The 56013-nt window shown below is 63.7% G+C and carries 55 protein-coding genes and 1 pseudogene (2 of these 56 cut by a window edge); 28 read left to right on the top strand and 28 right to left on the bottom strand.

Features of this window, described 5'->3' with window-relative positions:
* Positions 1–41, bottom strand: the 5' end (the start) of a protein-coding gene (locus ABID59_RS32580) for a CidA/LrgA family protein (protein ID WP_148751652.1). 343 nt of this gene lie to the left of the window's left edge; 41 of the gene's 384 nt are visible here — the first part of the coding sequence; the start codon lies at positions 39–41; its stop codon lies beyond the left edge, outside the window.
* A 40-nt stretch (positions 42–81) separates the two neighbouring features.
* On the bottom strand, positions 82–558 hold the full coding sequence (locus tag ABID59_RS32575; protein WP_354036913.1) for a PaaI family thioesterase: 477 nt from the start codon (positions 556–558) through the stop codon (positions 82–84).
* A 100-nt stretch (positions 559–658) separates the two neighbouring features.
* On the opposite strand from ABID59_RS32575, the gene ABID59_RS32570 reads away from it, so the two are divergent.
* The gene (locus ABID59_RS32570) at positions 659–1207 is read left to right on the top strand and encodes a TetR/AcrR family transcriptional regulator (protein ID WP_148751649.1); all 549 of its coding nucleotides are present in this window, start codon (positions 659–661) and stop codon (positions 1205–1207) included.
* 46 nt (positions 1208–1253) lie between these two features.
* Here the strand turns inward: ABID59_RS32570 and ABID59_RS32565 are convergent, their stop codons facing one another.
* A complete protein-coding gene (locus ABID59_RS32565; protein WP_148751648.1) occupies positions 1254–1751 on the bottom strand; it encodes a hypothetical protein in 498 nt (165 codons plus the stop codon).
* 186 nt (positions 1752–1937) lie between these two features.
* Between ABID59_RS32565 and ABID59_RS32560 the strand changes: the two genes are divergently transcribed.
* The gene (locus ABID59_RS32560; protein WP_354036910.1) at positions 1938–2213 is read left to right on the top strand and encodes a PsiF family protein; all 276 of its coding nucleotides are present in this window, start codon (positions 1938–1940) and stop codon (positions 2211–2213) included.
* A 100-nt stretch (positions 2214–2313) separates the two neighbouring features.
* Positions 2314–3399, top strand: a complete 1086-nt coding sequence (locus ABID59_RS32555; protein ID WP_354086076.1) for an AbrB family transcriptional regulator — start codon at positions 2314–2316, stop codon at positions 3397–3399.
* On the opposite strand, the gene ABID59_RS32550 is transcribed toward ABID59_RS32555, so the two are convergent.
* A complete protein-coding gene (locus ABID59_RS32550; RefSeq protein WP_354086075.1) occupies positions 3396–4025 on the bottom strand; it encodes a pyridoxamine 5'-phosphate oxidase family protein in 630 nt (209 codons plus the stop codon). The two genes, ABID59_RS32555 and ABID59_RS32550, sit on opposite strands and share 4 nt — an antisense overlap.
* A 124-nt stretch (positions 4026–4149) precedes the next feature.
* On the opposite strand from ABID59_RS32550, the gene ABID59_RS32545 reads away from it, so the two are divergent.
* Positions 4150–5034, top strand: a complete 885-nt coding sequence (locus ABID59_RS32545; protein ID WP_354086074.1) for a LysR family transcriptional regulator — start codon at positions 4150–4152, stop codon at positions 5032–5034.
* Positions 5035–5037: 3 nt separating this feature from the next.
* On the opposite strand, the gene ABID59_RS32540 is transcribed toward ABID59_RS32545, so the two are convergent.
* Positions 5038–5457 (bottom strand): PaaI family thioesterase, encoded by a 420-nt coding sequence (locus ABID59_RS32540; RefSeq protein WP_148751642.1) that lies wholly within the window; start codon positions 5455–5457, stop codon positions 5038–5040.
* Positions 5458–5630: 173 nt separating this feature from the next.
* Positions 5631–6800, bottom strand: a complete 1170-nt coding sequence (gene pobA / locus ABID59_RS32535) for a 4-hydroxybenzoate 3-monooxygenase (protein WP_354036908.1) — start codon at positions 6798–6800, stop codon at positions 5631–5633.
* Between the two features lie 258 nt (positions 6801–7058).
* Between pobA and ABID59_RS32530 the strand changes: the two genes are divergently transcribed.
* The 8 genes from ABID59_RS32530 (at position 7059) to ABID59_RS32495 (ending at position 13670) form a co-directional block, all read left to right on the top strand.
* Positions 7059–8075: a TRAP transporter substrate-binding protein gene (locus ABID59_RS32530; RefSeq protein WP_354036906.1), complete on the top strand. Its 1017-nt coding sequence runs from the start codon at positions 7059–7061 to the stop codon at positions 8073–8075.
* Between the two features lie 74 nt (positions 8076–8149).
* Entirely contained in the window at positions 8150–8656 is a 507-nt protein-coding gene (locus ABID59_RS32525) for a TRAP transporter small permease (protein WP_148751638.1), read from the top strand.
* Between the two features lie 2 nt (positions 8657–8658).
* Positions 8659–9978, top strand: a complete 1320-nt coding sequence (locus tag ABID59_RS32520) for a TRAP transporter large permease (RefSeq protein WP_148751637.1) — start codon at positions 8659–8661, stop codon at positions 9976–9978.
* 10 nt (positions 9979–9988) lie between these two features.
* On the top strand, positions 9989–10450 hold the full coding sequence (locus tag ABID59_RS32515; RefSeq protein WP_354036904.1) for a DUF3237 domain-containing protein: 462 nt from the start codon (positions 9989–9991) through the stop codon (positions 10448–10450).
* 312 nt (positions 10451–10762) lie between these two features.
* Positions 10763–11182, top strand: coding sequence for an HIT domain-containing protein (locus ABID59_RS32510; protein ID WP_148751635.1), 420 nt, complete (start codon positions 10763–10765; stop codon positions 11180–11182).
* An 11-nt stretch (positions 11183–11193) separates the two neighbouring features.
* On the top strand, positions 11194–12132 hold the full coding sequence (nudC, locus tag ABID59_RS32505) for an NAD(+) diphosphatase (protein WP_354086073.1): 939 nt from the start codon (positions 11194–11196) through the stop codon (positions 12130–12132).
* A gap of 6 nt (positions 12133–12138) precedes the next feature.
* Positions 12139–13062, top strand: coding sequence for a sugar kinase (locus ABID59_RS32500; protein WP_354086072.1), 924 nt, complete (start codon positions 12139–12141; stop codon positions 13060–13062).
* 98 nt (positions 13063–13160) lie between these two features.
* On the top strand, positions 13161–13670 hold the full coding sequence (locus ABID59_RS32495; RefSeq protein ID WP_148751631.1) for an Lrp/AsnC family transcriptional regulator: 510 nt from the start codon (positions 13161–13163) through the stop codon (positions 13668–13670).
* Between the two features lie 160 nt (positions 13671–13830).
* Here ABID59_RS32495 and ABID59_RS32490 read toward each other — a convergent pair whose 3' ends face one another.
* The 6 genes from ABID59_RS32490 to ABID59_RS32465 all read right to left on the bottom strand — a co-directional run bounded on the left by ABID59_RS32490 (position 13831) and on the right by ABID59_RS32465 (position 20755).
* Positions 13831–15330 carry a phosphomannomutase/phosphoglucomutase gene (locus ABID59_RS32490; RefSeq protein ID WP_354036898.1) on the bottom strand — a complete coding sequence of 500 codons (1500 nt, stop codon included), beginning with the start codon at positions 15328–15330 and terminating at the stop codon, positions 13831–13833.
* 154 nt (positions 15331–15484) lie between these two features.
* The gene (locus ABID59_RS32485; RefSeq protein WP_354036897.1) at positions 15485–15832 is read right to left on the bottom strand and encodes a HepT-like ribonuclease domain-containing protein; all 348 of its coding nucleotides are present in this window, start codon (positions 15830–15832) and stop codon (positions 15485–15487) included.
* Positions 15822–16118, bottom strand: coding sequence for a nucleotidyltransferase family protein (locus ABID59_RS32480; protein WP_354036896.1), 297 nt, complete (start codon positions 16116–16118; stop codon positions 15822–15824). Before ABID59_RS32480 ends, ABID59_RS32485 begins: the two co-directional genes overlap by 11 nt.
* A 63-nt stretch (positions 16119–16181) precedes the next feature.
* Entirely contained in the window at positions 16182–16694 is a 513-nt protein-coding gene (locus ABID59_RS32475) for a TIGR02281 family clan AA aspartic protease (RefSeq protein ID WP_354036894.1), read from the bottom strand.
* Between the two features lie 128 nt (positions 16695–16822).
* Positions 16823–19297, bottom strand: coding sequence for an ATP-dependent helicase HrpB (gene hrpB / locus ABID59_RS32470; RefSeq protein WP_354086071.1), 2475 nt, complete (start codon positions 19295–19297; stop codon positions 16823–16825).
* 141 nt (positions 19298–19438) lie between these two features.
* Positions 19439–20755: a UDP-glucose dehydrogenase family protein gene (locus tag ABID59_RS32465; protein WP_354086070.1), complete on the bottom strand. Its 1317-nt coding sequence runs from the start codon at positions 20753–20755 to the stop codon at positions 19439–19441.
* 194 nt (positions 20756–20949) lie between these two features.
* Between ABID59_RS32465 and ABID59_RS32460 the strand changes: the two genes are divergently transcribed.
* The 3 genes from ABID59_RS32460 to ABID59_RS32450 all read left to right on the top strand — a co-directional run bounded on the left by ABID59_RS32460 (position 20950) and on the right by ABID59_RS32450 (position 26076).
* Positions 20950–22017: an acyltransferase family protein gene (locus ABID59_RS32460; protein WP_354086069.1), complete on the top strand. Its 1068-nt coding sequence runs from the start codon at positions 20950–20952 to the stop codon at positions 22015–22017.
* A 204-nt stretch (positions 22018–22221) separates the two neighbouring features.
* Entirely contained in the window at positions 22222–25272 is a 3051-nt protein-coding gene (gene polA / locus ABID59_RS32455; protein WP_354086068.1) for a DNA polymerase I, read from the top strand.
* A gap of 168 nt (positions 25273–25440) precedes the next feature.
* On the top strand, positions 25441–26076 hold the full coding sequence (locus tag ABID59_RS32450) for a LysE family translocator (protein ID WP_354086067.1): 636 nt from the start codon (positions 25441–25443) through the stop codon (positions 26074–26076).
* A gap of 121 nt (positions 26077–26197) precedes the next feature.
* Here the strand turns inward: ABID59_RS32450 and ABID59_RS32445 are convergent, their stop codons facing one another.
* Complete coding sequence (locus ABID59_RS32445) at positions 26198–26824, bottom strand: glutathione S-transferase family protein (protein ID WP_148751813.1); 627 nt, start codon at positions 26822–26824, stop codon at positions 26198–26200.
* 185 nt (positions 26825–27009) lie between these two features.
* On the opposite strand from ABID59_RS32445, the gene pyrE reads away from it, so the two are divergent.
* Both pyrE and ABID59_RS32435 read left to right on the top strand, forming a co-directional pair.
* Positions 27010–27573, top strand: coding sequence for an orotate phosphoribosyltransferase (gene pyrE, locus ABID59_RS32440; protein ID WP_148751624.1), 564 nt, complete (start codon positions 27010–27012; stop codon positions 27571–27573).
* A gap of 153 nt (positions 27574–27726) precedes the next feature.
* Entirely contained in the window at positions 27727–28500 is a 774-nt protein-coding gene (locus ABID59_RS32435) for a DUF2865 domain-containing protein (RefSeq protein WP_354086066.1), read from the top strand.
* A gap of 33 nt (positions 28501–28533) precedes the next feature.
* Here ABID59_RS32435 and ABID59_RS32430 read toward each other — a convergent pair whose 3' ends face one another.
* Positions 28534–28965: a hypothetical protein gene (locus ABID59_RS32430; RefSeq protein ID WP_354086065.1), complete on the bottom strand. Its 432-nt coding sequence runs from the start codon at positions 28963–28965 to the stop codon at positions 28534–28536.
* Positions 28966–29158: 193 nt separating this feature from the next.
* Here ABID59_RS32430 and ABID59_RS32425 point away from each other — a divergent pair, with 193 nt between their 5' ends.
* Positions 29159–29452 carry a GIY-YIG nuclease family protein gene (locus ABID59_RS32425; protein ID WP_148751622.1) on the top strand — a complete coding sequence of 98 codons (294 nt, stop codon included), beginning with the start codon at positions 29159–29161 and terminating at the stop codon, positions 29450–29452.
* A gap of 63 nt (positions 29453–29515) precedes the next feature.
* Here the strand turns inward: ABID59_RS32425 and ABID59_RS32420 are convergent, their stop codons facing one another.
* On the bottom strand, positions 29516–29743 hold the full coding sequence (locus tag ABID59_RS32420) for a hypothetical protein (protein ID WP_354086064.1): 228 nt from the start codon (positions 29741–29743) through the stop codon (positions 29516–29518).
* A 207-nt stretch (positions 29744–29950) separates the two neighbouring features.
* Here ABID59_RS32420 and ABID59_RS32415 point away from each other — a divergent pair, with 207 nt between their 5' ends.
* Both ABID59_RS32415 and ABID59_RS32410 read left to right on the top strand, forming a co-directional pair.
* A complete protein-coding gene (locus ABID59_RS32415; protein WP_187434887.1) occupies positions 29951–32476 on the top strand; it encodes a glycogen/starch/alpha-glucan phosphorylase in 2526 nt (841 codons plus the stop codon).
* 95 nt (positions 32477–32571) lie between these two features.
* Entirely contained in the window at positions 32572–33387 is an 816-nt protein-coding gene (locus ABID59_RS32410) for an acyl-CoA thioesterase (protein WP_148751619.1), read from the top strand.
* A 161-nt stretch (positions 33388–33548) separates the two neighbouring features.
* On the opposite strand, the gene ABID59_RS32405 is transcribed toward ABID59_RS32410, so the two are convergent.
* The 3 genes from ABID59_RS32405 to ABID59_RS32395 form a co-directional block, all read right to left on the bottom strand.
* Complete coding sequence (locus ABID59_RS32405) at positions 33549–35165, bottom strand: phosphoenolpyruvate carboxykinase (RefSeq protein ID WP_148751618.1); 1617 nt, start codon at positions 35163–35165, stop codon at positions 33549–33551.
* Positions 35166–35447: 282 nt separating this feature from the next.
* Positions 35448–38042, bottom strand: coding sequence for a CHAT domain-containing tetratricopeptide repeat protein (locus tag ABID59_RS32400; RefSeq protein ID WP_354086063.1), 2595 nt, complete (start codon positions 38040–38042; stop codon positions 35448–35450).
* 75 nt (positions 38043–38117) lie between these two features.
* Positions 38118–38852 carry a HugZ family pyridoxamine 5'-phosphate oxidase gene (locus ABID59_RS32395; protein WP_354086062.1) on the bottom strand — a complete coding sequence of 245 codons (735 nt, stop codon included), beginning with the start codon at positions 38850–38852 and terminating at the stop codon, positions 38118–38120.
* 242 nt (positions 38853–39094) lie between these two features.
* Between ABID59_RS32395 and ABID59_RS32390 the strand changes: the two genes are divergently transcribed.
* From ABID59_RS32390 to ABID59_RS32370, 5 genes and pseudogenes are all read left to right on the top strand, one after another.
* Positions 39095–39796: a response regulator transcription factor gene (locus ABID59_RS32390; RefSeq protein ID WP_027535781.1), complete on the top strand. Its 702-nt coding sequence runs from the start codon at positions 39095–39097 to the stop codon at positions 39794–39796.
* 200 nt (positions 39797–39996) lie between these two features.
* Complete coding sequence (locus tag ABID59_RS32385) at positions 39997–41787, top strand: sensor histidine kinase (RefSeq protein WP_354086061.1); 1791 nt, start codon at positions 39997–39999, stop codon at positions 41785–41787.
* Positions 41784–42251: pseudogene (locus ABID59_RS32380) on the top strand (HPr kinase/phosphorylase). Before ABID59_RS32385 ends, ABID59_RS32380 begins: the two are co-directional and overlap by 4 nt.
* A gap of 189 nt (positions 42252–42440) precedes the next feature.
* Entirely contained in the window at positions 42441–42842 is a 402-nt protein-coding gene (locus tag ABID59_RS32375) for a PTS sugar transporter subunit IIA (RefSeq protein ID WP_007597752.1), read from the top strand.
* Positions 42839–43156 carry an HPr family phosphocarrier protein gene (locus ABID59_RS32370; RefSeq protein WP_354036321.1) on the top strand — a complete coding sequence of 106 codons (318 nt, stop codon included), beginning with the start codon at positions 42839–42841 and terminating at the stop codon, positions 43154–43156. Before ABID59_RS32375 ends, ABID59_RS32370 begins: the two co-directional genes overlap by 4 nt.
* A 3-nt stretch (positions 43157–43159) precedes the next feature.
* Here ABID59_RS32370 and ABID59_RS32365 read toward each other — a convergent pair whose 3' ends face one another.
* Complete coding sequence (locus ABID59_RS32365) at positions 43160–44785, bottom strand: glycosyltransferase family 39 protein (RefSeq protein WP_354086060.1); 1626 nt, start codon at positions 44783–44785, stop codon at positions 43160–43162.
* 113 nt (positions 44786–44898) lie between these two features.
* Here ABID59_RS32365 and lepA point away from each other — a divergent pair, with 113 nt between their 5' ends.
* Together lepA and ABID59_RS32355 are read left to right on the top strand one after the other, a co-directional pair.
* Positions 44899–46710 carry a translation elongation factor 4 gene (gene lepA / locus ABID59_RS32360; protein ID WP_354086059.1) on the top strand — a complete coding sequence of 604 codons (1812 nt, stop codon included), beginning with the start codon at positions 44899–44901 and terminating at the stop codon, positions 46708–46710.
* Positions 46711–46897: 187 nt separating this feature from the next.
* Positions 46898–47191 (top strand): putative antibiotic biosynthesis monooxygenase, encoded by a 294-nt coding sequence (locus ABID59_RS32355; RefSeq protein WP_354086058.1) that lies wholly within the window; start codon positions 46898–46900, stop codon positions 47189–47191.
* Between the two features lie 125 nt (positions 47192–47316).
* Here ABID59_RS32355 and ABID59_RS32350 read toward each other — a convergent pair whose 3' ends face one another.
* The 7 genes from ABID59_RS32350 to ABID59_RS32320 all read right to left on the bottom strand — a co-directional run bounded on the left by ABID59_RS32350 (position 47317) and on the right by ABID59_RS32320 (position 53524).
* Complete coding sequence (locus ABID59_RS32350; RefSeq protein WP_354086057.1) at positions 47317–47697, bottom strand: hypothetical protein; 381 nt, start codon at positions 47695–47697, stop codon at positions 47317–47319.
* 427 nt (positions 47698–48124) lie between these two features.
* Complete coding sequence (locus tag ABID59_RS32345; protein WP_354036328.1) at positions 48125–48289, bottom strand: hypothetical protein; 165 nt, start codon at positions 48287–48289, stop codon at positions 48125–48127.
* Positions 48290–48454: 165 nt separating this feature from the next.
* Entirely contained in the window at positions 48455–49144 is a 690-nt protein-coding gene (locus tag ABID59_RS32340; RefSeq protein ID WP_354036428.1) for an aspartate/glutamate racemase family protein, read from the bottom strand.
* 877 nt (positions 49145–50021) lie between these two features.
* The gene (locus ABID59_RS32335; RefSeq protein WP_354086056.1) at positions 50022–51119 is read right to left on the bottom strand and encodes a tetratricopeptide repeat protein; all 1098 of its coding nucleotides are present in this window, start codon (positions 51117–51119) and stop codon (positions 50022–50024) included.
* A 32-nt stretch (positions 51120–51151) separates the two neighbouring features.
* Positions 51152–51457: a hypothetical protein gene (locus tag ABID59_RS32330; RefSeq protein ID WP_246229921.1), complete on the bottom strand. Its 306-nt coding sequence runs from the start codon at positions 51455–51457 to the stop codon at positions 51152–51154.
* Positions 51458–51721: 264 nt separating this feature from the next.
* Positions 51722–52138, bottom strand: coding sequence for an SRPBCC family protein (locus ABID59_RS32325; protein ID WP_187434913.1), 417 nt, complete (start codon positions 52136–52138; stop codon positions 51722–51724).
* Between the two features lie 264 nt (positions 52139–52402).
* Positions 52403–53524, bottom strand: coding sequence for a serine hydrolase domain-containing protein (locus tag ABID59_RS32320; protein WP_354086055.1), 1122 nt, complete (start codon positions 53522–53524; stop codon positions 52403–52405).
* Positions 53525–53611: 87 nt separating this feature from the next.
* On the opposite strand from ABID59_RS32320, the gene plsY reads away from it, so the two are divergent.
* Positions 53612–54298: a glycerol-3-phosphate 1-O-acyltransferase PlsY gene (plsY, locus tag ABID59_RS32315; protein WP_354086054.1), complete on the top strand. Its 687-nt coding sequence runs from the start codon at positions 53612–53614 to the stop codon at positions 54296–54298.
* A 7-nt stretch (positions 54299–54305) separates the two neighbouring features.
* Here the strand turns inward: plsY and ABID59_RS32310 are convergent, their stop codons facing one another.
* Together ABID59_RS32310 and ABID59_RS32305 are read right to left on the bottom strand one after the other, a co-directional pair.
* Positions 54306–55067: a hypothetical protein gene (locus tag ABID59_RS32310; RefSeq protein WP_354086053.1), complete on the bottom strand. Its 762-nt coding sequence runs from the start codon at positions 55065–55067 to the stop codon at positions 54306–54308.
* Between the two features lie 66 nt (positions 55068–55133).
* Positions 55134–56013: the 3' portion of an amidase family protein gene (locus tag ABID59_RS32305; RefSeq protein ID WP_354086052.1), read on the bottom strand. The gene runs 749 nt beyond the window's last position; only the last 880 of its 1629 coding nucleotides appear in the window; its start codon lies beyond the right edge, outside the window; it ends in the stop codon at positions 55134–55136.

The following is a 56013-nucleotide window of genomic DNA, read 5'->3' as shown; positions in this document are numbered from 1 at the left end:
ATCAATTGGCAGAGCAGAATGAGGCTGAGACTCGCAAGCATGACGCATCAAGGAATGCGTCGCACGGCTTGTCAATTGCCGCTAAGCCCGGGACGCGCGCGGTTCGTGCGAAGCTGCAATACGGGGCAGCATCGCCATCAGCGTTCCGGTCATGGTGGCGATCAGCGTGGTTTTGCCCTCGTGCTCTGCAAACGCCTTCGCCTCACAGAAAGTCAAGGTACGGCCAGGCTTGACCACCTCGGCCTTGAACACAAATCGCTCGCCGCGGGCAGGGGCGAGCAGCGTGGTCTTGAACTCGACCGTGAGGATATCGGCTTCGGACGGCATCAGCGTGAAGGCGGCGACGCCACAGGCGTTGTCGAGCCCCGCAGTGATGATACCGGCATGGACAAAACCGTTCTGCTGCGTGAATTCAGGCGAATGCAGCATGGCCAGCTCAACCTCGCCCGGCGCGAAGCGGACGATCACGATACCGAGTGTGCGCATCGCCGGCTGCCCCTCGAACATCGCGACCGCCGCCGCACGATAGCCAGGATTTTTCGGCTCGAACGCAGCCATGGCATTTCCCAGCCGTTTTTGATTGTTGATACGGTAGCGTATCAGACACGGGACGCGTTAGCAATACGGCACCGTATCAAGAACCGGTGAGGCTTCCTTCATGAACGACGGCAAGAGCGATGTCTGGGTCGAGGCAGGGTTTACCGAGCTCGCCCGCGCTGGTGTCGAGGGGGTGCGGGTCGAAGTGCTCGCCAAGAATTTGGGCGTTACCAAAGGCGGCTTCTACCGCCGCTTCGCCGACCGCGCGGCGCTGCTCGAGGCTATGCTGATGCACTGGCGCGAGGGACGCTCGGCATCAATTGCACAGCAGACCAGCCTGGATGGGCAAGAGCCCCGCGAGCGGCTGAGGGCGGTGATCCAGCTCTATTCCGAGCGGCTCAATCCGGAGGGCATGGCGGTCGAGCTCGCGATCCGGCAGTGGGCCCGCTCCGACGAGAGCGCTGCGGCGGCGGTGGCGAGCGTGGATGCGGCGCGGCTCAGGCACGTTGCCGAGCTCTATCGCGCGACCGGCCTCGAGGCCGAGGAGGCCGAGGCGCAGGCTTTCCTGTTCTATTGCTTCATCTTCGGCCAAAGCCTCTTGTTCGTCGAGCGTGGCCCGCGCAAGCGGTCACAGCTCGTGGCGAAATCGGCCGAGAAACTGTTGGACTAAGCAAAATGGCCGGAGCTTTGCTCCGGCCATCGCATCACATCGAAGCTCAGGCGGCGCCCTTCAGCTTCTTGTTGCATTCGCTGTAGTAGCCGCCGCCCTTCTCGATCCACTTCATGCCGCCATTGCCGTTGGTGGTCTTGTTGGCGTTGTACTGGTCGACGCAGGTATGGAGGCGGGCCTTGCCGGCGCTCTCCTTGGCGTATTTTGCATCGACCGCGTTCGGGAAGATCGCAGGGCCGGCCGGTAGGGTCGGCGCCGGAGCAGCAGCGGGGGCTGCCTCCTTCTTGGCCTGCTTCGGCTCGGCAGCAGGCGGAGGCGCAGCCGGGGCGGCCGCGGTCGGCGCGGCCGCGGGCGTTGCATCGGCGCCGCACTGGGCCTTGCGGAAGTCATTCCACTTCATGGTGCCGAGCGAGCCGTCCTTCTTGGCGGCCTGATATTTCGCGCTGCACTCTTGCGACGTCAGCGCCTGCGCCGGCGCGCTCACCATCAGCGCGGCAACGCCCGACACCGCAATCGCACACAACAATTTGGCTTGAATAGTCATCCTTGGTCTCCCTCAGGAAAGCAAAACGAGGACTGCTATCCTAGCGTGCTCCGGACATCCGACAAGGAAGTGACGCTGCTCGGCGCTAAAATATAGTGATCGCGCCGTACAGGGTTATTCATGTGGCGTTCAGCAAGGCGGGCCGACGTTCGCGCTCCTCCGCAACTCTCGCAAGAAGAGCCCATCATGACCCTCGCCTCCCGTCTCGCCGTCGTCGCGATCGCCTCCCTGTTCGCGACCGGCACTGCCTTCGCGCAGACCGCCGCGCCGGCCGCAAAGACCGATGCCGCCACCACCACCGACAAGAAGGCGCCGAAGGAGCATTCGGCCGAATCGCTCGAATGCTCCAAGCAGGCAGACGCCAAGGGCCTGCACGGCAAGGAGCGCAAGAAATTCCGCTCCGATTGCATCAAGACCGCCAAGGGCGGCATGGCCGCGCCGGCAGCCGCCGACAAGAAGTAAATCCATCACAATCCTCCCTTCGCCCCTGGCGAGAGGCGCACGCATTGCGGCATGACGAGCCTGCAATTGTGCACCTCTCGCCGATTTGCCATAAGGCGGCGTGAAGCAAATCACCGCCTCCCTGTCGTTCGAGTGGCCGAGCCGTGCCAAGGTTTTGAGCACTGCGGAGACGCTTGTCATCGGTGCCGCCGGCGGTCTGGCCTTCCTGGCCGCGGGCCTTCCGGGCGGGTTGATCTCGGGCTCGATGATCGCAGTCGGGATCGCTGCGATTGCCGGACGCCAGCTTTCGGTGCCGCCACTCCTGACCCAGACCGTGCTGGTGCTGCTCGGCATTTCGCTCGGCTCGGTGGTTTCGCGCCATCTGATCCAGCAGGTCAGCGCCTACCCTCTCACCATCGGGCTGTTGGCGCTCGCGACCTTCTGCTCGACCTTCGGCTCGAGCTATTACCTCCAGCGGATTCATGGCTGGGACCGCACCTCTGCCTTCCTCGCCGGCAGCCCGGGCGCGCTGTCACAGATCACGATATTGGCGGTCGAGCGTGGCGCTGACCTGCCGGGCATCGCAGTGGTGCAGACCATGCGCGTGATCATCCTCACCGCAGCACTGCCGATGGTGCTGGCGATCGCCGGTGTCGCACCCTCCGTGGCACCCTCGCTGACGACGGCGATTGCCTCGCCGCTCGATCTTCTGGAATTGGTCGCCGCTTCGCTGGCGGCATCGCTCGTGCTGCGGCTGATCAAGTTTCCGGCGAGCTGGATGTTCGGCGCGATGATCGCCTCCAGCGTGCTGCATGGTGCGGGCTGGGTCGAGGGCGGCCTGCCAAACTGGGTGCGCGGCGTCGCGCTGGTCGGCATCGGTGCGCTAATCGGCAGTCGCTTTGCCCGGATGCGAATCAAGACCCTCACCGGCCACATCAACGCCGCCCTGGGCTCGTTCGCCGTGGCGATCGCCGTCTCCTCGATCTTCGTCGGCATCATCGCACTCACCACGCAGGTGAAATTCTCCGATGTCGTCGTTGCCTTTGCACCCGGCGCGATGGACGCGATGCTGGCGCTGGCGCTGACGCTGCACATCGACCCGATTTTCGTCGGCGCTCATCACCTCTCGCGCTTCGTGTTCGTGACGATCGCGACGCCGGGCATCGTGCACCTGTTCGGCCGCACGCAGGACGACGTCGACGATTAGCTCTCCTCTGCCGTTGCCCGCCCCTTCAGCGCCGCAACCTGCGCCTCGAGCTCTGCAATCCGCTGGTCTCTCGCAGCCAATGCCGCCGCGACATCCGCCGCGTCGAACTTCTGCGGAATGTGCTGCGGGCAGTTGGTGTCCCAGGCCGCGATCTTGAACACGATCACCTGCTCGGGCCGGGCGCGATAACCCTTCGGCATCAGCGCCTCCGTCAGCGCATCGTCATCCTCGACCACCCGCGCCTCCCCCCAGATCTTCACCCGGCGGCGATGGGCGTAGTCCATCACGAAGATGTAGGCCTTGGCATTCTCGGAGAGATTGCCCTGGGTCAGGTATTGCTGATTGCCGGCATAATCGGCGAAGGCGAGCGTCTGCTTGTCCAGCACCTTGAGAAACCCCTTCGGGCCGCCGCGGTGCTGGATATAGGGCTGGCCGTCAGCCGAGGCGGTGGCAAAATAGAAGCTGTTGGCATCGGCCAGGAAGGCCTCGAGGTTTTCATCGACCTCGGTGCGCCAGCCGCGCTGCTCGACGCGGCCATAGGCCTCGCGAGAGCCCTTGCGCGTCTGGATCGCCTTGACCGCATGGGTAAAGGCGACGTCGCTAGCATAGGTGTGGGCTGCGGTCATGGAAACATCTCCTGAAAATTCCGGCGCATCTCCGCGTCTTTCCGGCATTAAAAATGGCTCCTCCGGCGTTCAAAACAATCAGCCTGCTTGACACTTCATCGTTGCAATATATGCAATAATGCCCATGGACCGCCTCGAAGCCATGCATGTCTTCGTCACCGTTGCCGATCTGCGCGGCTTTGCGCCCGCGGCGCGCAAGCTGCGGCTATCGCCCTCGGCGGTGACGCGGCTGATCGCGGCGCTGGAGGATCATCTTGGCGCAAGGTTGCTGCAACGGACCACGCGGCAAGTGACGCTGACCGACGTCGGCACTCGCTATCTGGAGCGCGCCCGGCGAATCCTTGCCGATGTCGAGGAAGCCGACGGCTCGGCGCGGCAAGAGCGCAACCGCCCGAGCGGACGTCTGGTGGTATCGGCCCCGGTCGGCTTCGGCCGGCTGCATGTCGCCCCGGTCATGACCGACTATCTCAAGCGCTATCCCGAGGTTGCCTGCGAACTCAGGCTCTCGGATAATCTCGTCAACCTCGTCGAGGACGCTGTCGATGCGGCCGTCCGCATCGGCCATCTCGCGGACTCCTCACTGGTTGCGCGCCAGGTCGGCGAGATGCGGCGGATCGTCGTGGCCACGCCCGGCTATCTGAAGCGCCATGGCGAGCCGAAAACGCCGGAGGCGCTGACCGAGCATCAGACCATCCGGTTCGGTCCCACGACGGCGTGGCGCTTTGCGCATGACGGCCGCGACATCGAGGTGACGCCATCCCCCCGCTTCATCAGCAACAGCGCCGACGCCGCCCTGCAATATGCCGAGGTCGGCGGCGGCATCACGCGTGTGCTGGCCTATCAGGCTGCCGAGGGCCTGAAGCGCGGGCGGTTGAAAATCGTGCTGGCGAAGTACGAGCAGCCGGCGCTGCCGATCCACATCGTCTACCCGACCTCGCGCCTCCTCTCGGCCAAGGTGCGCGCGTTCATCGATCTCGTGGTGGAGACGACGGCGTGGAGGTTTGGATAGATCTTAGGCCTTCTTCGGCACCACCCGGAATGTCCCGCTGGCCCGCGCGATCACGACGCCGTCGGCTTTGATCAGGCACTGCGCGAAGCAGATCGTCTTACCCGTCTTGATGACATCGCTCTCGATCGAACACCATTGGCCGATCTCGGCGGAGCCGACGAAATCGATCGACAGCGAGACCGTCACGAACGAGGTGGTCCAGTTCGTCACCTGCGCGCAGCTGTAGCCCATGGCATTGTCGGCGAGCGCGGCAATCAGGCCGCCATGGATCAAGCCACGGCCGTTGGTGTGCGGCCTTGCCAGACGAAGGCCGATAATGACGGCCTTGTCGGTTTTCTTCGCGTAGAGCGGCTTCCACGGTTCTGTGAGCGGGCTCTCGCGGGACAACGGCTCAAAGCCGTCGGGGATGGCGCTGTCGGTCATGCGTGTCTCGCGTCCGTTGGTGGATTGCCGCCATTGAACGCGATGTGGATGACAGTTTCACCGCCTACAAAGTTTTAAACGAGATTTGCGTGGGTGTTTGAAACGATGCTCGTCGTCGCGAGCGAAGATCCTGTAGGGTGGGCAAAGCGTAGCGTGCCCACCGTCTCCGCCGCCTAAAACGGCAATCCCACATAATTCTCCGACAGCGACGTCATCGCGGCCTGCGACTGCGTGACGTAATCGAGCTCGGCGAGCTGGATGCGCGCGCCGATGGTGCCGGTGTCGGGGAATTTGTGCAGCATCGAGGTCATCCACCAGGAGAAGCGCACTGCCTTCCAGACCCGCGCCAAGGCCTTCGCCGAATAAGCGTCGATGCCGGCGCTGGATTTCTCGTCGTAAAATTCGTGGAGCGCGCTCGACAGATAATGCGCATCGCTTGCCGCCAGGTTCAGCCCCTTGGCGCCCGTCGGTGGCACGATGTGGGCGGCATCGCCGCACAGGAACATCCTGCCGAAGCGCATCGGCTCGGCGACGAAGCTGCGCAGCGGCGCGATGCTCTTCTCGATCGACGGGCCTGTGATCAGATTGTCGGCGGCCTCCTGGTCGAGCCGGCGCTTCAATTCGTCCCAGAAGCGATCGTCCGGCCATTGATCGACATGGTCGTCGAGCGAACACTGCAGGTAATGCCGGCTGCGTTTCATCGAGCGCATGGTGCAGAGCGCAAAGCCCCGTGCATGGTTGGAATAGATCAGCTCGTGGCTGACCGGCGGCGTCTCGGACAAAATGCCGAGCCAGCCGAACGGATAGACCCGCTCGAACTCCTCGATCGCCGAGGCCGGGACACTGGCGCGGCTGACACCGTGAAAGCCGTCGCAGCCGGCGATGAAGTCGCAATCGAGCGTGTGGGTGACGCCGTCCTTGACCCAGGTTACGCGCGGGTGACTTCCGTCGAAATCGTGCGGCTGCACATCCCTGGCTTCGTAGACGGTAGTGAGACCGGCGGCGTTCCGCGCATTCATCAGGTCGAGCGTGACTTCGGTCTGGCCGTAGATCATGACCGTCTTGCCGGTCGCGCCCTTCATGTCGATGCGATGACGGCGGCCGGCGAAGGCGAGCTCGATGCCTTCATGCACCAGGCCTTCGGCATGCGCCCGCGCGCCCGCGCCGATCTGGTCGAGCAGCCCGACAGTTCCCCCCTCCAGGAGGCCGGCGCGGATGCGGCCGAGCACGTAATCCGGGCTTTGCCGCTCCAGAATGAAATTGTCGATGCCGTATCGATGCAGAAGTTGCCCAAGCAACAATCCTGCCGGCCCAGCCCCGATGATTGCGACTTTTGTCCGCAATACTTGCTCCTTCCGATCCTGTAGGCTTTGGTCGCGGCGCGCTTGTCGCGGTCGTCCACGCGCGATAATTATATCACATAACGGTTGGGCAAAAGGGGGAGTGCTTGTCGCCGCTAACGGCGAGAAATCCATGCAATATGGCTGACGTAAATGACGCGGCGGCAGTTCCGGCTTGAACGCGCCAGCCAATTAGATAACATGTTAATTAATGAGGCTGGGCCAGCGCAGCCCGCCGTCGAAAAGAGGGAGACACGACCGATGAGGAAAGCCTGTCTGGCTTTGCTGCTGACAGCAAGCGTGACGCCTGCGTTCGCGCAGGACAAGACCTTCGACCTGAAGATCTCGCATTGGGTGCCCGCCTCGCATCCGCTGCAGAAATCGCTGGAAGACTGGGCGGCCGCGATCGAGAAGGACTCAGGCGGCACCATCAAGGGCAAGGTGTTTCCGGCCCAGCAGCTCGGCAAGGCTTTTGACCATTACGACATGGCGCGCGACGGCATTGCCGACGTCACCTACGTCAATCCCGGCTACCAGCCCGGCCGCTTTCCGATCGTCGGTGCCGGCGAATTGCCGTTCCTGATCTCGGACGCCAAGGGCGGCTCGATGGGGCTTGACGCTTGGTACCGCAAATATGCCGAGAAGGAGATGAAGGACGTCAAATACTGCCTCGCCTTCGTCCACTCGCCCTCCTCCTTCCACTCCCGCACCAAGAAGATCGTGATGCCGGAGGACGTGAAGGGCATGAAGATCCGCCCGGCTCACGCCACCATGGCGAACTTCGTCACCGCGCTCGGCGGCACCAACGTGCAGTCGTCGGCACCTGAAGTGCGCGACATCATCGAGCGCGGCGTCGCCGACGGCGTGACGTTCCCCTGGGGCTCGCTGGTGCTGTTCGGCATCGACAAGGTGACGAAGTACGATATGGAGGCCCCGCTCTACACGACGACATTCGTGTTCGTCATGAACAAGGACAAGTACGACGCGATGTCCGACAAGCAGAAGGCCGCGGTCGACAAGAACTGCTCGACCGAGATGGCGGGCGTTGTCGGCGAGCACTGGGGCAAGTTCGAGGACGCCGGCATCGACAAGGTGAAGGCGGAAGAAGGTCACGAGGTCTACAAACTGACGCCGGACCAGACCGCCGCCTGGAAGAAGGCGGCCGAGCCGCTGGTCAAGACCTGGGGGGATGGCGCCAAGAAGGCCGGCATCGATCCTGACACTGCGCTGACGGATTTGAAGGCCTCGCTGAAGAAATACAACGCGCTGGCGGAGTAGTTTTCACCGAAACAGAAGCTGCGGCGGGAATCCTTCCGCTGCCGCTTTACTGCAAATTTGAGGACCCTCCACCCATGAAGCGCTGGATGGATCGCGTCATCGACTCGATCGAGTGGATCGCTGCCGCGTTCGTCGGCATCGTCGCGCTCGACATCTTCCTGTCGGTGCTGCTGCGCAACACACTGAACTATTCGATTCCCGACAGTTTCGACATCGGCCGCATGCTGCTTGGCATCCTCATTTTCTGGGGCATCGCCGCGACCTCCTATCGCGGCACGCACATCACCGTCGACCTGGTCTGGGGCAATGTCGGCCCGCGCTACCAGCGCTGGATCGACGTGTTCGCAACGTTGGTGCTGCTGTTCGTGGTCACGGTTCAGACGTGGACATTGTTCGACAAGGTCCGCGGCACCTACAAGGACAACGTCCAGACCTTCGACATGCACATGCCGACATGGCCGTTCTTCGCGATCGCCTGGATCGGCGACGTCTCGGCCGTGCTGCTGATCGCGATCCGCACTTACCGATTGATCTTCCATCCCGAAGACATGCACGACCCCAAGCTGAAGGCGACGGAGTAATCATGAGCACCGATGCCGTCGCCGTTCTCGGCTTCGTTTCCCTGTTCGCGCTGATGCTGCTGCGCGTGCCCGTCGGCATGGCGATGGGCCTCGTCGGCGTCTCCGGCTTCTCCTATCTGGTCGGCGCAACGCCGGCGCTGAAGCTGGTCGGCCAGACCTCGATGCGCACGGTCACCGACTACACTTTCGGTGTCATCCCGATGTTTCTGCTGATGGGCTCCTTCGTCAGCAATTCCGGCATGAGCCGCGAGTTGTTCCGCGCCGCCAACGGCTTTGTCGGGCACTTGCGCGGCGGCCTCGGCATTGCCACCGTCGGCGCCTGCGGCGGCTTTGCCGCGATCTGCGGCTCGTCCGTCGCAACCGCCGCGACGTTCTCCGCGGTCGCCTACCCCGAGATGCGCCGCTTCGGCTATCCGCAGTCCTTTGCTACCGGCGTGATCGCGGCCGGCGGCACGCTGGGTGCGATGCTGCCGCCCTCCACCGTGCTCGCGGTTTACGGCATCATCACCGAGCAGGACATCGGAAAACTCTTCATCGCCGGCATCATTCCGGGCCTGCTGGCGATGACCATGTACATGATCACGATCTTCCTGATCGGCTATTTCCGCCCCGACTTCCTGCCCAAGGGCAAAGTGCTGCCCTGGCGCGAGCGCTTTGCCGGCCTGAAGGACATCTGGGCGCCGGTGCTGTTGTTCGTGTTCGTGATCGGCGGCCTTTACGGCCTGCCGTTCCTGCCGCGCTTCACGCCGACCGAAGCCGGAGGCGTCGGAGCCACCGGTGCCTTCATCATCGGCGTGCTTACGGGCCGGCTCGATCGGGAGAAGATTCTGGCCTCGCTGCTCCAGGCGACACGCACGGCAGCGGCCGTGTTCACCGTACTGATCGGCGCGCTGATCTTCGGCTATTTCCTCACGGTGACGCAGACGCCGCAAAAGGTGACGGAATTCCTCACCGGCCTGGGCTTGGGCCCCTACGGCGTGCTGGCGCTGATCATGGTGATGTATCTCGTGCTCGGCTGCCTGATGGATGCCATGGCGATGATCATCCTGACCGTGCCGATCATCTTCCCGGTCATCACGCATCTCGGCTTCGATCCGATCTGGTTCGGCGTCATCATCGTCATGACCGTCGAGCTCGGCCTGATCCATCCGCCGGTCGGCATGAACGTCTTTGTCATCAAGAGCGTGGTGAAGGACGTCTCATTCTCCACCATCTTCAAGGGCGTGATCCCGTTCGTGGCGACCGACTTGGTGCGTCTGGTGATTTTGATCGCGTTCCCGTTGCTGGCGACCTGGTTGCCGACGCGCATGATGGCGCATTGAAGGTGAAGCGATGACCACACCGACGCTCGAGACGAAATACGTCTTCACCATCACCGCTGAAATCGGCGACGTCATCACCGCCGGCGAAACCGGCATCGGCGTCCGCCGCATCATTCCGATCATCGGCGGCGAGGTGAAGGGTGCGATCACCGGCAAGGTGCTCCCGTTCGGCGCCGACTTCCAGACCATCCGCCCCAACGAGCTGATCGATCTCGAAGCCAAATACGCCTTCGAGACCGACGACGGCGCCGTTGTCTATGTCGAGAACAAGGGCATGCGCTTCGGCCCGGTCGAGCTGCTGCAAAAGCTCAAGCGCGGCGAGCCGGTCGATCCCAAGCTGATCTATTTCCGCACGGTCCCGAAGTTCGAGACGGGACACGAGAAGTATCGCTGGCTGATGGAGCACATTTTTATCGGCTCAGCAGCGCGACATGCCGACCGCGTGGTGATCGACGTGCATCAGGTGGCGTAAAAGCTTCAGCGCGTAGGGTTCAAACCGCCTCAAGCTCCACTTGACAGGGGTAAGGAAGGCTTTTGGCGTCCCCCTACGAACCTTACGGGCGGTTCTCCCGCATACGGCTCTTCAGTCGTTGGACAGGGATTCTTACCGCGCATCCGCCCCGGCCTACCCGGCGCAATAGCCGCGACTTCTCACACAGCCTGCTTTGCCGAGACGACAACAGAGCATGTGGGACCTGCGGAGCCCCAACCTTCCCTCGGCTGACCCCGTATCGTATGGTCCAACCAAACGCGCCCGCTCCCCTCGGGCATTCTGGAAACGCATATGTCAGATCCCGCCTGGTCGCTGCACTCCCGCCTGAAAGAGGACACCATCGACATCGGTGATTTGCCGCTGTCGAAAGTGCTCGTTATCAAGGACGCGCATTATCCCTGGCTGCTGCTGGTGCCGCGGCGCGCCGACGCGGTCGAGATCATCGATCTCGACGAGGTCCAGCAGGCACAGCTGATGACCGAGATCTCCCGCGTCTCGCGCGCGCTGAAGGAGATCACCAAATGCGACAAGCTCAACGTCGCAGCGCTCGGCAATCTCGTGCCGCAGCTTCACGTTCATATCATTGCACGCCGCACCGGTGACGCCGCCTGGCCACGGCCGGTCTGGGGCGTGATGCCGCCCCTGGCGCATGACGCCACTGAAGTACAGAATTTCATCAGCGCGCTTCGCCGAAAAATCTGGTTGGGTTGAAAGAACAAGAAATGTCAGCATTCGACTCGTTTCCGCTGGGGCAACCGGCCTTCGTCACCAACATCCTCGATCGCGCCGCGCATATGCGCCGCGATGACGAAAAACTGTTCGCGATGGAGCAAAAGCCGTCGTCGCGCGCCTATGTCGTCTACCGCGACTCGCTGCTGGTTAAGCGCGACGGCGACAAGACGCGCGCGCTGCTGGGAATCGACGAGGCGCTGAAATGCGGCGCCAATCCCGGCACGATCTTCCTGGGCTTGCGCGATGGCGCCGCGATCTTCGGCATGGGCCTCGCTCAGGCCGCCGCCGAGAAGCTGATCGGCCGCGAAGACTTTACCGTCACCGAGCTGCGCGGCATGGCGATGCAGGGCGCGATCCCGCCCGAGGAGCTGTCGGCGATCGCGATGGCGAAGTCGATGGTCGGCTGGCACCAGCGCCACGGCTATTGCGCCAATTGCGGCACCCGCAGCGCGATGAAGGAAGGCGGCTGGAAGCGCGATTGCCCGGCCTGCAAAGCCGAGCATTTTCCGCGTACTGATCCCGTCGTGATCATGCTGGTCGCGTCAGGCGAAAAATGCCTGCTCGGCCGTCAGAAGCAGTTTCCGCCGGGCATGTATTCCTGTCTCGCCGGTTTCGTCGAGGCCGCCGAGACCATCGAGGACGCGGTGCGCCGCGAGATCCTCGAGGAATCAGGCATCCGCTGCACCGACGTGCAATATTACATGACCCAGCCCTGGCCCTATCCGTCATCCCTGATGATCGGTTGCAGCGCGCGGGCCTTGAACGAGGACGTCGTCGTCGATCGTTCCGAACTGGAAGACGCGCGCTGGTTCACGCGCGAGGAGGCGGCGCTGATGCTGACGCGGACGCATCCCGACGGGCTCGCCGGCCCGCACCCTTTCGCCATCGCGCATCATCTGCTCGGCCGCTGGGTGCACAACAAGAGCTGACCGCCGATGGCTGCATCAGGGATCGCGCCGCGCATCCTCTGCATCGGCATTCCCGTGCGCGACCTCACCTTTCGGGTCGAGGCCGTGCCGGAGCACGGCAGCAAGGCCAACGCCACGCATCTTGCCGAGATCTGCGGCGGCAATGCGCTCAATGCCGCCATCGCGATGGCGCGGCTCGGCGGCAGTGTCGCGTTTGCCGGGCCGATGGGCGATGCACGGGAGACGTCGAGCAGCTTCATCCTCGAGCGGATGACCGCCGAGGGCATCGACATCAGGCATATCGTGCGCATGCCGGGCGTGGCCACGCCCGTCTCTGCGATCATCATCGACGCGACCGGCGAACGAACGCTGACGATCTATCGCGATCCTGCGCTGTGGACCGTGAAGCTATCGGATGCCGACGAGCTCCTCGCCGGTTGTCAGGCTGTCCTCGTCGAGAGCCGCTGCGGCGCCTTCTGCATCGATCTCTGCACGGAGGCACGCCGGCGCGGCATTCCGGTCATCGTCGGCGTCGACCGCGCGATGGCGCCGGCTGACGGCCTGCTTACGGCCGCCTCGCATCTGCTGTTTTCCAGCGAGCAGGTCCAGGAGACCGCCGGCGTCGCTGACGACGGCGAGGCCTTGAAGCGGCTGGCCGGGTTGACGTCCGCCTTCCTCGCCGCCACCCGCGGCCCATTTGGCACAATCTGGCTGAACGCGGCGGGCACGCTGGAGGAGACGCCGGCCTTCCCGGTTGAGGCCGTCGATACGCTAGGCGCCGGCGACGTCTTCCACGGCACCTTCACGCTTCGGCTTGCCGAGGGCGGCGGCGTGCGAGAGGCGCTGCGATTCGCCGCGGCGGCCGCAGCGCTGAAATGCACGCGCCATGGCGGTGGCCTCGCTGCCCCGCAACGCATTGAAGTTGAAGAGTTTTTGCGAAGCGAGCGCTAGAGCGATTCCACGGACACGCCGAGAATATGGACTTGCTGTGGAAGGATTTTCTCTATATCAGTTAAATCAGCCCCTGAAATGGAACAAAGTTCTTCAAAATGACTGACCTCGCTGTCCAACTCCCCGAGACCAGCCGCCGCCTCGACGCCATCGATCGCAAGATTCTGATGGTTCTCCAGGACGATGCCTCCCTGTCCGTTGCCGAAATCGGCGACCGCGTCGGGCTGTCCTCGACCCCCTGCTGGAAGCGCATCCAGCGCCTGGAGGCCGACGGCGTGATCCTGAAGCGGGTGGCGCTGGTCGATCAGAACAAGATCGGGCTCGGCATCTCCGTGTTCGTGTCGGTGGAGAGCTCCGATCATTCCGACGCCTGGCTCAAGAAATTCGCCGAAGCGGTCAGCGCCATGCCCGAGGTGATGGAATTCTACCGGATGGCCGGCGACGTCGATTACATGCTGCGCGTCGTGGTCGCGGACATGCAGGCCTATGACATCTTCTACAAGAAGCTGATCAGCGCCGTGCCGCTGAAGAACGTCACCTCGCGCTTCGCGATGGAGAAGATCAAGTCGGTCACGGCACTGCCGATCCCGGCCGTGGTCGCGGCTTAAAGTTTGCTCTCGCCGCACGGAAGTCGTCATCGCCCGGCTTGACCGGGCGATCCAGGTACGCCGCAGCTTCTCCGTATACGGCAACCGTCTCTGGAATACTGGATCGCCCGGCTTCGCGGGCGATGACAGTGTCGGATACGGCGAACGCGCGCCCCGCCGCTCAGATCTTCTGATTGTACTCGCCGACTTCGGGATGCGTGCGCAGCACGCTGTTCACCATCTCGAACATGTCGTGCATGCGCTGCTCGGAGACCGGGCTCTCGACCACGACCACGAGCTCCGGCTTGTTGGAGGACGCCCGCACCAGGCCCCAGCTGCCGTCCTCGACCGTGACGCGCACGCCGTTGACGGTGACGAGGTCGCGGATCGACTGGCCACCGATCTTGGCGCCCTTGGCCTGTAAGCCTTCGAAGTGCTTCACCACCTGGTCGATGACGCCGTACTTCACCTCGTCGGCGCAATGCGGCGACATGGTCGGCGACGACCACGTCTTCGGCAGCGCGTTCTTCAGATCGGCCATCGACTTGCCGGGCGCACGGTCGAGCATGTCGCAGATCGCGATCGCCGACACCAGGCCGTCGTCATAGCCGCGTCCATACGGCTTGTTGAAGAAGAAATGGCCGGACTTCTCGAAGCCCGCAAGCGCGCCCGTCTCGTTGGTGCGGCGCTTCATGTAGGAATGGCCGGTCTTCCAGTAGGCGGTCTTGGCGCCCTGCTTCTGCAAGACGGGATCGGTGATGAACAGGCCGGTCGACTTCACGTCGACAATGAACTGCGCATCCTTGTGGATCGCCGACATGTCGCGCGCCAGCATCACGCCGACCTTGTCGGCAAAGATCTCCTCGCCGGTGTTGTCGACGACACCGCAGCGGTCGCCGTCGCCGTCGAAGCCGAGGCCGACATCGGCCTTGTGATGCAGCACCGCATCGCGGATCGCGTGCAGCATCTCCATGTCTTCCGGATTCGGATTGTATTTCGGGAAGGTATGGTCGAGCTCGGTGTCGAGCGGGATCACCTCGCAGCCGATAGCGTCCAGCACCTGCGGCGCGAATGCGCCGGCGGTGCCATTGCCGCAGGCTGCGACGACCTTGAGCTTGCGCTTGAGCCTCGCCCGGCTGGTGAGGTCGGCGATGTAGCGCGCCGGATAATTCTCGTGGAACTGGTAGGAGCCGCCGGCCTTGTTCTTGAAATCGGCATTGAGCACGATCTCCTTCAGCCGCGTCATCTCGTCGGGGCCGAAAGTCAGCGGGCGGTTGGCACCCATCTTCACGCCGGTCCAGCCATTGTCGTTGTGCGAGGCCGTGACCATGGCGACGCAGGGCACGTCGAGATCGAACTGCGCGAAATAGGCCATCGGTGTCACCGCAAGGCCGATGTCGTGCACTCTGCACCCGGCCGCCATCAGGCCGGAGATCAGCGCGTATTTGATCGAGGCCGAATAGCCGCGGAAATCATGCCCGGTCACGATCTCCTGCTTGACGCCGAGTTCCGCGATCAGCGCGCCCAGCCCCATGCCGAGCGCCTGCACGCCCATGAGGTTGATTTCCTTCTGAAACAACCAGCGCGCGTCGTACTCGCGAAAACCGGTGGGCTTGACCATCGGCTCGGATTCGAAGGCGTAAGTGTTGGGCAACAAGACGGATTTCGGCTTGGGAAACATTGAGACGGTCTCATGAAAAAGGCAGGAATTGGTGCAGCCTTAGCGAATGCCGGGCCGCAGCGGAAGGCGGGAATGAAGGCTTATGGCCGATAATTGCGGCAGTTTGGTAACGGAAATGATGCGCTAGGAGAGACGGCATTTCTGGCCGGATCAGCTAACCTCCCAGGCGCGCCACCTCAACTTCGACGACCGCCCTGAGAGGTGGCAGAGCCTGTTGAACGGTCTCCCACACGAAATGGGCTGCAACGTCTTCATAGTTGTGGCGATAGACATTCCCCGCCGCCGCCATCTGCTTCCACGCGATAGATGGGTGCCTTGCCTTCAAACCCTCGGGCAGACGGCGAGACGCTTCCGAAATAATCTCCAGGCATCTTGTAACCGCGTAGACCGTCCGCAGGTCCGCCGCGAATGTCTCGCGATCGAGACCTCCGGCGAACTCAGCCGCCAGATCGATGTGATACAGAATGTCTCGCAGAGTCCCGTCGGTGCGCTCAGAAGGCATAAACGGCGTCAGCTGTCGCAGCGGGAACGACGTATGATTTCAAGCCGTCGCGATTGACGACATCAACTGGCTCATCAAAGAGGTTCGCGATATACTCCTTGAGCTCGACGTAATCGAAGACCGTGATCCGCGCATCCGGATCAATCTCGACCATGATATCGACATCGCTGCCGGAACGGTTTTCGCCCCTCGCAACCGAGCCGAACAATGCGGCATGCAAAACGCCTCGCTCACGCAGAGCGGGTTCCGAACGTCGCAGGATCGCTATCGCATCGAGGCTGTTCATGGATCGAGTATAGCACCCCGCACGCCTCGACGGGAGGCCCTACCAGGTCGGCTACGGCAGGACCTACTGCTCCAGCACCATCTGACCGTTCGCATACTCAAAGCGCTTCAGGCGGGACAGGAAGGAGAGGCCGAGCAGGTTCTCGGACAACGCCTCGTCCGGCAGCACCATGGCATCGACGTCGCGTACGATCAGGCCGCCGACGTCCAGCATGGCGATGCGGGTGCGCGCGGCCTTGATGGTGCCGTTGGCGGTGGAGACGGTGGCGTTGTAGTCGCTGCGCGAGGGACGCAGACCGAAGCGCGCGGCCGAGGTCTCGTTCAGCGCCACCACGGAGGCGCCGGTGTCGACCATGAAGCCGATGCGCTGGCCGTCGATGCGGCCGTCGGCCTGGAAGTGGCCACGGCCATCGCGGGGAATGTTGAGGCTGCGGCCGCCGGCCGGCGCCGTGGTCGCGACCGCAACCGTCGTATGCGGCGCTGACGTGGCGGACGCCGAGCTCATCCTGTCCGCCATCTGCGCCATGAAGGTGCCGAGGCCGATCATGATGGCCGCGATGATCATAATGTTACGCATCACACCATTTCCGAGCCGAGAGCTCGAGTTCACCACGCGGCACGCCCGTCCGCGAGCGCAGCCACGGCAGAGCCGGTGTCATTTTGACGAAAAGGATGAGCGTACGGTTAATGGCGGGGAGTGATTTCTCACGTCCCGCGCGGCTTGACCCGCCGGGTCGGCAGCGCGCTTGCCGGATCTTCGGGCCAGGGATGGCGCGGATAGCGGCCGCGCAGATCGGAGCGCACTGCGGCGTAACTGCCGCGCCAAAAACCGGGGAGATCGCGCGTCACCTGCACCGGGCGCTGCGCCGGCGACAGCAGTTCCAGCACCAGTGGCACCTTGCCGGCCGCAATCGACGGATGGGCGTTGAGGCCAAACAATTCCTGGAGGCGCACCGCGATGGTCGGCCCCTGCTCAGCCTCGTAGTCGATCGCGAGCACGCTGCCCGTCGGCGCCTCGAAATGAGTCGGCGCCTCGCGGTCGAGCCGCGCGCGCATCTCCCACGGCAATAGCGCCATCAACGCATCGGAGAGATCGCCGGCGGAGATGTCCTTCAGCGCGATCTTGTCGTAGAGCGCCGGCACCAGCCAGTCGTCACGCCGCGCGATCAACCCGTCGTCGGAGAGATCGGGCCAGCTTTCGCCTTCGGCCTTGCGCAAGAACATCACGCGGTCGCGCCATTGCTTGGCGGCCTTCGACCAGGGCAGCCGGTCGAGACCGGCGGCGATCAGCCCGTCGGCAAAGATGCGCGCGGTGTCTTCCGAGGGCGACACGGCAAGCGTGGCCTCGGACAGCGTGATCGCATGCAGCACGCGCTTGCGTCGCGCGCGCAACGCCATCGCGCCGCGGTCGAAGGATATCTCGTCGGCCGTGTCGATGTGCTCGGCAAAATGCCGCTCGATGTCGCTCTCGGCGATCTGCGCGGCGAGCAGGATGCGGCCGCTCGCAGCCGTCCCCGTCATCTCGCCGATCGCGATATAGGGCGCACGGGCGAGCGAGGACGTCTGCTCCACCGCGGCGCCACGGCCGTTGGCGAGCACGAAACTGCCGTTGCCGCGGTTGCGCGCGACGCGATCCGGGAAGGCATAGGCGAGCATCAGGCCGGTCGAGAGATCCTCCTGAGGGCCCGCCTTTTCGGACGCTGCGACCTGCGAGGCCCAGCGCCGCGCCAGGTCGCGCGCGCTTGCCGCCCGCGGCGAACGATCGCGGCGGAACTGGTCGCGCCGGTGCTCGAGATCGGCGCTGTCGCCGCCGAGCCCGCGCTCGGTGAGAATGGCCGCGATCTCGGCGGCTTCTTCTCCCGCGCCGGCGCGATGCGAATCCACGATCATGCGCGCCAGCCGCGGCGGCAGCGCCAGCGCGCGCAGGCTCTTGCCCTCCGCCGTGATGCGGCCGTCGCCATCGAGCGCATTGAGCTCGGAGAGCAGACTCTTGGCTTCCTTCCAAGCCGGCGCAGGCGGTGGGTCGAGGAACGACAGTGCCGCAGGGTCGGCGACGCCCCATTGCGCGAGATCGAGCACCAGCGAGGAGAGATCGGCGCTGAGGATTTCCGGCTGCGTATAGGGCGCAAGCGAGGCCGTCTGCGGCTCGTCCCAAAGCCTGTAGCACACGCCGGGCTCGGTACGGCCGGCGCGGCCGCGGCGCTGGTCGACTGCGGCACGCGCAGCGCGCACGGTCTCGAGCCGGGTCAGGCCGATGTCGGGCTCGTAGCGCGGCACGCGCGCGAGACCGGAATCGACGACGATGCGCACGCCTTCGATCGTGAGCGAAGTCTCGGCGATCGAGGTCGCGAGCACGACCTTGCGCGTGCCCTTCGGCGCCGGCGCGATGGCGCGGTCCTGCACGGCGGCATCGAGCGCGCCGAACAGCGGCACGATCTCGATGCTGGCATCCTGCACGCGCTCACCGAGGAAATTCTGGGTACGGCGGATTTCGGCGGCGCCCGGCAGGAAGGCGAGCACCGAGCCGCCATCAGCGCGCAGCGCGGATGCGATCGCGTCCGCCATCTGCCGCTCGATCGGCGCATCGGCCCTGCGGCCGAGATAGCGGGTCTCCACCGGAAACGCGCGGCCCTCGCTCTCGACGACGGGCGCCTCGCCAAGCAGCTTCGCGACGCGCGCGCCGTCGAGCGTGGCCGACATTACCAGGATACGCAGATCCTCGCGCAGGCCGAGCTGCGCGTCGCGCGCCAGCGCAAGACCCATGTCGGCGTCGAGCGAGCGTTCGTGGAATTCATCGAAAAGGACGGCGGCAACGCCCGACAGCTCGGGATCGTCGAGTATCTGGCGCGTGAAAATGCCTTCGGTCACGACCTCGATGCGTGTGGCTCGCGAGATCTTCGAGCCGAAGCGGACACGGTAGCCGACCGTTTCGCCGGCGCGCTCGCCAAGCGACTTGGCCATGCGATCGGCGCTTGCGCGGGCCGCAATGCGCCGCGGCTCCAGCACGATGATCTTCTTGCCCTTGGTCCAGGGCGCATCAAGCAGCGCCAGCGGCACCCGCGTGGTCTTGCCGGCGCCGGGCGGGGCCACCAGCACCGCCGCGTTGTGCGCCTCCAGCGTGCGCGAGAGGTCATCGAGCACGGAATCGATCGGGAGGGGCGTGTCGAAGCTGCGGGGCAAAAGTCTCGGTCCGTCATCGTCCGCCGTGTGCGCAATTGCGCGCTAGGGCGGACGATCCACTCATATCGGATCCCGGCCATTCCGAAGATCTCGCCGTACTGGATACCCCGCCTTCGCGGGGTATGACAATCATATGTAGTATCAGCCCTGCACGGATGGCCGGCCGATGCTCTCATAGGTGAAGCCGGCCGCAGCCATGTCTTCGGGGCTGAAGATGTTGCGGAGGTCGACGACGACGGGCTGCGCCATGACGCTCTTCAGCCGGTCGAGATCGAGACCACGGAATTGCACCCATTCGGTGACGACGACCAGCGCATCGGCACCTTGCGCGCAGGAATAGGCATCCTCGCAATAGGTGATGCTGGGCAGCTCGCCCTTGGCCTGCTCCATGCCGACGGGGTCGAACGCCTTCACCTTCGCACCCATGTCGATCAGGCCGGTCACGAGCGGGATCGACGGCGCATCGCGCATGTCGTCGGTGTCGGGCTTGAAGGTGAGACCGAGCACGGCGATGGTCTTGCCGCGCAGCGAGCCGCCGAGCGCCTGGCTTACTTTCCGCGCCATCGCGCGCTTGCGGTTCTCGTTGACCGCCAGCACGGATTCGACGATGCGCAGGCTCACGTCGTAATCCTGCGCGATCTTGATCAGCGCCTTGGTGTCCTTCGGGAAGCAGGAGCCGCCGAAGCCGGGACCGGCGTGCAAGAACTTGGTTCCGATGCGGTTGTCCAGGCCAATGCCGCGTGCGACCTCCTGGACGTTGGCGCCGACCTTTTCCGAGAGGTCCGCGATCTCATTGATGAAGGTGATCTTGGTCGCGAGGAACGCATTGGCGGCGTATTTGATCATCTCGGCGGTGCGGCGTTCCGTGAACATCAGCGGCGCCTGGTTCAGCGACAGCGGACGGTAGATGTCGCCCATCACCTTGCGGCCGCGCTCGTCGGAGGTGCCGACCACAACGCGATCAGGGAACTTGAAGTCGCGGATCGCGGCGCCCTCGCGCAGGAACTCCGGATTGGAGGCGACGACGACGTCGGCCTTGGGATTGGCCTCGCGGATGATGCGCTCGACCTCGTCGCCGGTGCCGACCGGCACGGTCGACTTCGTCACCACCACGGTGAAGCCGGACAGCGACTGCGCGATCTCCTTCGCGGCGGCGTAGACGTAGGAAAGATCGGCGTGGCCGTCGCCGCGACGCGAGGGTGTGCCGACCGCGATGAACACGGCGTCAGCATCCGCAACCGGCTTCGACAGGTCGGTGGTGAAGTCGAGCCGCTTGGCCTTCACATTGGTCGCGACCAGCTCGTCGAGGCCCGGCTCGTAGATCGGGATCTCGCCGCGATGAAGCGCCGCGATCTTCTTCTCGTCCTTGTCGACGCAGGTGACGTCGTGACCGAAATCCGCAAAGCAGGCTCCGGACACCAGTCCGACATACCCCGTGCCGATCATCGCGATGCGCATGAAAATCCCTGTTCCAGCTTGGTTAACGAAACCCCAATCCGGGGGCGGTTTAACATTTTCCCGTCGGGAAGGAAGAGCCTGCGCTCAGAAACCGGCACGCGATTTGTACCAGTAAAGAAGTCGGAAACCACAAGGCCCCACACTGCCCCACGCCCACACAGGACCGGGCGGAACACGCCTCGAAACGAGACACCATGGCATCATCAGGCACAATCGCCGCGAGCGAGGGCACCACGGGCCCGGCTGTCGCGCGTGTCGACTGGGTCGACTATGCCAAGGGCATTTGCATCGTCATGGTCGTGATGATGCATTCGGTGCTGGGGGTCGAGCTCGCCGCCGGCGAGACCGGTTTCATGCATGTCCTGGTGGCCTTCGCAAAGCCGTTCCGGATGCCGGACTTCTTCCTGATTTCGGGCCTGTTCCTGCCGCGGGTGATCGATCGGGACTGGCGGACCTATCTCGACCGCAAGGTGGTGCATTTCGCCTATTTCTATGTCGTCTGGGTGACAATCCAGTTCGGCTTCAAGGCCCCTGCTTTTGCGGCCGAAACCAGCTGGCGCGACGCTGGCCTGCTCTATGTCGAATCCTTCATCGAACCGTTCGGCACGCTCTGGTTCATCTACCTGCTGCCGATCTTCTTCGTCGTCACAAAACTGACACGACCAATCCCGCCGCTCGCGATCTGGCTTGTTGCCGCCGCGCTGGAGACGGCGCGCATCACAACCGGCTGGACTGCGATCGACGAGTTCTGTGCGCGCTTCATCTATTTCTATTCGGGGTATCTGTTCGCGCCTTACGTGTTCGCGCTGTCGGACCGCGCGCGCAGCCACCCCGCGCTGGCGCTGGCAGCGCTCGCGACCTGGGCACTGGTCAATACCGGCCTCGTCGCGCTCGGCGCCAGCGAATGGAAGATCGCGTCACTCATGCTCGGCTTCGCCGGCGCATGTGCCGTCATTACGATCGGCACGCTGCTGGCGCGCGCGCATTGGTGCAACTTCTTGCGCTTCTGCGGCGAGCATTCGATCGTGATCTATCTCGCCTTCTTCCTGCCGATGGCGGCGACGCGCACGTTACTCCTGCACACCGGAATCATCTCCAGCATCGGCACGGTGTCGCTGATCGTCACCATCGTCGGCGTCCTGGGGTCGCTCGCGATCTGGCAAGTTGCGTTGCGGCTGCACGCCGATTTCCTGTTCGAGCGGCCCGATGCGTTCTGGATCGTGCCGAAGAAGGCGGGACCGGTGTTGCAGGCGGCGGAGTAACTGTCATGCCCCGCGAAGGCGGGGCATCCAGTATTCCAGAGACAGCAGTCGTATACCGACAGGCCACCACGTACTGGATTCCCCGCCTTCGCGGGGAATGACAGTGAGGATGTGGAGAATGACGGTGGGGGATATTGGCGCCAACGGCCCAAAAATCCCCCACCCAAGGCTGTCAAAGTCCGTAAAAATTCATACATTGCGGCCATGCCAAAAACCTCCCCGAAGACCTCCGCCAAAGCTGACACCCAACCCGCTGCTACGACAGCTGCTGCCAAACCGGTCGCGGCGAAGGCGGCAGGAAAGGGCGACCACGTCTTCCTGGTGGACGGTTCCTCCTACATTTTCCGCGCTTATCACGCGCTGCCGCCCCTCAACCGCAAGTCCGACGGCTTGCAGGTCAATGCCGTGCTCGGCTTCTGCAACATGCTGTGGAAGCTGCTTCGCGAGATGCCCGAGGACAATCGGCCGACCCATCTTGCCATCGTATTCGACAAGTCCGAGGTCACGTTCCGCAACAAGATCTATCCTGAGTACAAGGCGCACCGGCCGCCGGCGCCGGACGATCTGATCCCGCAATTCGCGCTGATCCGCGAGGCCGTGCGCGCTTTCGACCTGCCCTGCCTGGAACAGAGCGGCTTCGAGGCCGACGACCTGATCGCGACCTATGTGCGAGAGGCATGCGAGCGCGGCGCAACTGCGACCATCGTGTCCTCCGACAAGGACCTGATGCAGCTCGTGACCGACTGCGTCACGATGTACGACACCATGAAGGATCGCCGCATCGGCATTCCCGAGGTGATCGAGAAATTCGGCGTGCCGCCGGAGAAGGTGGTCGAGGTGCAGGCGTTGGCCGGCGATTCCACCGACAACGTGCCTGGTGTCCCCGGCATCGGCATCAAGACCGCGGCGCAACTGATCGTCGAATATGGCGATCTTGAACAGCTCTTGTTCCGCGCCACCGAGATCAAGCAGCCCAAGCGCCGCGAGGCGCTGATCGAGAATGCGGAGAAGGCGCGGGTCTCGCGGCAGCTCGTGCTGCTCGACGACAAGGTCGAGCTGGAGGTGCCGCTGGACGATCTCGCCGTCCACGAGCCGGATGCGCGCAAGCTGGTTGCCTTCCTGAAGGCGATGGAGTTCTCCACGCTGACGCGTCGCGTCGCCGACTATTCGCAGATTGATCCGGCCAACGTCGATCCCGAACCCGGCTATGCCAGCGGGGCCAGCGTTTTCTCGCCGCTGCCGCCTTCGGACGTCGTACCGGCACCAGGAGCCGGCACGCCGGCGCAGGTTCCGTCGGGCCAGCGCAGCGCATCGGCCACCAAGGAGGACAAGGCCGCGAGCCCGAAGGGCGCGCCGGTTTCTCTCGCAGTCGCGCGCGAAGAGGCTTTGCGCAAGCTTCCGGTCGACCGCAGCAAGTACCAGGCCATCAAGACGCTCGCGGAATTGAACGCCTTCATCGCGCGCATCCATGATACCGGCTATGTCGCGATCGAGATCCGAGGAAATTCGATCGATCCGATGCAGGCCGATCTCTGCGGCATCGCGCTCGCGCTGGGGCCGAACGATGCCTGCTACGTGCCGCTCGCGCACAAGCAATCCGGCGGCGGCGCCGGCCTGTTCGACGCCGGCCTCGCGCCGGATCAGGTCAAGCATGTCGATGCCATCCAGGCGCTGCGGCCGGTGCTGGAATCATCAGGCATTCTCAAGATCGGCTTCGACGTCAAATTCACTGCCGTGATGCTGGCGCAGCACGGCATCACGCTGCGTAACATCGACGATGCCCAACTGATCTCCTACGTGCTCGATGCCGGTCGCGGCTCGCATGCGCTGGAGCAGCTGTCCGAGCGCTGGTTCGGCCTCGCCATGCTGAAAGAGAGCGAGCTGCTCGGCAGCGGTAAGGGCAAGATCACCTTCGACCAGGTGCCGATCGACAAGGCCGCGCCGCTGTCTGCGGAAGATGCCGACATGACGTTGCGCGTCTGGCGCGTGCTGAAGCCGCGCCTCGTCGCCGAGCACATGACCACGGTCTACGAGACGCTGGAGCGGCAGCTGGTCTCCGTGCTCGCACGCATGGAGCGGCGCGGCATCTCGATCGACCGCCAGGTGCTGTCGCGTCTGTCCGGCGAATTCGCCCAGACCGCCGCGCGCGTCGAGGCCGAAATCCAGGAGATCGCGGGCGAGCCGGTCAATGTCGGCAGCCCCAAGCAGATCGGCGACATCCTGTTCGGCAAGATGGGACTACCGGGCGGCGCCAAGACCAAGACGGGCGCCTGGTCGACCACCGCGCAGGTGCTGGATGAGCTCGCCGAGCAGGGCCACGATTTTCCGAAGAAGATTCTGGAGTGGCGCCAGGTCTCGAAACTGAAATCGACCTACACCGACGCACTGCCGACCTATGTCAATCCGCAGACCCATCGCGTGCACACGACCTACGCGCTGGCCGCGACCACGACGGGCCGGCTGTCCTCGAACGAGCCGAACCTGCAGAACATCCCTGTCCGTACCGAGGACGGCCGCAAGATTCGCCGCGCCTTCATCGCGACACCCGGGCACAAGCTGGTCTCCGCCGACTATTCGCAGATCGAGCTGCGGCTACTGGCGGAGATCGCCGATATTCCCGTGCTCAAGCAGGCGTTCCGCGACGGGCTCGACATTCACGCGATGACCGCGTCGGAAATGTTCGGGGTGCCGATCAAGGGCATGCCAAGCGAGATCCGCCGCCGCGCCAAGGCGATCAATTTCGGCATCATCTACGGCATCTCGGCGTTCGGCCTTGCCAATCAGCTCGGCATCGCCCGTGAAGAGGCGTCGGCCTACATCAAGAAGTATTTCGAGCGCTTCCCCGGCATCCGCGCCTATATGGACGAGACGCGCGATTTCTGCCGGCAACACGGCTACGTCATCACGCTGTTCGGCCGCAAGTGCCACTACCCCGACATCAAGGCCTCCAACGCCTCGGTGCGCGCCTTCAACGAACGTGCCGCGATCAACGCGCGGCTTCAGGGCACCGCCGCCGACATCATCCGCCGCGCCATGACGCGCGTGGAGGACGCACTAGCCGAGAAGAAGCTCTCGGCGCAGATGCTCTTGCAGGTGCACGACGAGCTGATCTTCGAGGTGCCGGACTCCGAAGTCGAGGCGACGCTGCCGGTCGTGCAGCACGTGATGCAGGACGCGCCGTTCCCGGCCGTGCTGCTGTCGGTGCCGCTGCATGTCGACGCGCGAGCGGCCACGAACTGGGACGAGGCGCACTGATCTTTTCTTACCTCGCCCCGTTTGCGCCACAAGCACCATGTCGTCCGGCGAAGGCCGGGACGACGCTGAGGCGAGACGCTTCCACTCAATTGTCCTCCGTACAATTGCGCGATGGCCCCGCCGCGCCGCGCATATTAGAACCGGTGCATCCCCTGCATCGGTTCACTCATGCCCCACACCTCCGCCCTGCTCGGCTTCGCCCTCGTCTGCCTCGGTCTCGTGCTCACGCCCGGGCCGAACATGATCTATCTGATCTCGCGCTCGATCACGCAGGGGCCGGCGGCCGGCATCGTCTCGCTCGGCGGCGTCGCGCTCGGCTTCGTGTTCTACATGCTGTGCGCGGCGTTCGGCATCACAGCGCTGCTGCTCGCGATTCCCTTCGCCTATGACGCGCTGCGCTTCGCCGGCGCCGGCTACATGCTGTGGCTCGCCTGGCAGGCGGTGAAGCCGGGCGGGCGCTCGCCGTTCCAGGTGAAGAAGCTCGCGATCGACGGCCCGCGCAAATTATTTGCGATGGGGCTCGTCACCAATTTGCTCAATCCGAAGATCGCGATGCTGTATCTGGCGCTGCTGCCGCAGTTCATCGATCCCGCGGCCGGCAGCGTGCTGACGCAGTCGGTGGTGCTGGGCGCGATCCAGATCGCGCTCAGCGTCAGCGTCAATGCGATCATTGCGCTTGCGGCCGGATCGATCGCCCTGTTCCTGGCGAACCGGCCGAGCTGGATGCTGGTGCAGCGCTGGCTGATGGGCACGGTGCTCGCCGGGCTTGCGGTCAGGATGGCGGTCGAGGCACGAAAGGTGTGAGCGCAACGCTGTCATGCTCCGCGAAGGCGGGGCATCCAGTACGCCGCGGCTTCTCGGCTCTAACTCAACCGTCTCTGGAATACTGGGTCACCCGCCTTCGCGGGTGACGACAGCCTCCACCTCAATCCAGCTTCGCGTCCATGCCCCGCTTCACCGCCGGGCGCGCCATCAAGGCGTCGTACCAGCGCTTGACGTTGGGGAAGTCGGCGAGCTCGACCTTGTGGCGCGGATGCCGCCAGGCCCAGCCCAAAATGGCGAAATCGGCGACCGAGAGATCGCCGGCGACGAAATCGTGGCCGTCGAGGCGGCGGTCCAGCACGCCGTAGAGCCGGCGGGTCTCGGCCATGAAGCGCTTCAACCCGTAGGCGCGGTCCTGCTCGTTCTCGAGCGCGATGAAATGGTGCACCTGACCCGGCATCGGCCCGAAACCGCCCATCTGCCACATCAGCCATTCGTAGACGGGGATGCGGCCTGCGAGCGATTTCGGCAGGAATTTGCCGGTCTTCTCGCCGAGATAGAGCAGGATCGCGCCGGACTCGAAGATGCTGACGGGCTTGCCCTCGGGGCCCTCGGGGTCGCGGATCGCAGGAATCTTGTTGTTCGGCGAGAGCTTGAGGAACCCCGGCGCCATCTGCTCGCCCTTGGTGATGTTCACCGGGATCACTTTGTAGGGCAGGCCCATTTCCTCCAGCGCGACCGAGATTTTTCGGCCGTTCGGCGTGTTCCAGGTGTGCAGCTCGATGGTCATTTGCCTGTTTCCTTGGCCCAGCTTCTTGCCCGAGGTCTCGAGCATCCACCTACTCCAGAAAGTTGCACCCCCACAACCGGCGGACCGGGATGGCCGATCCCTGTTGACTGGGGACGCTCCCTCTGGAATGTCGCAGCCGTCGCGGATAGATTCCGCCACTCTCAAAACGCTTCCGAGGGACCGCCGTGTCGAAATCAGCCTCCCGCGCCCGCCTGTTCGAAATCATTCGCCGCCGCTCCTTCGGCCGGGGCGAGGTGACGCTCGCGTCGGGCCGCAAGAGCGATTTCTATTTCAACCTCAAGCCGACCATGCTCGACCCCGAGGGCGCGACGCTGCTCGCCGAGCTCACCTATGAGACGCTGAAGGACGACCAGCTCGATTTCATCGGCGGGCTCGAGATGGGCGCGGTGCCGCTGGCCGGGGCGCTGGCGCAGATCTCCTGGATCAAGGGCCATCCGATCGCGGCCTTCTTCGTGCGCAAGAAGCCGAAGGAGCATGGCGCCAAGCTCGCGATCGAAGGCCTGCCGAAGGGCGAGACGCTCGACGGCAAGCGCGTCGTGATCGTCGAGGACGTCACGACGACCGGCGGCTCGGCGATGAAGGCTGTGGAATCCGTGCGCGAGACCGGCGCCGAAGTGGTGCTGGTTCTGACCATGGTTGACCGCGAGGAAGGCGCCACCGACACATTTGGTGCGGCCGGCCTGCCGTTCCGCTCGCTGTACACAGCGTCGGAATTTTTGAAGGCTTGACGAGAGGCCACGGCCCCCTCAACCGCTCATTTACCATCCCGCTTTATGGTGAATCATGTGCTGAGACCCGAGAGGTCCCGGCCGGTTCGGTAGCGTCGGGTGGAGTAAGCGTTGCGTACAGAATTGTCCCATGCGCGCCGGCGGCGTCGCGCGATGCTAGTGGCCGCCACCGTTGCAGCACCGCTGCTTGCAGCTCCGGCCCCGGTTTCGGCCGAAGGCCTGTTCGACTTCTTCTTCGGCGGAGCCCAGCAGCGCCCGCAGCGCGACGTGCCGCAGGCGAACTCCTACGTCGATCCCTTCGCTAGTCAGCAGAACCCCGCCGTTCAGCCGCAATATGTGCCGCCAACCCGCTCGGCGGCGGCCGGGGGCTCCGGCCCGGCCTTCTGCGTGCGCAGCTGCGACGGCAAATATTTTCCGCTGATGCGCGGCCTCGCCTCGCCGGCACAGATGTGTCAGGCCTTCTGTCCTGCCAGCACCACAAAGATCTTCTTCGGCTCCTCAATCGACGGCGCCTATTCGCAGGCCGGCGAGCGCTACGCCGACAGCGAGAACGCGTTCGCCTACCGCAAGGCATTGCGCGCGGACTGCACCTGCAACGGCCGCGAGCCGGCCGGGCTCGCTCCGGTCGATTTGACGCTGGACAGTTCGCTGAAGGCCGGCGACGTCATCGCCACCACCGATGGCCTGGTCGCCTATACCGGCGTCCGCCTCGGCATTGACCAGACCGCCGAGTTCACCCCCGTCGCCTCCTATCCCGGCCTCACCGCGCAGGTCCGCGCCCGGCTCGGCGAGATGAAGGTGGCGCCGGTTCGCGCTGAGACGGTGGCGGCAGATGCGCCGGCAGCCGAGATCGTGCGCGAGACGCTGCCGGATGTGACGGTGCCGAAGACGCCAGCGAAATCGGCGAAGCGGGCGGGATTGGATTAGAGCCCGGCTTTAAACCAAGCCGTCATTGTTGCGCTATCTCCCGATGATCACCCCGATCACATTCGGCGCCGCCAGATATTTCTCCTCGATCGCCGCGCGCGCGGCAGCACGGTTTTCGGCCGTCATCAGGCCGCGCTTCTCGGCCAGGATCATCCAGCAAAAGCCCCACCAGTCGGTCAACATACCCGTCTCGCTGACGAGGTCGTAGCCCTGCTCGGCCGCGAAGATGCGCGCATGCGATTCGTCCAGCGTGTCGAGGAAATGATGATCCTCGGGCGCGAACAGATCGTCGCTGATGTCGTCGATGGTGTAGCCCCAGATCGACTGGCACACCGCGTTGAACTCGCGGTCGAACCGGTCGTCGTCGACGGCATGGCGCCGCGCCGCCTGGTGCAGCCGCGACAGCGACCGCGCGAAATCGGCGATCCGGGTGAGGGCAAATTGATCGAAGGCAATGGTGGACATGTAGTCCTCGCGACGGCTGTCAGACCCTAGATGTTGTGTCGGCAATGCGCCGAATCACAATGATATATCAAAGACTTGCTAAAGTGTTCTTAATTTGTTCTGATGAACAATGAGGGCGGAGCAACGTCGTCCCGGCGAAGGCCGGGACCCATAACCACGACTGCCAGACGTTTTCAGAAATGGGTGCCCAGCAATGAATGCACCAGCCGCATACTACGTCTACATTCTCGCGAGCCGGCGCTACGGCACGCTGTACATCGGCGTCTGCAACAACATCAGCAACCGACTTGCATTACATCGTTCGGGACGTGGCTCGAAGTTCGTGAAGAAGTATGGCGTGACACGGCTGGTCTACGTCGAGACGTATGCATCGCCGTCCGAAGCGATCGCACGCGAGAAAGCGCTGAAGGAATGGCAGCGTGACTGGAAGATTCGCTTGATTGAGCGGGATAATCCGGATTGGCGCGATCTCTCGCGCCTTCTCTGACAGCTGTGGTTATGGGTCCCGGCCTTCGCCGGGACGACATCGTTTTCGTTGCACAAGCCGTCCTCAATTCACCGCCGATATCAACCGATCCCCGCACGCACTCGCATAAAACTTCCCACCGCATTGGTGCTTGATGGCGGCGCAACGCACGGCGGGAGTTGCATTTTGCGGAACGGCAAAGCCGCAGCTGAGACCGTCGGCGCTGCGCTTGCCGGCGGCGAAGGCAGCGCTCGAAGTGGCGATGCAGATGACAAGAAGCGCTGCAGCGGCGATTTCGATCAGCAGTCTCATGGGGCGTCTCCTCCACACTGATGGCTGAATCTGTGGTCAATGTAGCACCAAATCGGCGTTCCTCCGTGCTGCTCCGGGTTCCCAAAGCGGCCCGTTCCTTGCATAATTTTGCGCCAGCGCAGTGCACGGCCGCGCCAGAGATGGTTCCGGTGCAGGGGCAAGACGCGTAGGGTTCAGTGGTGTTCTCGCGACCAGGAAGTGACGGCCTTGCAAGATCAATCGTTCCAGCCAAATTTCGCCGCCCCCGGTCAGCCCATCGACGAACTCGCGTTATCGGAGATCAAGGGCGCGATCCTGGCGAAGCTCCGTCTTGCCATCGGCAAGGATGCGGGCATGGCGACCAGGCATGACTGGTACCAGGCCGCAGCGCTCGCACTGCGCGACCGCATCGTGCATCGCTGGCTCTCGGCCGAGAAGCGCAGCTACGACGCGGGCCGCAAGCGCGTCTATTATCTCTCGCTCGAGTTCCTGATCGGCCGCCTCTTCACCGATGCGCTCAACAATATGGGGCTGCTCAAGATCTTCGAGGTCGCGCTCGGCGATCTCGGCGTGTCGTTGCCTGAGCTGCGCAAATGCGAGCCGGATGCGGCGCTCGGCAACGGCGGCCTCGGGCGTCTCGCCGCCTGCTTCATGGAGAGCATGGCGACGCTGTCGATCCCCGCGATCGGCTACGGCATCCGCTACGATTACGGCCTGTTCCGCCAGATCATCAATCAGGGCTGGCAGCAGGAATATCCGGACGAATGGCTCGGCTTCGGCAACCCTTGGGAACTGCAGCGGCCGGAAGTGATCTACGACATCAATTTCGGCGGCGGCGTCGAGCATGTCGACGACAAGGGCCGCGACCGCGCGATCTGGCATTCGGGCGAGACCGTGCAGGCGATCGCCTATGACACCCCGATCGTCGGCTGGCGCGGTCAGCACGTCAATGCACTGCGGCTGTGGTCGGCACGCTCGCCCGATCCGCTCAAGCTCGACGCCTTCAACAAGGGCGACTATGTCAGCGCCAGCGCCGAGCAGTCGCGCGCGGAAGCGATCTGCAAATTCCTCTATCCGAACGACGAGAGCCCGGCGGGGCGCGAGCTGCGCCTGCGCCAGGAATATTTCTTCGTCTCGGCGTCGCTGCAGGACCTCATCAAGCGGCATCTCGCATCCGACGGCCAGCTGCGCAGCCTGTCGTCCAAGGTCGCGGTGCAGCTCAACGACACCCATCCGAGCCTCGCCGTCACCGAGCTGATGCGCATCCTCGTCGACCTCCACAATTTCCGCTGGGACGAGGCCTGGAAGATCACTGTCGCAACGCTGTCGTATACCAACCACACGCTGCTGCCGGAAGCGCTGGAGACCTGGCCGGTCGAGCTGTTCGAGAAGCTGCTGCCGCGCCATCTCGAGATCATCTACCGCATCAACGTGCAGCATCTGGCGCTGGCCGAAGCGCGCGCCCCCGGCGACATCGACTTCCGCGCCTCGGTCTCGCTGATCGACGAGAAGAGCGGCCGCCGCGTGCGCATGGGCCAGCTCGCCTTCGTCGGCTCGCACCGCATCAACGGCGTCTCGGCGATGCATTCGGACCTGATGCGCGAGACCGTGTTCCACGATCTCAACCATCTCTATCCCGGCCGCATCACCAACAAGACCAACGGCATCACCTTCCGTCGCTGGCTGATGCTGGCCAACCCCAAGCTGACCGATCTCCTGCGCGAGACCTGCGGCGAGGCCGTGCTCGACGATCCGACCCAGCTCTCGCTGATCGAGGCGCGCGCCAGCGATGTCGAATTCCAGCGGAAATTCCGCGCCGTCAAGCTTCACAACAAGACGGCACTGGCGCGCTTGATCGGCGAGCGGCTCGGCATCAAGGTCGACCCGAACGCGCTGTTCGACGTGCAGATCAAGCGCATCCACGAATACAAGCGCCAGCTGCTCAACGTCATCGAGACGGTCGCGCTATATCAGTCGATCAAGGACGATCCCAACGGCAATTGGGTGCCGCGAGTGAAGATCTTTGCCGGCAAGGCAGCGGCGAGCTACCGCTACGCCAAGCTGATCATCAAGCTGATCAACGACGTCGCCGAAATCGTCAACAACGATCCCGCGATCGGCGGCAAGCTGAAGGTCGTCTTCCTGCCCGACTACAATGTCAGCCTTGCCGAAGTGATCATTCCCGCGGCCGACCTGTCCGAGCAGATCTCGACCGCCGGCATGGAGGCCTCCGGCACCGGCAACATGAAGCTGGCACTCAACGGCGCCATCACCATCGGCACGCTGGACGGCGCCAATATCGAGATCCGCGACCAGGTCGGCGTGGAGAACATCGCGATCTTCGGCATGGAGGCCGGCGACGTGATGATCAAGCGCAAGCAGGGGCTGGACGCCTCCGACGTGATCCGGAATTCGCCAAAGCTCCAGCGCGCCATCAACGCGATCGGCACCGGCGAGTTCTCGCCCGGCGATCCCGGCCGTTTCGAATCCATCGCGCATGCGCTGCGCTATCTCGACCACTACATGGTCAGCGCCGATTTCGATTCCTATTACGAGGCGCAGCGCAGCGTCGACGCGCGCTGGCTGGTGGCGCCGGCCTGGACCCGTGCTTCTATCCTCAACGTCGCGCGCATGGCGTGGTTCTCCTCCGACCGCACCATCCGCGAATATGCCGAGGAAATCTGGAACGTGCCGGTCAATCCGGTCACGCCGCCGTTTCAGACGGCAGAGGAATTGCGTGATGCGGCGAGCTGATTTGTCTGCACCGTGAAATCGGCTACCCCAGAGGTAATTGCACAAGCCGGCCACGGACGTGATATGACGTCCGTCATTGAACCCCGGACATGACAATGCACGCCAAGCTCCCGCATCCCTTCGACGACGCCACCCGCATCACTGCCGGGGACTCGAGCTGGCAGGGGCACACCAGTGACGACTACTGGGCCTTCGTCGGACCGTTCGGCGGCGCCACCGCCGCGACGATCCTGCGTGCGCTGATCGAGCATCCGCAAGCCGCCGGCGATCCGCTGGCGCTGACCGTCAATTACTGCGCGCCGATCGCCAAGGGCCCGTTCGATCTCGACATCCGGCTGGTGAAGGCCAACCGCTCCAGCCAGCACTGGAGCGTCGAACTGTCGCAGGGCGGCGGCGAGGTCGCAACGCTTGCCACGGCAGTGTTCGCCGAGCGCCGGCCGTCCTGGGAGCACAAGGTGGCACAGTACCCGGACGCAAAGCCATTCGAGCAGACATTGCCGTTTCCAACAATCTCGGCGTCCTGGGCCAACCAGTACGAATTCCGCTTCGTCGAGGGCGAGATGCGGATCGGACCGCCGCAGGTGGAGCTCGCCAGCACCTATTCGAAAATCTGGATCAGCGATCGCGAGCCGCGCAGGCTCGACATGCTGTCGCTGATGTCGATGTCGGATGCCTTCTTCGGCCGCATCTTCCACGCAAGGCGCGAGCTCGTGCCGTTCGGCACGGTGTCGCTGACGACCTATTTCCACACTGACAGCGAAGAGCTCGCGGCCGAGGGCATCACACGTGTGCTTGCGACCGCCGACTCGAAGATCATGCACAAGAGCTACGCCGACCAGAACGCCGAGCTGTGGTCGCCGAACGGCAGGCTGCTGGCGACCACGACGCAAATTGCGTATTTCAAGGCGTAGGCGCTTCCACAAACTCGTCATTGCGAGCGCAGCGAAGCAATCCAGACTGTCTCCGCGGAGGGATCCTGGATTGCTTCGCTGCGCTCGCAATGACGGTGGAGATATCTCGCGAAAAAAGGCGAGCCTCACGGCCACCCTTTTGCGTTTCAATCGATGCGAGATTACTCCGCCGCGAGCTTTACGTCCGGAGCGGCCGCGCGCACTTCGGCGTCGACCTGGGCCTCGAACTTGGCAAAGTTCTTCTGGAACATGCCGACCAGCGCACGCGCAGTCTTGTCGAACTCGTCCTTGTCCTTCCAGGTGTTGACCGGGTTGAGGATCTCGCTCGGCACGCCCGGCAGCGCGGTCGGGACCGCGAAGCCGAAATATTTGTCGGTACGGAATTCGACATTGCGAAGCGAGCCGTCGAGCGCGGCCGTGAGCAACGCGCGCGTCACCTTGATCGGCATGCGCGAGCCCGTGCCGTACTTGCCGCCGGTCCAGCCGGTGTTGACCAGCCAGCAGTCGACATTGTGCTGGGCAATCAGGTCACGCAGCATGTTGCCATAGACGCTGGGGTCGAGCGGCAGGAAGGGCGAGCCGAAGCAGGTCGAAAATTCCGGCTGAGGTTCGTTACCCAGACCGCGCTCGGTACCGGCGACCTTGGCGGTGTAGCCGGAGAGGAAGTGGTACATCGCCTGCGCCGGCGACAGCTTGGCGATCGGCGGCAGCACGCCGAAGGCGTCAGCGGCGAGCATCACCACGTTCTTCGGCTGCGGCGCACGGCCGGTGCGCGAGGCGTTCGGGATGAAGTCGAGCGGATAGGCCGAGCGGGTGTTCTCGGTCTTGGAGCCGTCGTCGAAATCGACGACGCGGGTGTCCACGTCGAGCACGCAGTTCTCTAGCACCGCACCGAAGCGGGTCGACGCCGCGTAGATCTCGGGCTCGGCTTCCTGCGAGAGCTTGATGCACTTGGCGTAGCAGCCGCCCTCGAAATTGAAGACGCCATTCGGACCCCAGCCGTGCTCGTCGTCGCCGATCAGCGTACGGTTCGGATCGGCCGACAGCGTGGTCTTGCCGGTGCCGGACAGGCCGAAGAAGATCGCGGTGTCGCCGTTGGCGCCGACGTTCGCCGAGCAGTGCATCGGCATCACGCCGCGCTCGGGCAGATAATAGTTGAGCGTGGTGAAGACCGACTTCTTCATCTCGCCGGCATAGTAGGAGCCGCCGATCAGCACGATCTTGCGGGCAAAGTCGATCGCGACGACGTTCTCCGACTTGCAGCCATGGCGCTTCGGATCGGCGCGGAAGCTCGGCATGTCGATGATGGTGAGCTCGGGCGTGAAGCTCGACAGCTCGACCGCCTCGGGGCGGATCAGCAGCGTGCGGATGAACAGCGAGTGCCAGGCGAGCTCGGTGAAGACGCGGGTCTTGATCCGGTAGGCCGGATCGGCGCCGCCATAGAGGTCCTGCGCAAACAGGCTCTTGCCTTCGGCGTGCTTGAGGAAGTCCTGATACAGCGTCTCGAACTGCTCCGCGGTGATCGACTGGTTGCCGGCCCACCACATTTTCTTGTCGGTGGTGGTGTCACGTACCGTGAACTTGTCCTTCGGGCTGCGGCCGGTGAACTCGCCGGTGTCGGCGCAGAGTGCGCCATCCGCGGACAGCACCGCCTCGCCCGCTGAGAGCGAGTATTGATAGAGCTGTGGTGCGCCCAGGTTCCAGTGAACCTGCTTGAGATTGTTTAAGCCGAATTTGTCGGCGCCAAAAGCACCGTTGCGCACACCCGTCTCTTGCACGAAAAAGTCCTCCTAGAACCCGCGACACATAGCGCGACCTAACCTTGGCGCCATCGCGGTCACCGTGAATTACAGGCCGTCCGGCCTCGGTTGGACGACGTAATACTGATGAACGCCGACGTTGCCAAGCTGATCCCGCAGGATTTGGTTTATTCAAGGACCGCGCCAAACGTCGCGCATGTCAGCCCTGAGCAGGCGTGCCAAAGAATCGCAAATGATCGCGCAACCAAATGCCTGTTTCGGCGTTGTCGGATGTTTTGCGACGCACAATCCTGCGCCGGTCTATCGTACCGCACCTTCGCCGATCAGCGCGAACGGCCCCCACATCGCGGGGTAGGCATTGCGGGGCGACGAGGCGTCATCAACGTACGTTAACATCGCGCGCCGCAGAGCTTCGGCTCTGCCGATTTTTGGTTCGTTCTTGAGCAGATCGAAGGTCGAAATGGTCAAGCGGGTAGCAGCCTCCGAATCCACTGCCCAGTGCGAAACCAGGAGCGCGCGTGCGCCGGCATAGAAGAAGGCGCGCGCCAGTCCCGACAGGGCCTCGGCGCCCGGCTTGTCGCCGGCGATCGTGTTGCAGGCCGATAGCACGACCCAATCGGCATTGAGCTTGAGCTGGGCAACTTCGCTCGCCGTGAGCAGACCATCGTCGAGCTCCGAGGGCTGGTCGGGAATCGAGAGCGCAAGCGATGGCTCGCCCACGCCCTTGATGTCGCCGGCGACGAGGCCGTGGGTCGCAAAGTAAATGATGCTGTATTGAGCAAGCGGTGCACGCTTGAGCGTCGCTTCGCTGGCATCGCGGCCGAGATGAATGTCGGCATCAGTCGCACCGACATCTTTCGCCACGGCACTCAGCTCGTCCGCAGTATCGGGCAGTTGCGGCAGCGCCTGCGCAAGCCGCGCGCGATCGACACCGGCGCCGCGCCAGAAATCGGTATAGGCTGATGTCACGATGCTGCGCGCGGCAACCTTGCCGCTCGCAGCGCGACGATCGCCGAGCACACCCTCGGCGGGATTGAACACGGGATCGCCAAAGCCGGTCATCGGCTTGACGGCCTGATCCTTGCGCGCAAAAGCGCGCAGCGATTTCAGGCTGACCACCGATGGCAGCACCGAGACAGCCTGACGGCGCAGCAGCCAGGCGGCGCTGCGATAGCCTTCGAGCGTCTCCGGGATCGCAGCTTGCGGCGGCTCCGTGACGAGCAGATGAAACGGCAGCGCAGTGAGCGCGCCCGACGGCACAGTGAGCAGGCTGCGCTTGTCCCTGGTCAGCGCCTCGACCGGGCCGAGCAGCGTAACATAGAGTTCGTTGGCGAGCGCGAGGTCGAACAAGCCTGGTTTGCCGGAGCCATCGCGCGCCTTGCCGACATCGAGACCTCGGCGGAAAGACGTGACCTTCTGCGCCAGCGCGTCTGCGCCAAGCGGAATTTCCTTCCAGTCGGCGCCCTCGCGCGTGATGGCAATGACGTAGCTGCGGCTGTCGACGGCGGAATAGAGCACCATCGCCTCATCGGCCGACAGCAGGGGCTGGACGTCCTTGACCGTTAGCGGCAGCGGGTTGGATAGCGAGGCGTAGTCGGGGAATTCAATGGCGAGCGTCTTCTGCAAGACGGCGCGCTCGCCTGTGATGGCTGCGATCCGCGCGCGACTGCGCTGCTCGGAGGCAACATCGCGCTGCGCGGAGGGCTTCGACACGGCCGCGATGATCGCCTTGTCCAGCGCCTCGGATTCGGCTGCGAGATCCTGGTCCTTGCGCACCAGCTCGGCGAGCCGGTCGCTGCCGGCGGCGAGCCGCACCGCGAGCTTGCTCACGGCCGATGCAGCGGAGGATTGCGTGCCGCGCTGGATTGCGGCGAGCGCCTCGTCCAGCCCCTTGTCTTGCGGCAGCAGCGATTGCTGGCGCGCCGCAAACAGGATCGGCAGCACCACGCGCAGCTGCGCGCGGCTGTTCGCAAGCGTTTTTTCCGCGAGCGGCAACGCGTCCGCGGTCCGCCCGGACACAAAGAGGAAATAAGCGAGATTGCTGGTGGAGGTCGCGACGTCAGGATGATCCGGGCCAAGCGCACGCTCGCGGATGGCGAGCGCGCGGCGATACAGCGGTTCGGCATCGGCATAGCGCTGCTCGTGCTCGTAGAGGCCGGCGAGATTGTTGAGCGAGCGCGCGACGTCGGGATGATCCGGTCCCAGCGCTTTTTCGCGGATCGCGAGCGAACGCTTGATCGGCGCTTCGGCGTCGGCGTCGCGGCCGAGATCGCGATCGACCTGGCCAATGTTGTTCAGGACCGTGGCGACCGCAGGATGCTCGGGCCCGGCAGCCTTCTGGTAGATCGCGAGCGCGCGCTGAAGCAGCGGTTCGGCTTCGGCCTGGCGCTGCTGCCTGACATAGAGCGTGGCCAGATTGTTGAGAGCCTGGCCGACATCGGGATGCTCGCGTGACAGGCTCGTCTCCCGGACCGCCAGCGCGCGCTTGAACAGCGGCTCGGCCTCTGCCAAGCGGCTCTGCCGCTGATACAGCGCGGCGAGATTGGTCAATTCAGCCGCGACCAATGCGTTGTCCAGACCGAGCGACTGCTCCATCAATGCGATCGAACGCTTGTAGAGCGGCTCGGCGAGGTCGTCCCGGCCCTGACCGGCATAGACCTGACCGAGATTGTTCAAGGCGGCCGCAAGTTCGCGACCGTTGTCGCTCTTCTCCAGGCTCGCGACCATCGCCTGCGCCAAAGGAAGCGCTTCCGAATATCTGCCGGCCTTGGTGAGATCGTTGATCCTGGCACTCTCCGTTGCAAGATTGCCCTTCTGGGCAAGGCCTGGCGCGGCCAGCGATGCGGTGATCGCCAGCGCCAAACCCGCAACCCATACCAAACGACAACGCGTCATGAACCCTCTCGCTGCGAGACTTAAAACCATCACGGTCTTGGGTCGCGGCGATGGGCAGCGGCGTTCAATTTGTGGCTACTTCGTCTTTGCCCGCGCTTCGCCGGCCAAACGGACCAGCATCTTGCGCAGCGCTGTGCCATCAGTGACCCGCTCCGGAAAGTCCAGCCGCAGCGCAGTCTGGCCATCCTGCATGTCGAGGCCCTCAGGGTCGCAGCCGGTGCAGCGCCAGTCGCCCTCGGCCGCACCGAGGAGCTTTGTGGCGTAGAGGCCCATGGCGTCGCGGTGGTCGGCATTCATGTGCTCGACCGCGCCTTCCTCGCTCGCCAACAATTCCTCGGCGCCGGAGAGGTCCGTGAGGAATTGCTCGGGCTTGAGGTCGACGATCCGGCCAAAGCCGGCGACCAGATGGGCTGCCGTGGGCTGGATCCGGAAGAACGAAAAATCCTTAAACGACACAAAGGCTTCCGCCGACGGATGGGCATTGAGATACCGCCGCTGGAGAAGATCCTTCTCGGCGTCGGCCTGTTCGGCCCGGCCAGACAGCATGATCCGGGCGCCTTCCAGCGGATCGCCCGCCGCGCGCTCGTCCAGCATCAGCGAGACCCGGCTATCCGCCATGATATTCCTGGTGTGCACGGCCAATCCCGAGATCAGCAGGATCGGGGAACCGTCGGGATGGCTCGCCAGATTGACCAGGGAACAATAGGGATCGCCGCTGCCCGCCATCAACGTTGCAAGTGCGCCCTGCCGCGACCGCCTCAGCAGCGATTTGGCGAGCACTCCGGGGGCGAAAGCGGGGGTCGGTTGCATCGGCTTTCTCGGCTCAGGTGGTTGCAAGGAGGGCCTTTTTTCGGGTAAACGAGGGCCGGGGTATGGGTCGACATGCGGCGAATCTGCCGTGTTTCGCGGAACTTGGTCACACTTCAGCCCAGCTTGCATTGCTCGGTGACAAAGTTCGAATTCCAAGTTCGGGACCCATGTATGCGGCGCATCACTGGATTGCTCGCCGTTTAAGCCACGACCCAAACGGAAAGCAGAAAGCAGAGAGGCTCATGCCCACAATCGCTTTGGTCGACGACGACCGCAACATTCTCACATCCGTCTCGATCGCGCTGGAAGCCGAAGGCTACCGCATCATGACTTACACCGACGGCGCCTCCGCGCTGGACGGTTTCCGCACCACCCAGCCCGATCTTGCCATCCTCGACATCAAGATGCCGCGCATGGACGGCATGGAGACGCTGCGCCGCCTCAGGCAGAAGTCCGACCTGCCGGTGATCTTCCTGACCTCCAAGGACGAGGAGATCGACGAGCTGTTCGGCCTCAAGATGGGCGCGGACGATTTCATCCGCAAACCGTTCTCGCAGCGTCTCTTGGTCGAACGCGTCAAGGCGGTGCTGCGCCGCTCGGCGCCGAAGGATCCGACCGTCGCGCCGAAGGAGAACGACGCCAAGGCACTCGACCGCGGCCTGCTGCGCATGGATCCGGAACGGCATACCTGCACCTGGAAAAACGAGCCGGTGACGCTGACCGTCACCGAGTTCCTGATCCTCCAGGCGCTGGCGACACGGCCCGGCGTGGTCAAGAGCCGCAACGCGCTGATGGACGCCGCCTATGACGACCAGGTCTATGTCGACGACCGCACCATCGACAGCCACATCAAGCGGCTGCGCAAGAAGTTCAAGGTGGTCGACAACGATTTCGAGATGATCGAGACGCTCTACGGCGTCGGCTACCGCTTCAAGGAAGCCTGAGGCGCACGCGCCTTCACAAAGTGCAGAGTTCAAGCCCGGTTCTGATTCCATCGGAACCGGGATGGCTCTAAAGCGCGATGTGATCGCGCTTCAGGTTATCGTTTGAGCATGATCTTTCGGAAAACCGCTGCACACTTTTCCGGATCATGCTCTAGGATGCGGGAACCGTCGCACAAGCTGTCCTAACGCGGGCGTAAGCATTGCTTGACCGAACGCAGCCTGATCGGAGTTCGAACGCCGAGGACGTTACCGCCCACGGCGCCTCGGAGCATGAGGACAAGCTGGTCGCGCGAGGCTGGGGGCCGCTGAACTGGCTCAAGCGAGCCGGCCAGTTCTTCTTTGCGCTGTCCTTCTCGAGCCTGACCCGCCGCATCGTCTCGCTCAACCTCGCGGGGCTTGTCGCCCTGGTCGCGAGCATCCTGTATCTGTCGCAGTTCCGCGCCGGCCTTATCGACGCGCGCGCGCAAAGCCTGCTGGTGCAGGCCGAAATCATCGCCGGCGCCATCGGCGCCTCGGCGACGGTGCAAACCAACGCGATCACCGTCGATCCCGAGCGGCTGCTCGACCTGAAACTGGGTGAGAGCTACGGCGGAGTGGACGATTCGCTGGATTTTCCGATCAATCCCGAGCGCGTGGCGCCGGTGTTGAGCACGCTGATCTCGCCGACCAAGACCCGCGCGCGGATTTTCGATCCCAATGGATCCGCGCTGCTCGACAGCCGCGATCTCGATAGCGTGCGGGGCATTCCACTGCCGCCGTTGTCGGAAAAGCCGGGCCTGGTCGAGCGCGGCATGGTCGCGGTGCGCACCTGGCTGAATCGCGGCGACCTGCCGCTCTATCGCGAGCTCGGGCGCGAAAACGGCAAGGGCTATGTCGAGGTGGCCGATGCGCTCCAGGGTCAGAAGCGCTCGATGGTGCGGGTCAATTCGCGCGGCGAGGTGATTGTCTCGGTTGCGGTCCCCGTGCAGCGCTCACGCGCCATCCATGGCGCGCTGATGCTGTCGACCCAGGGCGACGAAATCGATCAGATGGTCACGGCCGAGCGCCTGGCGATCCTGAAAGTCGGCGGCGTTGCCGCCGCGGTCATGATCATGCTGTCGCTGCTGCTCGCGAGCACGATCGCAGGTCCTGTGCGCCGGCTCGCCGACAGCGCCGAGCGGGTCCGCCGCCGCATCAAGACTCGCGTCGAGATTCCCGACTTCACCCGCCGCCGCGACGAGATCGGTCACCTCTCCGGCGCGCTGCGCGACATGACCAACGCGCTCTACAAGCGGATCGAGGCGATCGAGATGTTCGCCGCCGACGTCGCCCACGAGCTGAAGAACCCGCTGACCTCGCTGCGCTCCGCGGTCGAGACGATGCCGCTGGCGCGCAACGAGAACAGCCGCGCCCGCCTGCTCGAGGTAATCGAGCACGACGTCAAGCGGCTCGACCGCCTGATCTCCGACATCTCCGATGCGAGCCGGCTCGATGCCGAATTGCAGCGGCAGGATGCGATCCCGGTCGATCTCAGGCGGCTCCTGGGCACGCTGGTTGCGGTCGCCAACGAAACCAAGCTCGGCCACGACGTCGCAGTCGAGGCACGCTTCGAGGGCCGCGGCCCGACCGACATTTTCGCGGTCACTGGCCATGATTCGCGGCTCGGGCAGGTGGTCTCCAACCTGCTCTCCAACGCGCAGTCCTTCTCGGAAGCCGGCAGCAAGGTGCGCTTGACCTGCCGCCGTGTCCGCGGCGAGATCGAGATCGTGGTCGACGACGACGGCCCCGGCATCCGCGACGACGCGCTGGAGCGCATCTTCGAGCGCTTCTACACCGACCGGCCGCATCAGGGATTTGGCCAAAATTCCGGCCTCGGACTGTCGATCTCCAAGCAGATCATCGACGCCCATGGCGGGCGCATCTGGGCGGAGAATCGCGCCGGCCCCGCTGATGAAGACGGGGCGCCGACAATTGCCGGCGCGCGCTTCGTGGTGAGGCTGCCGGCGCTATGAGCGACGGCGGGCCGAGCGTTCACGCCTCCGCGGTCAAGGTCGGCCCCCTGGCGGTGCTGATCCGCGGCCCCTCGGGGGCCGGCAAATCGCGCCTTGCCTTCGATTTGATCATGGCTGGACGCTCGGGCGTGGTCGAAAGCGCCGTCCTGGTCGGCGATGACCGTGTCCATCTGGCGACAGTCGGCCAGGAAATTGTGGTCCGTCCCGCTCCGATTCTGGCCGGGCTGATCGAGATCCGGGGACTGGGAATCCGCGGCTGCGACTTCGTGGAGCATGCGACGGTCGGCCTCGTGGTCGATCTGGACGCTGACGATGCCGAACGCCTGCCGCCGTCGGAATCGCTGAAAACCACCATTTTGGGTGTCGAAATACCGCGAATCCCGGTCAGGCGCGGCTATTCGCCCCTCCCCTTGGTTGTCGCGGCCTTGACTACTACCAAGAGTTAACGTGCGGCCAACCCTTGAGACGATTGTTTGAAGGGAAATGGTAACCATATGAACCCCACACTCGCGACCGAATAGACCGGCGCAGCTCCCCTCATCCATCCGTCTAGATTCAGGGAGATACGCAACATCCCCTCTTGCGCAGGGGCTCTGGATGGTCAAAGTGGCGCGTTCGTGCGGTGCACCAAAAGCGCCCGCGGGAGTTTTCCGATGATTGGTCTAGTACTTGTGACCCACGGGCGCCTTGCCGACGAATTCAAGGCAGCGCTTGAACATGTCATGGGCCCACAAAAGCAAATCGAAGCGATTACGATCGGTGCCGAAGATGATTCCGATCTGTGCAGAAGCGACATCATCGAGGCGGTTAACCGCGTCGATTCCGGCGACGGCGTTGCGATCCTCACCGACATGTTCGGCGGCACCCCGTCGAACCTCGCGATTTCCTGCATGAGCCGGCCGAAGGTCGAAGTGCTCGCGGGCATCAACCTGCCCATGCTGGTGAAGCTTGCCAAGGTGCGGGAGGAGCGTCCGCTGCCCGACGCGATCGCGATGGCCCAGGAAGCCGGCCGCAAATACGTCACCATCGCTAGCCGAGTGCTCGCCGGCAAATGAGCGACGACGCGCCACAAGCCGGGACGGGCGTGCCCGCAGGCGCGATCTCCAAAGAGCTCCTGATTATCAACAAGCGCGGCCTGCACGCCCGCGCCTCGGCGAAATTCGTCCAGGCGGTCGAGCGCTTCAACGCGCAGGTGTGGGTCACGCGCGGCGGCGAGACCGTCGGCGGCACCTCGATCATGGGCCTGATGATGCTCGCGGCAGGACCGGGCACGACGATCCGGGTCGCCGCCGCCGGCGCCGATGCGGAAGCCGCGCTCGCGGCGATTGCGGAACTCGTCGAGAGCAAGTTCAACGAAGAGGGGACCTGAAGGTCACTTCTCCGGCGGGGCGATGTAGACGTTCCACGTCATCGACGGGCCGGCCTTGCCGTGGGTGAAGCGGCGCGTCGTCATCACCATGCGCTCGGCGTTCGGCGCGATCTCGGACACCCACTTCTCGAATGCCGGCAGGCGGCCATCGGTCGGATCGAACACGCCGACAAAACCGTATTTCTTGACGTCATCGAGTGTCGTCAGCCCGGACCCCCACGCCTCGTTCGGCGTGAAAGCAGCCGGATGATCGGGGCTGTAGAACACCATCGGCTGGATCGATTCCATCGTGCCGGCGACGATCGCCCAGCGCGAGACGAAGCGCGAATGCCAGGCTTGCGTCAGCTCGCGCGCGAGCTCCGAGCGTGCGCCATAGGTCGCCGTGTTGTCCGAATTCACCGCCATCTCGCGTGCGGCGATCCAGGGTGAAGCGACGAGCGTCGCGACGCTGAGCACGAGCCAGATCGCTACGATGTTGAACAGCACGGCGCTCTGCACCCGCAGCGCCGGAATCGCGACCAGTGCAAGCGGCACCAGGAAGAACAGCGAGATGCCCCAATCGGTCTTGATGTAAATGCTGAACGCGAGCGCGCCGAGCGGCGGACCGGCCGCGACGATGATCTGGATGATCCAGATGTTCAGCGCCTGGGAAGCATTGACGCCCACATTGGCGCCGCGCGCCCAGGCCCGCGTGACGATGCGCAAGGGAGCGCGCATGAGCAGCGAGAACCACGGCGGCACCAGCGCCATCGCGAATGCGGCGAGCGCCACGGGAAGAGCCAGCAGCGCGGCGTTGTGCAGGACATAGCCGAACACGAGCTGCCGTACCTGGCCCGCATCCTCGATGCTGTAGGTGTCGCCGGCATAGGTCAGCGGCACGAAATGCGCATCTGCAAGCCAGACGATGTGCGGGATCATCGCCACCGCCAGCGTCACGATCGCGACCCAGGGCGCCGGCGACAGCAGGAATCTCATGCGCTCCGGATGGATCAGTGCGGCGAGCCCGATGGCGCCGATCATGGTCAGCACCCAGTATTTCGTCATCAGCGCCAGCGCGCCGGCAAGCCCGAGCCAGAGTCCGGACTGCCAGCTCCGCTTCTCGAACGCGTTGAGATAAGCGAGCACGACGAGCGGCAGGGTGACGAGCTGAAGCAGATCGGGGTTGTACTTGAAGCCCTTGAAGTTGAAGATCGGATAGAGCGCGACCATCACCACGACCAGGAACGCGCGGCGCGGATCGACCACACGCAGCGCCACCAGCCAGCAGATCACCATGCCGACGCTGACGGTCGCCATCGCCAGCGCATAGGTCGCCCAGTCCGCCGCCGGAAACACCTTGAACCAGAGCCCGGCGATCCAGCCCGACAACGGCGGATGCTTGCCGTAGCCCCACAGGAATTTCTGGCCCCAGCCCCAGGCTTCTGCGACGTCCATGTGAACGTCCTGCGCCGCCTTGAGATTGATCAGGATGAAGGTCCAGATCACGGCATGCAGGATGGCGAGCTGGATCACCAGCCAAAGCCGGGCTGAGGGGTGGGTCGCGTAGGCAGCCAGCCAGGCCCGGAAGCGGTCAAAGCTGAGGCGGGTCTTCGCGCGCGCCCGGGCGGAGGGGATCGAGGTCGCTGACATCGGCTTTGCGTAGCGCGTTTTGGCTCCGCTTGGAATCAGCTTGGCGTGAAGAAAGGCCCTGAAAATACAGCAATATGGTTGCCGCACGGGGATGTGAGTGGTATCCCGCGCCCATGACGACCGTCCCCATTTCCAACATCCGCAATTTCTCCATCGTCGCCCATATCGACCATGGCAAATCGACGCTGGCCGACCGCCTGATCCAGATGACCGGGGGCCTGACCGACCGCGAAATGGCCGGCAAGGAGCAGGTGCTCGATTCCATGGACATCGAGCGCGAGCGCGGCATCACCATCAAGGCGCAGACGGTGCGGCTCGCCTACCACGCCAAGGACGGCAAGGATTACATCTTCAACCTGATGGACACGCCCGGCCATGTCGACTTCGCCTACGAGGTCTCGCGGTCGCTGGCGGCGTGCGAAGGTTCCCTGCTGGTGGTCGACGCCAGCCAGGGCGTCGAAGCGCAGACGCTCGCCAACGTCTACCAGGCGCTCGACAACAATCACGAGATCGTCCCGGTCCTGAACAAGGTCGACCTTCCGGCCGCGGAGCCCGAAAAGGTCAAGCAGCAGATCGAGGACGTCATCGGCATCGACGCCTCCGACGCCGTGATGATCTCGGCCAAGACCGGCCTCGGCATTCCCGACGTGCTGGAGGCCATCGTCACCCGCCTGCCGCCGCCGAACGGCGATCGCGACGCGACCCTGAAGGCGCTGCTGGTCGACAGTTGGTACGACGTCTATCTCGGCGTCGTTGTTCTGATCCGCGTCGTCGACGGCGTCATGAAGAAGGGCAGCCGCGTCCGCATGATGGGCACCGGTGCGGCCTACGACATCGAGCGCGTCGGCTTCTTCACGCCGAAGATGACGCAGGTCGACGAGCTCGGCCCCGGCGAGATCGGCTTCATCACCGCCGCGATCAAGGAAGTCGCCGACACCCGCGTCGGCGACACGATCACCGACGACAGGAAGCCGGTCACCGAGATGCTGCCGGGCTTCAAGCCGGCGATCCCCGTGGTGTTCTGCGGCCTGTTCCCGGTCGACGCCGACGACTTCGAGACGCTGCGCGCCGCGATGGGCAAGCTGCGGCTGAACGACGCCAGCTTCTCCTTCGAGATGGAAACCTCGGCCGCACTCGGCTTCGGCTTCCGCTGCGGCTTCCTCGGGCTGTTGCACCTCGAGATCATCCAGGAGCGGCTGTCGCGCGAATTCGACCTCAATCTGATCGCGACCGCGCCGAGCGTCATCTACAAGATGAAGCTCAACGACGGCAGCGAGATCGAGATCCACAATCCGATCGACATGCCCGACGTGGTCAAGATCGCGGAGATCCAGGAGCCCTGGATCGAGGCGACCATCCTCACGCCCGACGAGTATCTCGGCAGCGTGTTGAAGCTGTGCCAGGGCCGCCGCGGCGCGCAGAAGGAGCTGACTTACGTCGGCTCCCGCGCAATGGTGAAATACGATCTGCCGCTCAACGAAGTCGTGTTCGACTTCTACGACCGCCTGAAGTCGGTCTCCAAGGGCTACGCCTCGTTCGACTATCATCTGACCGACTACAAGCCGGCCGATCTCGTCAAGATGCAGATCCTCGTCAACAACGAACCGGTCGACGCGCTCTCGATGCTGGTGCATCGCACCCGCGCGGAGGGGCGCGGCCGCGCCATGGTCGAGAAGATGAAGGACCTGATCCCGCCGCACATGTTCCAGATCCCGATCCAGGCGGCGATCGGCGGCAAGGTGATCGCGCGCGAGACCGTGCGCGCGCTGCGCAAGGACGTCACCGCCAAGTGCTATGGCGGCGACATCACGCGCAAACGAAAACTTCTGGAGAAGCAGAAGGAAGGCAAGAAGAAGATGCGGCAGTTCGGCAAGGTCGACATCCCGCAGGAAGCCTTCATTGCCGCGCTGAAGGTCGACAGCTGAGGCTGTTCAACGTTCGGCCCGGGATGTCCTGGGGGCCGGACACCCCAGATCTCGAAAACAACCCCATGCACAGTAGCCGACGCCTTGTCGGCGCTGTGGTTTTTCGATTTTTACGAAAATCGGTTGACGCGTCGGGCAAAACACCGGCAGGATGGCATCATGGCAGTGGTGCAGCCGGCAGGCGACGATGTCCCATCAACCCATCCCCATCACGATTGCGCTCATCGCCCGAATACCGGCAGAGGGCGTCGCGGACTTCAGAGCCTACGAGGATGCGGTGCTGCCGCTCTTGCCCGAGTTCAACGGGCGCCTGGAGCGGCGGCTTCGAAATGCCGATGGCACGATGGAAATCCACATCGTCAGCTTCGCATCCGAAGCGGACTTCCAGAACTATCGGAATGACCCACGGCGAACGGCTCAAGTCTGGCTGCTGGAAAAATCATCCGCCAAGCTGGAATTGGCTCCGATGGCGAACGTCTGACGGCTCAATGATCGCTTCATGATCTGATGAAGGCAGCGAATGCACGCCGCGCCGTTCCATGGTTCTGGAGGATCGTCGCCATCATGGCTTGAACGCTCATGAACCCTCGTCTGAAAATTTGATCGTCATAAAAACAATCCGAAGGAGATGCCAAGGACGATGGATGCGCAACGCCCGTAGATGTACGGGGAAGCGCGTCGGACGGCAGCCTCGCTGATTGCGCCAGTTGTGCTCGAAACGCGATTTGAAGGTGCAACAGAATCGAATCGCTCTTCGGGGATGAAAATTAGTTCAGCCTCATAATCGTAATGACTCCGACGCAAAAAAAGAAAATAGGCTGCAATCAACAAGAATAAAGGGAGGAGTACATGGATACTGCGGGTCGCCTGCGCGCGATGGCAGTGTTGTGCCGTCAGACAGCCGCGCGTCATCCTGATCGAAGTTGGAAACTGCTCGCCGAAGCTGAGTATTGGGAACATTTGGCCAATGATGCAGCGCTCGATCATTTCGACCGTTGCTCGGTTTGCCCACCGCTTCACGGAAGGCGCAGCATTACACAGCCGGCCGCGGCACCCGCGGAGTGACTGCGAAACCAAATAGTTTGTTAGCTTCTGTGTGCCTAACTTGATGAGTGCCGCCCACCGCCGATTGCGGCACATTGGAATGGGAATGCCGGCCCCGGCTGTTACCCCATCCTGCGGCTGGGGCCGTTTTGAACTTTCACAGCATCGTTCAACCCGGTCCACAACCATGATTAGAGGCTTCGCTATAGCGCTATTCGGAATGGGGTTCCTTTCCCAGCTTGATCGCGCGCTCTTCTACGGTCGCAATACTGAGGCCGCGCTCCGGCTCATGCGGGACATCAGCAGAGGCTTCGGACTGTAGGACACCGTCCGTGCGCCTCGTTGAGCAGGCAGCGCCCCGACACGGCCGCTACTTCTTCAACAATATTCCTTTCGCTCGCGCCATTCGCCTGATTGATCCGGCATGGCGGCCCAATTCGGCGGCGATCTTCAATGCTCCAACGCCCCGCCGGGCCAGCGCGCCCAACCGTCGAATCTCCTGCTCGGTCCATTGCTTTGGCTTCGGTGTCTTCATGGTGCGGCCCCGCGACCTGCACCACTTAACGACTGCGGCTAGGGGCCAGCACTTGGGAAATTTACGGGTGGCGCACCCGGGTCGATAACCGCTTCTGGCCCGGAAGCAGAGATGGCCGAACTCTCGGCTTCAGAGGCGCGCGCTTAACCTCCGCCGACATTGCCCTCACCCAATCGCGAAATCGGCCGCTGCCTCCGCGTGGATCGCTGTGGTGTCGAACGTCTCGACCGATGTATCGGCAGCACCCACCAGCATCGTGATCTCGGTGCAGCCGAGGATGATGCACTCCGCCCCGCGCTTAACGAGCGCGGCCATCACGTCCTGATAGCGGCGGCGCGAGGGTTCGGCGACGACACCAAGGCACAGCTCGTCGTAGATGATGCGGTTCACGTCGGCCCGCTCGTCGGCTGCGGGAATGAGGACATCGAGATCATGCGCGCGCAGTCGATCGATGTAGAAATCTTCTTCCATCGTGAACTTGGTGCCCAGCAGCCCGACCCGCCGATATCCCTTGGCCCGGATGCGCTGCGCCGTTGCGTCGCCGATGTGAATGAAGGGAATGGTCAGCTTCGACGTGATTTCAGGCGCGAGCTTGTGCATCGTGTTCGTGCACAGCACGATCGCTCGCGCTCCGGCGCTTTCGAGCCGCGCGGCCACCTCCGCAAGGCTCGCCGCCGCCTCGGCCCAGCGGCCGGCGTATTGCATCTCCTTGATCTCCTGGAAATCGTAGGAATACAGTAACAGCGGCGCCGAATGCAGCTTGCCCATACGGTCGCGGACGCGCTCGTTGATGAGCTTGTAGTAGAGCGCGGTGCTCTCCCAGCTCATACCCCCGATCAGGCCGATGGTTTGCATCTTGGCGTCTCCGAACAGTGATTCAACCGTATTGTAAACGAGGACGTCGAAGCTCGCCATCACGTCGTCCTGAGGTGCGAGGCCCGCGATGCGAATGCATCATCGGTCTGATACAGTTCGTAGGATGGGTTGAGCTCTTGCGAAACCCATCGCGCTGACCAGCGTACAGCGGGAATGAAATTCGATGGGTTTCGCTTCGCTCTGCCCATCCTAAGAGCTATGCGCTCGCAAGCGCCTTGGCTGATGCATTGGCGTGGTCTCTTTGCTCGATAAATCTACGAGCGCGAGGGATGGGATCATGCAGATACTGATCTGGTCCCCGCATCTGTCGCTTGTTCAAGTCTGCTGTAGAGAGGAGGTTGAAGTCCACCCTTCGGATTGCGCAGAGCCAACCGTCATATTGACTAGACCATACACGCTTGTGATGCTCCAGGAGCCGGTCACGGATAGAATAGCCGTGATAATCGAACGCAATGACGCCGTTGGTTAGGTAGACATGGGATCCTAAGAAACTTCCGGCCGGGATCACGCGCTCCGCATAAAAGCCAGGAAGCGGAGGCTGATCCAGGAAAACTCCAGCAAGGATATGGCAGGCGCCGTACCCGAAGAAGATACGGTCCGGCAGTGACCACCGCCGATGCGGGTCCGCCTTAACGCCTGGCTTGAGAACGTACATCGTGGTCGCTCGATACTGATTCGCAAGGCGGGAGCGTATCACCAACCGGATCGTATGCGCTGCGTGAGTCCGTTGTGCCCCGAAGCCGACAAGCTAGGCAGCCCGTGGGATGGTTGAGCTCTTGCGAAACCCATCGCGCTGACGAGCGTACAGCGGGAATGAAGTTCGATGGGTTTCGCTTCGCTCTGCCCATCCTACGAGCTAACCCGACGAATGCTTCTCGAGAGCCGCCGCGATTCTCTCCAGGGCGGCGTTCCTGTGCTGCATGTCGGCAATCTGCTGTTCGCAAGCCTCGATCATTGTCCGCCCGGACCATCGGCGCGCATACACGCCTGTTCGGCTGCAAAGCCAGCCAATCACGGCCAGCAAGACAATGGTGGCGAGCCATAACAGCACTTGTCCCGCGCCAAGGTCCGCGAAGGCACGGCGGAAATCGCCCCTGGAAAGGTACGCCGTGGCGCGACTGCTATGGGCGTCGCTATCATTCGGATCAAGCGAGATGATCTGATCGTAGTCGGCGATGGCGCGGTCGACGTCACCTTTGGCTTGATAAGCGTCGCCACGGTAGTAGTAGGCGTCCCTGTATTGCGGATAGAGCGCGATCGCCTGACTACAGTCGGCGATGGCGCGATCGAAGTCACCCTTTTCCCTGTATACGAGGCAGCGGTTGTAATAGGGGGGCGCATATTTCGGGTAAAGCGCGATCACCTGATCGAGGTCAGCGATGGCGCGATCGAGATCGCCTTTGGCATGGTAGGCGCTGCCGCGGGCTGCGAGGGCGAAATAGCTGTTGGCATTGAGCTGGATGCTGTCGGTATAGTCCGCGATGGCACGGTCGATGTCACCCTTGGCTTGATAGGCGTAGCCGCGCTCGTCGTATCCGACCCGCTTTCCATAGTCCGACAGGCCGCCTTCGAACGCCCGGTTAACGTCCGCTATCGCCCGGTCGTAGTCATGCCGTTGGTTGTAGATATGCGAGCGGTTGAGCAGTGAGCTCACAGCTTCTGGTTCAAGCCGGATCGCGTCGGTGTAGTCCTTGAGGGCGCGGTCGACGCAATCGGCAAGGCTTGTCCATGACCAGAAGTCGCCGCGCTGATGATACAGGATGGACAGGTCGCGGTCATCGTAGTCCCCGCTTTCAATCGCGCGTGTACAGGCAGCGATGGTCGCGGCAGCGGTTTCCTTCGATCCGTTCAAACACTCCTGTCGATCGTCGGCTGCCGCCGGCCGGCTGACGAAAGCCACCGCTGCGAATACCAGGGCGACCAGCCAGACATGCGCGGAAATCCAAGAGCGCATCCACTTCTCCCCGCGATGCACCGATGTGCGAGCTAACCGGCAGACGGCTTTTCAAGGGCCGCCGCGATCCTCTCCAACAATGTGTTCGTGCGTTGGGTTTCGGCGACCTGCTGCTCGAAGAGATCGACCCAACTCGCCCCGGATGACGCGCGCCCATTCCTGCGCGAAAACCACAACCAAACGCCCACCAGCGCCAGGAAGGGCAACCAGGACACAATCAGACTCACCAACCAGTACGGCGCACCACCGCGTGGTGTGAGCGTAAACCAGGCGAGAAGAACTCCGACAAGAGCGATCCACACGACAACGGGCAGAAACCAAGAGCGAGGCTTGGTCATTCCAGGCACGACAGTCCCCTTGGTTGGCCTCAGAGACGGCATGCTATCATTGGTTGATTGGCCTTTCCATGCCCTCCCCTCTGCAGCCGTCGCAATGGTTAGCCGTTTCTTGCGAGATCTCAGCCACCATGAAAGGCTCGGCGCGAGCGAGCGCACTGGCGCCTGTCGCGACCGCGCGCCATCCGTCTCGGTCGATGGCAGGAGGGGAACCGTTGCGCCAACACTTGCATCCGGCCCCGCCTCCATCCCCTGGCTTGCGCGCCCTTACGACGTCTTTTGCTTCGCCTCGACGTATCGCGCAAAACTGTCGAGGATCGCCTGCCAGCCGCCTTGCTGCTGCTCGACCGAGTGCGTCTCTTCGCCATCGAACACGACGCGGACGACGACGCCCTTCGGACCGGGCACGAACTCGACCTCGGCCTTGCGATCGCCGAACGCATACTCGATCAGCTTGTGCTCGACGATCGTCGTGTAGGTGCCGGCGAAGTCAAAACCCATGCTGCCGTCCTTGGCCTCCATGCGGGACGTGAACACGCCGCCTTCGCGCAGGTCGACCGTCGCCTTGGTCGTATGCCAGTCGTCCGACGCGGCGTTCCACTTCACGATGTCGGCAGGCGTCGTATAGGCACGCCAGACCTGATCGATCGGGGCGGCGACGCTGGTTTCGACGGTGATCCTCATGGGTATTGCTCCAGTTCGATTTTGACGGCTCGAGGTGGCGACGTCACTTCCGGTGTGCGGCGTCCATGTCCAGCACGTCCGGGAGGTGTCCACCCAAGGACGGTCGAGACCGGCCGTTGCCGACATGGCCGGGCCGTCAATACGAAAAAAATCGGATGCTGGGGAGGAGTCCTGGATGGATTAGAACCGACCGCCCTCTTACTTTCGCAGAAGCGCAGTACAGGCATTGCTCGCTGGAAAAGCGGGTCGCCGCCGACACCTCAATCAATCCCTTGAAGCCGCGGGCACGATGTAGCGATCCAGCAGGTCGAGCTCGGGCGCAACCATGTTCTTGGATTGCCGGGACGCGTTGAAGACGACGACCATGTCGAGCGCGGGGATGATGATGGTTTTCTGGGAATTGAAGCCCTGCGCGGCGATCCATTGAACTTCGCGATTCCCCTCCAGTGTTCGACCAAGCCACCACTGATAGCCGTAGGATTGCGGCTCCTCGGTCGTGATCTGCTCCGCCGTCGATTGATCCACCCAGGACGCCGGAACGAGCTGCCGGCCTTCCCAAGAGCCACGGTTGAGAACGAGCTGGCCGATTTTCGCCCAGTCGCGGGGGCGTAGACTCAGCCCCGCGCTCGACATCGCAACGCCGCTGAACGGCGATTTATGCCATTCGACGTCGTTGATGCCGAGCGGTGCGAAGAGTTCTTCCTGAGCCAGGACATCGACGGTTTTCCCGGTGACCTTTTTCAGGATGGCGCCAACAAGCTCTGTTTCGCTGTCGCTGTACCGGAAGGTGACACCGGGAGCCCTGTCGGAGCCCAATCCCGCCGACATCGTCAGGAGATGGCGCAGGGTTATGGGATCCTTGTCAAGCATACGGAGATCGGCATTCTCTGGAAGATAAAAAAAGGCCGGAACGTCCAGGTCCTTGATCAGGCCGCGCTCCATGGCGATGCCGACCAGCAGCGACACAACGCTCTTGGTCATCGAATTACCCCGGTGCCGCGAGGTCGCGTCGAAATTGAGCTGATGAGGATACGCAAAATAGCGCTCATAGACGAGCACGCCATGCCTGATGACGACGATGTCGTCGACATTGGCGAGCTTGCCGCCGCTGATGCCGTCATCCATCGCGCAGAGCAGCGCCGCGTTCAGCCCCTGTTGCTCCGGCGAGGTCATCGCCCATCCGTCATGGATCTCCTGCGGAATGCCGCACCCGGATGAAGGTTGTGCGCTGACGGGACTCAAGGCGAAGGCACACACGGCTGCAACGACGGCAATCCATCTCCGCATCTCAGGCTCTCCCCCACCATTGCCCACGACGAGCAACCCAAGGATGCCGTTCGGTGTGTGACCGTTTTGCGGCGTTGCAGGTTGTGAAACAGCCTTCATTGTAGGCAGGCGCATGGCGGTGAGGCAAAGCCGGCGATAAAACAGCGCTTACGAGACACTGGCCACAAACCCGTTGGAAACAAGACGATGGCTTTCTGGATTGTAGGCGTACTTGGATTGGTGATCGCCTATTTCCTCGGCTCGATCCCTTCGGGCTATCTGGCGGGGAAGCTCCTGAGAGGCATCGATATTCGCGAGCACGGCTCCAGATCCACCGGCGCCACCAATGTGCTGCGGACCCTCGGCAAATGGCCTGCGCTGGTGGTGCTGATCGCCGATGTGCTGAAGGGCGTGGCGGCCATCCTCGTTGCCCGCTGGTTCTGTCCCTGGCTCACCACCGAATTGTCTCCGACGCCGCCGACGGCGTCCGATCTGCAAACCTGGGTGCCATGGGCGGTGTGCCTCGCCGGAATTGCCGCGCTGCTGGGCCATGGCCGCTCGATCTGGCTGAATTTTACGGGCGGCAAGTCGGCAGCAACCGGGCTCGGCGTGCTGCTGGCGATGTCCTGGCCGGTGGGACTGGGTGCGGCGGCCGTGTTTGGCGTCGTGCTGGCGTTGGCGCGGATCGTTTCACTGAGCTCGATGCTCGCGGCGCTGACGGCCATCGCTCTCGTCTGCGGTTTCGAACACCCTCTGCCCTATCGGCTGCTGGTGATCGCAGGCGGCCTCTACGTGATCATCCGCCATCGCGCCAACATTCAACGGCTGCTGGCGGGGACGGAGCCGCGGCTGGGACAGGGTCGCCCGGACGCGAAAGCAGAAACGGAGCTCTGATGCGGGATCAATTCACCGCCTGAAGCGCGGCCGAGAAGGTGGCGAGGTCGGCGCGCGCCATCTCGTCGGGCGCCCATTTCGGAAGGTCGGCGAGCTCTGCGATCACGCGGGCCCGATCCTGCGGCAGCAGAAAGCTCGCCCAGACCTCGCGCGTGTCGCGCAGCGCAGCCGCCACCAGGCGCGCGTTGGCGGGCTTGCCGGCGCCCTGGATCGCGGCGCAAACCGTGGTCAGGATGTAGACAGCGCTGTTCTTGCGGAAGCCGGTAAACCCCTCCTCGCGGATGCGGGTGCGCTGCTCCGGCGCGAGCTCCGCCCAGAACAACTGGCCCGCCACCGCCTCGCGCGCCATGCCGCGGATCATGAAGCTCATCGCCACCGCGTACTGGTCGCCATACTCGGTCATGTTGCGCTGGAGCGCCGCAAGATCAGGCTCCAGACCCGGCTTCGCGCCATAAAGAATGAACAGCTTATGGGTCGCGTTGGCGGCGTTAGTCCAGTCCATCAGCCAGCCCATATCGCTGGCTTGCGCCGGCGGCAGCGCCGCGAGGGCGTCGAGATCGAAGATATGGCCGAGCAGCGTCGCGACCTCCGGCCGGGTCAGATCGGGCCGCTCGCCCTTCTTCGCGACGCCATCGACATAGACCTTGAACGCCTTCGCGGCATCGCGCGCGGCGGCCAGATCGCGTGCGCCATCCTGCGCGAGCGCGGGCCAAGTAAGCGCGGCCGAAGTGAGCGCGAGAAGAAGCAGGAGGATTCTGACGATCGGCATGGGAGACCTCGAGCGGCGCCATTCGTGACGATGGCGGTTGTTGGTCGCCGCGCGCGCCGCCGAGGTTCAGAGCGCCGGCAGGCCGGGCGGCGGCTTGCGCATGTTCGAGGCCTGCTCATAGGCGTAGGCGAGGCGCAAAAGCTTGTGCTCGCTCCAGGCACGGCCCGCGAAGGTGATGCCAAGCGGATAGTCCGGCGTCTCCTTGTCGCCGGCCCCTGAGATGAAGCCCGCAGGCACCATGACGCTGGGATAGCCCGCCTTCGCCGAGATCACGCAGCCGCTGCTGCCGGGAAACAGCACCGCGTCGAGCTTGTGCTGGTTCATGTAGGCGTCCATGCCGCGCGTCCTGGCGGCGAGCAGGTCCATCGCGCGCGCCGATTTGTACTCGCGCTCGCTTAAGTCGCCCCTGGTGAGGTCGGCGGCGAGAAAGAGGTCCTGGCCGAAGCGCAGCGCTGTCTGCGCGTGCGCCGCGTTGAAGGCGATGACATCGGCCATGGTCTTGATGTCGGTATTGGTCGCCCAATCCTTCAGATAGAGATTGAGACCGTGCTTCAGCTCGTAGAGGAACACGATCGGCGAGCCCGTCGGGTTGCCTTTGTTGCTGCTCAGCGGATTGCGGTTGAGCACGGCCATGCCGGTGCCGGGCCCGCCGAGCCAGCCTCGCGTCGGAATGTTGGCGCGCACGATGACGGCGCCGAGATCCTCGAGCACCTTGATCGCGTCAGTCATCACCTTGGCCCATCCGGGTTGCAGCTTGCCGTAATAGCGATCGTTCAGCGGATCGGTCGGGTCGCTCGGCACGCCGATGCGCGCGCCCCTCATCGCATCGCGCGAGAGGCCCGCGGTGTAATCGGCCGGCCGCTTCTGCCGCTCTGTCGCGGGATCGCGCGGGTCCTGAGCCGCCAGCACATTCAAGAGCATCGCTGCGTCGCGCACCGTGCGTGTC

It is taken from the genome of Bradyrhizobium sp. S3.3.6 (assembly GCF_040546905.1).
Lineage (GTDB): Bacteria > Pseudomonadota > Alphaproteobacteria > Rhizobiales > Xanthobacteraceae > Bradyrhizobium > Bradyrhizobium cytisi.
Note: the sequence above shows the minus strand (reverse complement) of the source record. Positions and strands in the feature narration are given on the sequence as shown.

What these genes read in the sequence shown, in the direction of transcription:
- ABID59_RS32575 (WP_354036913.1), bottom strand. Translation starts at nt 558, where the DNA reads ATGGCTGCGTTCGAGCCGAAAAATCCTGGCTATCGTGCGGCGGCGGTC.
- ABID59_RS32570 (WP_148751649.1), top strand. Translation starts at nt 659, where the DNA reads ATGAACGACGGCAAGAGCGATGTCTGGGTCGAGGCAGGGTTTACCGAG.
- ABID59_RS32565 (WP_148751648.1), bottom strand. Translation starts at nt 1,751, where the DNA reads ATGACTATTCAAGCCAAATTGTTGTGTGCGATTGCGGTGTCGGGCGTT.
- ABID59_RS32560 (WP_354036910.1), top strand. Translation starts at nt 1,938, where the DNA reads ATGACCCTCGCCTCCCGTCTCGCCGTCGTCGCGATCGCCTCCCTGTTC.
- ABID59_RS32550 (WP_354086075.1), bottom strand. Translation starts at nt 4,025, where the DNA reads ATGACCGCAGCCCACACCTATGCTAGCGACGTCGCCTTTACCCATGCG.
- ABID59_RS32545 (WP_354086074.1), top strand. Translation starts at nt 4,150, where the DNA reads ATGGACCGCCTCGAAGCCATGCATGTCTTCGTCACCGTTGCCGATCTG.
- ABID59_RS32540 (WP_148751642.1), bottom strand. Translation starts at nt 5,457, where the DNA reads ATGACCGACAGCGCCATCCCCGACGGCTTTGAGCCGTTGTCCCGCGAG.
- ABID59_RS32530 (WP_354036906.1), top strand. Translation starts at nt 7,059, where the DNA reads ATGAGGAAAGCCTGTCTGGCTTTGCTGCTGACAGCAAGCGTGACGCCT.
- ABID59_RS32525 (WP_148751638.1), top strand. Translation starts at nt 8,150, where the DNA reads ATGAAGCGCTGGATGGATCGCGTCATCGACTCGATCGAGTGGATCGCT.
- ABID59_RS32520 (WP_148751637.1), top strand. Translation starts at nt 8,659, where the DNA reads ATGAGCACCGATGCCGTCGCCGTTCTCGGCTTCGTTTCCCTGTTCGCG.
- ABID59_RS32515 (WP_354036904.1), top strand. Translation starts at nt 9,989, where the DNA reads ATGACCACACCGACGCTCGAGACGAAATACGTCTTCACCATCACCGCT.
- ABID59_RS32510 (WP_148751635.1), top strand. Translation starts at nt 10,763, where the DNA reads ATGTCAGATCCCGCCTGGTCGCTGCACTCCCGCCTGAAAGAGGACACC.
- nudC (WP_354086073.1), top strand. Translation starts at nt 11,194, where the DNA reads ATGTCAGCATTCGACTCGTTTCCGCTGGGGCAACCGGCCTTCGTCACC.
- ABID59_RS32500 (WP_354086072.1), top strand. Translation starts at nt 12,139, where the DNA reads ATGGCTGCATCAGGGATCGCGCCGCGCATCCTCTGCATCGGCATTCCC.
- ABID59_RS32495 (WP_148751631.1), top strand. Translation starts at nt 13,161, where the DNA reads ATGACTGACCTCGCTGTCCAACTCCCCGAGACCAGCCGCCGCCTCGAC.
- ABID59_RS32490 (WP_354036898.1), bottom strand. Translation starts at nt 15,330, where the DNA reads ATGTTTCCCAAGCCGAAATCCGTCTTGTTGCCCAACACTTACGCCTTC.
- ABID59_RS32485 (WP_354036897.1), bottom strand. Translation starts at nt 15,832, where the DNA reads ATGCCTTCTGAGCGCACCGACGGGACTCTGCGAGACATTCTGTATCAC.
- ABID59_RS32480 (WP_354036896.1), bottom strand. Translation starts at nt 16,118, where the DNA reads ATGAACAGCCTCGATGCGATAGCGATCCTGCGACGTTCGGAACCCGCT.
- ABID59_RS32475 (WP_354036894.1), bottom strand. Translation starts at nt 16,694, where the DNA reads ATGCGTAACATTATGATCATCGCGGCCATCATGATCGGCCTCGGCACC.
- ABID59_RS32465 (WP_354086070.1), bottom strand. Translation starts at nt 20,755, where the DNA reads ATGCGCATCGCGATGATCGGCACGGGGTATGTCGGACTGGTGTCCGGA.
- ABID59_RS32460 (WP_354086069.1), top strand. Translation starts at nt 20,950, where the DNA reads ATGGCATCATCAGGCACAATCGCCGCGAGCGAGGGCACCACGGGCCCG.
- polA (WP_354086068.1), top strand. Translation starts at nt 22,222, where the DNA reads ATGCCAAAAACCTCCCCGAAGACCTCCGCCAAAGCTGACACCCAACCC.
- ABID59_RS32450 (WP_354086067.1), top strand. Translation starts at nt 25,441, where the DNA reads ATGCCCCACACCTCCGCCCTGCTCGGCTTCGCCCTCGTCTGCCTCGGT.
- ABID59_RS32445 (WP_148751813.1), bottom strand. Translation starts at nt 26,824, where the DNA reads ATGACCATCGAGCTGCACACCTGGAACACGCCGAACGGCCGAAAAATC.
- ABID59_RS32435 (WP_354086066.1), top strand. Translation starts at nt 27,727, where the DNA reads ATGCTAGTGGCCGCCACCGTTGCAGCACCGCTGCTTGCAGCTCCGGCC.
- ABID59_RS32430 (WP_354086065.1), bottom strand. Translation starts at nt 28,965, where the DNA reads ATGTCCACCATTGCCTTCGATCAATTTGCCCTCACCCGGATCGCCGAT.
- ABID59_RS32425 (WP_148751622.1), top strand. Translation starts at nt 29,159, where the DNA reads ATGAATGCACCAGCCGCATACTACGTCTACATTCTCGCGAGCCGGCGC.
- ABID59_RS32420 (WP_354086064.1), bottom strand. Translation starts at nt 29,743, where the DNA reads ATGAGACTGCTGATCGAAATCGCCGCTGCAGCGCTTCTTGTCATCTGC.
- ABID59_RS32410 (WP_148751619.1), top strand. Translation starts at nt 32,572, where the DNA reads ATGCACGCCAAGCTCCCGCATCCCTTCGACGACGCCACCCGCATCACT.
- ABID59_RS32400 (WP_354086063.1), bottom strand. Translation starts at nt 38,042, where the DNA reads ATGACGCGTTGTCGTTTGGTATGGGTTGCGGGTTTGGCGCTGGCGATC.
- ABID59_RS32395 (WP_354086062.1), bottom strand. Translation starts at nt 38,852, where the DNA reads ATGCAACCGACCCCCGCTTTCGCCCCCGGAGTGCTCGCCAAATCGCTG.
- ABID59_RS32390 (WP_027535781.1), top strand. Translation starts at nt 39,095, where the DNA reads ATGCCCACAATCGCTTTGGTCGACGACGACCGCAACATTCTCACATCC.
- ABID59_RS32375 (WP_007597752.1), top strand. Translation starts at nt 42,441, where the DNA reads ATGATTGGTCTAGTACTTGTGACCCACGGGCGCCTTGCCGACGAATTC.
- ABID59_RS32370 (WP_354036321.1), top strand. Translation starts at nt 42,839, where the DNA reads ATGAGCGACGACGCGCCACAAGCCGGGACGGGCGTGCCCGCAGGCGCG.
- ABID59_RS32365 (WP_354086060.1), bottom strand. Translation starts at nt 44,785, where the DNA reads ATGTCAGCGACCTCGATCCCCTCCGCCCGGGCGCGCGCGAAGACCCGC.
- lepA (WP_354086059.1), top strand. Translation starts at nt 44,899, where the DNA reads ATGACGACCGTCCCCATTTCCAACATCCGCAATTTCTCCATCGTCGCC.
- ABID59_RS32355 (WP_354086058.1), top strand. Translation starts at nt 46,898, where the DNA reads ATGTCCCATCAACCCATCCCCATCACGATTGCGCTCATCGCCCGAATA.
- ABID59_RS32350 (WP_354086057.1), bottom strand. Translation starts at nt 47,697, where the DNA reads ATGATCGAGCGCTGCATCATTGGCCAAATGTTCCCAATACTCAGCTTC.
- ABID59_RS32345 (WP_354036328.1), bottom strand. Translation starts at nt 48,289, where the DNA reads ATGAAGACACCGAAGCCAAAGCAATGGACCGAGCAGGAGATTCGACGG.
- ABID59_RS32340 (WP_354036428.1), bottom strand. Translation starts at nt 49,144, where the DNA reads ATGCAAACCATCGGCCTGATCGGGGGTATGAGCTGGGAGAGCACCGCG.
- ABID59_RS32335 (WP_354086056.1), bottom strand. Translation starts at nt 51,119, where the DNA reads ATGCGCTCTTGGATTTCCGCGCATGTCTGGCTGGTCGCCCTGGTATTC.
- ABID59_RS32330 (WP_246229921.1), bottom strand. Translation starts at nt 51,457, where the DNA reads ATGACCAAGCCTCGCTCTTGGTTTCTGCCCGTTGTCGTGTGGATCGCT.
- ABID59_RS32325 (WP_187434913.1), bottom strand. Translation starts at nt 52,138, where the DNA reads ATGAGGATCACCGTCGAAACCAGCGTCGCCGCCCCGATCGATCAGGTC.
- ABID59_RS32320 (WP_354086055.1), bottom strand. Translation starts at nt 53,524, where the DNA reads ATGAAGGCTGTTTCACAACCTGCAACGCCGCAAAACGGTCACACACCG.
- plsY (WP_354086054.1), top strand. Translation starts at nt 53,612, where the DNA reads ATGGCTTTCTGGATTGTAGGCGTACTTGGATTGGTGATCGCCTATTTC.
- ABID59_RS32310 (WP_354086053.1), bottom strand. Translation starts at nt 55,067, where the DNA reads ATGCCGATCGTCAGAATCCTCCTGCTTCTTCTCGCGCTCACTTCGGCC.